Raw genomic sequence first — 56,476 nt, forward strand, 5'->3', positions numbered from 1 at the left:
GCTCAGTGGCTTGATCGGTGGCTTCGCTGACGTGCGGACGTGGGTTAGAGACCTCGACGTGGCGCTGTGCGGTGACGACGTTCTTGCGAGCCTGCCCGGCCGATTCCTGATGGCGATTGATGATGGACGTGGTGACGTCGCGGCGCTGGATCCAGACATTGCCGCGATGGTCTACGACGAAACCTCGGTCGCGCTACTCCTCGCTGGGCAGGACACTGGAATCCGGGTCACGCCCGATGAAACCGTCCCGCTGCTCATCGCGACTGCGCGTGCATTTCTCACAGTCCGCTCATCTGAGTGGCGGGTGAAGGAACTGCCGCGGGGCGGGCACGAGATCGTCGATAACTTAGGGGTCAGCGCTGATCCTGATCGCTCCCCGGTCGCGATCAGCTCCCGCCCACTGCCACCGATCGGCTGGATCACGCAGGAAGACGATCGAATTGCCCTCGGTGCGGGTCTTAAGCTCGGCCGTCTCGACTCGCGCCTTGCCGAATTCCTCGCCGCAATCGAACGCGGAATCGTCATCACCCCATGGCGAACACTGGTGATCAGTGATCTCAACGAATGGCGCGCCGAGCAGATCGTCCGTGTTCTTGCGCCGATGGGTCTTATTTTCGATGCCGAGTCACCGTGGATTGACGTCTCAGCATGCACCGGGAGCCCCGGGTGCTCCAAGGCAGTCGCCGACGTTCAGGCGGACGCAGCGCAGGCCGTCGCCACCGGAACCTCACAGGTGGAAGGCAAACAGCACTGGGTTGGCTGCGAACGCGCGTGCGGAACCCCGCCCGGCGACATTTCAGTCGTCGTCGCTACGCCGGACGGGTATCAGATCCGCGCTTAGAGTTCGTTGAGGAGCATCCGCATCGAGTCGATTTCGGCCCGCTGAGTGTCGGCAATTGCTTGTGCGAGTTCGAGCGCTTCAGGATTCGAGCCCGTGAGCGATTCCGCTTCGGCCATGACGACTGCGCCCTCGTGATGCACGATCATCTGCTCGAGGAACAGGCGTGTCGCTTCGACACCCTCAGCGTCACGCAAGGCAGCCAGGTCGTCCTCGCCCATCATGCCGTGCATGTCGTGGTCCATTTCTGGGGTACTGTCCGCGCCCCACGCTTCGAGCCAGCCTTCCAGCATCTCGATTTCTGGTTCCTGGGCCGCTTTGATCTCTTCGGCTAGGGCCTCGACGCGAGGGTCGATGTTGTCCTTGTCGAGGATGATGTCGCTCATTTCCACCGCTTGTTCGTGGTGCGGGATCATTCCCTGGGCGAACTCGATGTCAGCTTCGTTGAACTTTGCTTCCTCGGACACTTCTGCGGTGCCGTTCTCCGCCGTCTCGTCCGTGCCGTTGTCATCATTGGTGCCGCATGCTGCCAGCGCGATCGCCAGACCTGCTGCGGTGACCGCTGCGAAGAGTCGCTTGCGCATTGTCATTCCTTCCCCAGTTGCTCGATATACCCTACGGGGGTACCCTAGCATCATTGACTGAGAGGAGCCATCATGCCAGTTACCAAAACCATTACCGTCAAGGGTATGACGTGCGGGCATTGCGAGAGCGCCGTTCGTTCTGAGATCGCGGATGTCGACGGAGTCACCAGCGTTGACGTCGATCTGCCCAGTGGCGCCGTCACCATCACCAGTGACCATGAACTCGACGAGGCAGCGGTTCGCGCGGCTGTCGATGAAGCCGGATACACCGTCGCCTGACAGTCGATCAGCGTGACTTGACCAAATTTGATCATGGAGTTTCGCATGAGATCCGTTCTGGACAATCAGCCAGCTACCAAAGTCATTGACCTCGATATCGGTGGCATGACGTGCGCTTCGTGTGCCTCGCGGATCGAGAAGAAGCTCAACCGCATCGAAGGCGTCACCGCTAGCGTGAACTTCGCGACCGAGAAGGCGCATATCACCACGGCAGCAGATGACGTGACGCCCAATGACCTCATCAGTGTCGTCGAGAAGACCGGCTACACTGCGCTTTTGCACCGGCCAGATGTCACCGGCACCGCAGCCGACATCGACGCAGAAGATAACGCCGCTGTGAAGAAGCTTCGGCTTCGGCTCATTATCTCTGCGGTACTCAGCGTCCCCGTCATTGCGATGGCGATGATTCCGGCATTGCAGTTCAATTATTGGCAGTGGGTGTCCCTCGCTCTCGCCACGCCCGTCGTCGCCTGGGGCGGGTGGCCATTCCACCGGGCGACGATCCTCAACGCGCGCCACCGCACCGTCACGATGGACACACTTATTTCCATCGGCACTCTCGCGGCATTCGGATGGTCGGTGTACGCCCTCTTCTTTGGCATGGCCGGGCACGTAGGCATGACCCACCAATTCACGCTGATCCCCGCACGTGGGGATAGCACGGCGAACATCTATCTGGAAGCGGCCGCAGGCATCACCGCGTTCATCCTGGCAGGCAAGTACATGGAAGCCCGGTCAAAACGCCGTGCCGGCGCCGCGCTGCGCGCGCTCGCTGACCTCGGCGCGAAGGACGTCGCGATCCTGCGTGACGGGAACGAGGTCCGCATACCAGTGAGCGACCTTGCGGTTGGCGACCGATTCGTCGTCCGTCCTGGTGAAAAAATCGCGACAGACGGCGAAGTGATTAACGGAACGTCAGCCGTTGACGAGTCGATGCTGACCGGCGAATCCGTGCCAGTAGACGTCGCGCCCGGGTCCAACGTCACAGGTGCCACCCTCAATACTTCCGGACGGCTTGTTGTCCGCGCGACCGGTGTGGGCGACGATACGCGCCTCGCTCAGATCCGCACCCTCGTCGAGAACGCCCAAACGGGTAAAGCGCACATTCAGCGGCTTGCCGACCGAATCTCCGCCACGTTCGTTCCCTTCGTGATTGCGCTGGCGAGCGCCGCCTTTGTGTTCTGGCTGGTGCGCGACGGATCGTTGCAGTTCGCTATCACCGCTGCGGTCGCGGTGCTGATCATCGCCTGCCCCTGCGCACTCGGCCTTGCCACACCTACGGCTCTGCTTGTCGGCACAGGACGTGGCGCTCAGCTCGGCATCCTTATCAAGGGGCCTGAAGTTCTCGAGTCAACCCGCACTGTAGACACCGTCGTCCTTGATAAGACCGGCACGATCACCTCAGGTCAGATGTCCCTTCGCGATGTCATCACCGCTCACTCCGCCACGCGAGCTGACGCACTCCGCTACGCGGGTGCGCTGGAAGATTATTCCGAACACCCCATAGCCCGGGCGATCGCCGCCGCGGCCCGCGAGGAACTATCCAGCCTGCCGGGCGTGGAGCAGTTCGAGAACCTTGCCGGGCTTGGTGTCCGCGGAGAAGTGAACGGCACATTCGCAATGGTGGGCAGGCCTGCGATGCTGGCCGACTCGGGGATGACACTGCCGCCTGCTCTCACCGAGGCCACACGCGCTGCGGAACGGCAGGGCCTCACCGCTGTCGCGGTCGCGTGGGACGGATCCGCCCGCGGAGTGCTCGTGGTCGGCGACTCGGTGAAACCCGAGTCCGCCGCGGCGATCCGGCGGATGCGCGAACTCGGGTTGCGAACAATCATGCTCACCGGTGACAACGAGACAACCGCTCGTGCTATCGGCAGCAACGTTGGAATCGATGACGTGATCGCCGGCGTCATGCCCGAGGACAAAGCGTCGACCATCACCCAGTTGCAGCAGGAAGGCCGCACCGTTGCGATGGTCGGTGATGGTGTCAACGATGCGGCGGCCCTGGCGCAATCCGACCTGGGCATCGCCATGGGATCAGGAACGGATGTGGCGATACACGCGAGTGATCTCACTCTTATCCGGCCTGACCTGAGCGCCGCCGTCGACGCGATCCGGCTCTCTCGCCGCACACTGCGCACAATCAAGGGGAATCTGTTCTGGGCGTTCGCGTACAACGTGGCCGCTCTGCCGATTGCCGCGGCCGGATTACTGAACCCCATGATGGCAGGTGCAGCGATGGCGCTATCGTCGTTGTTTGTTGTCGGAAATAGTCTGCGGCTGCGCAGGTTCAAAGGCAGTTTCTTGTCGGCTTCAGCGAAAGGCGCATGACCATGGAAGACCAGACGTGCACCACCGGCAACCATCACGGCTACATCACCAGCAAGGATGCCTACCTCAAGCGCTTGCGCCGCATCGAGGGGCAGGCCCGGGGGCTGCAGCGCATGGTCGAAGACGAGAAGTACTGCATCGACATACTCACCCAGGTGTCGGCAATGAAGAGTGCTTTGCAAGCTGTCGCGCTCGGACTCCTCGACGACCACATGGCGCACTGTGTCGCTGAGGCTGTCGCCGAAGGTGGCCCAGAGGCGGAGGCCAAGCTGAAGGAAGTGTCAGACGCAATCACGCGCCTCGTGCGGTCGTGATTCCGGGCGCCGCGGAAAGGGCCGTAGACTCACGCCCATGCCTGTGACACAAATGGCCGACCAGGAGCGGTATTCCGCACTGATGCGCGACGGATACGAACGCGACGGCATCGCGATCTACCGGCAATCCTTCGCCATCATCCGCGAGGAAGCTGACCTATCCGGGTTCCCCCGTCCGGAAGCCGATGCGATCGTCAGAATGATCCACGCGTGCGGCCAAACGGACCTCGCCGCGGAAGTGTCGTATACGTCCGGGGTTGTCGAGGCGGCGCGGGCGGCGCTGCGTGCGGGTGCCCCGATTCTTGCGGACACGGCGATGGTTGCCTCCGGTGTGACCCGCAAACGTCTGCCAGCAGACAACAGCGTCATATGCACCCTCAGCGATTCCACCGTGGCCCAGCGTGCGGCACAGTTGGGCACCACGCGCACCGCTGCGGCTGTCGACCTCTGGGAAGACTTCGTCGGCGGTGCGGTTGTCGCGATCGGAAATGCTCCCACAGCGCTCTTTCACCTGCTGGAACGGATCGACGGCGGATGGCCTGCTCCCGCGGCGATCGTCGGCGGCCCGGTGGGATTCGTCGGTGCGGCCGAGTCCAAAGAAGCACTCATCGCGTCAGGATTACCGCATCTCATTGTCCGGGGCAGGCGAGGCGGCAGCGCGATCACCGCGGCCGCCGTGAACGCGATCGCGAGCACGCAACTGTGACCGGAAAACTGTTCGGCATCGGTCTAGGACCGGGCGACCCGGAACTTGTCACTGTCAAGGCCGCGCGCATCATCGCTGAAGCGGACGTGGTGGCGTACCACAGCGCACGCCACGGCCGCTCCATCGCCCGTAGCGTCGCCGCTCCGTACCTGCGTGATGGGCAAGTCGAAGAGAAACTCGTCTATCCGCTGACAACGGAGACCACCGATCATCCCCGCGGATACCAGGGCGCGATCGACGAGTTCTACGAAGAATCTGCTGCTCGTTTGGCCGTCCATCTCGATGCTGGCCGCGATGTCGCTTTGCTCGCCGAGGGAGATCCCCTCTTCTACAGCTCCTATATGCATATGCACAAGCGGCTTTGTGGCACCTATAGGACGGAGATCGTGCCCGGTGTCACATCCGTGGCTGCGGCATCCGCAGCCACGCAGACCCCGCTTGTGGAGCGCGATGAGGTCCTGACGGTCTTGCCGGGGACGCTGCCCGTCGCTGAACTCGCCGACCGGCTCGCAAACAGTGATGCGGTCGCGATCATGAAGCTAGGCCGGACATTCGGGGCTGTCCGCGAGGCTCTCGAAAAATCGGGGCGGCTCGAGGAGGCCGTGTACGTCGAGCGCGCGAGCTGGCGTGCACAGCGAGTCCTCCCGCTCAAGGACGTTGAACCCGACGAGGTGCCCTATTTCTCGGTAGCGCTGGTACCGTCCCCCCTCAACACTTCTGCCCCGCATGGTTCGCGGGGCGAGGTGGTGGTTGTTGGGCTGGGTCCGGGTGATCCTGACTGGACAACCCAGGAAGTGCGGCGCGAACTGCGCGCAGTGACAGATCTCGTCGGCTACGGGCCATACCTGGCGCGTGTCGCACCGAACGCCTGGCAGCGCCATCATCCGTCTGATAACCGTGTCGAGGAAGAACGCGCCGCGTTCGCCCTTGACCTCGCGCGCGGTGGTGCCCGGGTAGCCGTGGTGTCGTCCGGTGATCCTGGCGTGTTCGCGATGGCCACCGCAGTGCTCGAGGTGGCGTCGCGAGCCGAATACGCTGACATACCGGTACGCGTCGTTCCCGGACTCACCGCCGCGAATGCGGTTGCTGCGCGCGCGGGTGCCCCCCTGGGCCACGACTATGCCGTGATTTCCCTCTCTGATCGGCTCAAACCGTGGGATATCGTCGAGGAGCGCCTCACCGCCGCCGCGAAAGCTGATCTTGCGATCGCAATCTACAACCCTGCATCGAAGAGCCGCACGTGGCAGGTTCAGGCAATGAAAGAGACGTTGCTCCAGTACAAATCACCGGAGACCCCCGTGGTGATCGGCCGTGCTGTGGGCAGCCCGAACGAGGATGTGAAACTCGTGCCTCTCGGGTCACTCGACCCCGCTGACGTTGACATGCGCTGTCTGCTGATCATCGGATCGTCGCAAACCATCCTGACTGAGCGTTCCGCAAGTACTGTGGTCTATACCCCACGCCGGTATCCGGCTACTTCGTTACCTCAGAACTCGTAGAGTTCGGAGAACGTGGTCCCGCCGTCGGAGGATTGGTAGACGGCGCGTGCAGTGGCGACGTACACGTGGCGCTCATCGGTGGCAAGGAACGCATGGGGCGGATCATCCAGGGAACCGCGTGCTTCCCAGGTGTCGCCACCGTCCCTGCTCCGGTATAGGGTGCCGTCTTCGTCGATGCCGAACAGCTGGTTTTCTCGAGGCCAGTCGATGAGGGTCAGAGCCGGTGCCGTGTCGATGACTTCAAAGACACGCCCGCGATCTGTGCTGCGTGCTGGTCCCCGCTGCACCGTTGCGATCAGCTCAGCGGGGTCAACGGGTGAGACGGCGAGATCAGAGGCCGGGAAGCGGGCGCCCCCAGTCCAGGTCACTTTGTCTTCGCTGACCATGACCTGCTGGTTCGTGCTGTCGTAGCCGTACACGTTGCCGTGCTTGAATTCGAGGGCGTGGAAGTCGGCTGAACCGGACAGCGACACCGTTTCCCAGGACGCTCCCCCATCTGTGCTCTCGATCAAACCGAGGTTTATGGGCTGTTCAGTGTCGTCCGGACTCGGATGCCCGCTGGCAAGAAAGTGATCAGGCCCCACTACCGCAAAGCCCATGAAGTCCTGGATCACATCACCGACTCGTACAACTCCGCTCTCCGTTATCCGGAAAATTCCGTAGTGGGTGCCCGCATACAGTTCGCCGTCCGCCGGGTTGATACCGAGCCCGTGGATGTGGCCGATACCCGGATCGAACTCTCGCTCCTGCTCCTGCTCAGAGGAGCAGCCCGCCAGCCCTGCTAATGCCGCGGCAGCCAAGGCGAGCGCGCCTCGTCGTCCCAAAATCACCGTGCTGCTCCATTCGAGAGGGGTGCGGGTTCGAGGTTAACGCGGCGCAGGAACTGCGCGTTAATAGCCACCACAATCGTCGATGCGGACATCAGCACTGCAGCCATCGCGGGTGGCAGAACAAAGCCGGTGAACGCCAGAACGCCTGCGGCGAGTGGGATGGCGACAATGTTGTACGCCGTCGCCCAGACGAGGTTCTCCCACATCTTTCGATACGACCGCTTCGACAGAGTGATAACCGAGAGCACTGCGCGTGGGTCGTCTGATGCTAGGACCACCCCTGCCGATTCGATAGCCACGTCAGTCCCCGCACCGATAGCAATGCCTGCGTCGGCTCGTGCCAGAGCAGGAGCATCGTTCACGCCGTCACCCACCATCGCGACGCTGTGGCCGCGTGATTGAAGCTCGCTGACCTTGGCTTCCTTGTGTTCCGGAAGAACACCGGCGAAGACCTCGTCGATACCTAACTCCTGGGCCACGGCGTCAGCGACTTGCTGTGCATCCCCAGTCACCATCGCAACCTTCACCCCATGGCGGTGCAATTCCGCTACAGCGACACGAGATTCGGCGCGTACCGCATCTTCGAGAGCAAAAGCGCCCACGACAGCACCATCAGCGACGACATGGAGGACGGAGGCTCCGCGGGAGCGCCACTGAGTTGTGTCGGCGCGCAGCGACTCGGGCTCCTGCAGTTCCAGGTCGCGGAGTAGTGCCGGCCCGCCGACATAGGTTTCGCGTCCGTCGACTCGAGCCATCACGCCCCGGCCTGGGAGGGACCGGAAATCGGTGGCTCGATAGCGAGTTGCGCCCGCGCCGGCCCTACGCACGATCGCGCGGGCAACCGGATGTTCGCTGTCTCTCTCCACCGCAGCAGCGAGCGCCAGGACCTCCTCATCCGACGACCCAGCCGCGGCTACCTCAGTCACCTGGTGCTGCCCCTCTGTCAGGGTGCCAGTCTTGTCGAACAAGACAACGTCGACCGTGCGCATGCGCTCCAGAGTGAGACGATCCTTCACCAGGATGCCAGCGCGGGCAGCGCGTTCTGTGGAGATGGCGATGACGAGCGGGATAGCAAGCCCAAGAGCATGCGGGCAGGCAATAACCAGCACCGTGACGGTGCGGACGACCGCATCATCGATGTTGCCCGCCATCAGCCATATCGCGAAGGTAGCGGCGCCTGCGGCGATCGCGAAGTAGAAGAGGAAGGCGGCGGCACGGTCAGCGAGTGCCTGAGCCCGAGATGAGGATGCCTGGGCGGCCGCAACCAGCCGCTGAATGCCCGCAAGGGCGGTGTCCTCCCCGATCGCCGTGACGCGGACATGCAGGGAACTATCGGTCGCAACTGTTCCGGCGACCACAGGTTCACCGGAACCCTTGGAAACCGGCTTCGACTCCCCGGTAATCATGGATTCATCCATGTCGGCCGTGCCCGAAATGATGACACCATCCGCTGGGACCCGCCCACCGGGCCGGACGATGACCAGATCACCACGGGCGAGTTCCGACGCCGCGACAGCCTCGACCGTTTCGCCATCCTCACCCGTAAGCCGCTCGGCCTGGTCAGGCAGCATCGCAGCGAGCGCATCGAGAGCGCCCGATGCTGAGCCAAGTGCGCGCATCTCCAGCCAGTGTCCGAGCAGCATGATCACGATGAGGAGGGCTAGTTCCCACCAGAAATCAAGGTCCATTCCGCCGATCTCGAGAGTGGTCGCCCAGGACGCGAGGAACGCAACCGTGATAGCCATCGCGATCAGGATCATCATCCCCGGCTGGCGGGCTTTGAGTTCGCGGACCCCGCCGGTGAGAAACGGCATACCCCCGTAGAAGAAAATGACGGTTCCCAGGACGGGCGGGATCCAATCGGCACCGGCGATGTGCGGGATGGTGTAGCCGAGCAGGTCCGCAACCATGTGGCTGAAGTACACGACGGGAACAGAGAGCACCAGACTTGCCCAGAAGCGCTTCCCGAATTCCTCGCCGTGCGCGCCGTGGCCTTTGTGCCGGTCGACGATCTGCGTCTCGTCGTGCGTGGTGTGCGGGTCTCGTCTCGTCATTTCCGCGTGCTGGTGATCCATGACAACTCCTCACTGTAGCCTGCAGCCACTATACCCCCATAGGGTATAGTCGCAACACCGTTAAGCTACCAGCCATTCCGCCGTCCACCACACGTGGCCACTCAGGACAGCCGGCCCGATCCACAGTGATGACGCGAGCGCGGCACTGGTCAGAATCTGCTCACGAGACCCGCCTGCACGGCCCAGAACAGGAATGCGAAGACGGACCCGCGGCAGCGGCCAGAAGAAATTCGGCAATCCACGCACCGTCATCGCGTCTTGCAAGCAGTGCAGGAGGCAGCCGATCGCAGCCGTCCACGGCATCCACCACCACTCCTCAGGTGCGAGCCACAGTGCCAGTGCCACGATGCCGGCCGCCTCGAGCGCGATGATCTCATCGCCGATCAGTCGGGATCGCAACACAGACAGCCCGAGCGTCAGCATCATCGTGTACGCGAGGAACCACATCATGACGATGAGTGCCCAGTTTGCGGGCAGGACAACATCACCGAATTCGTGGGGCACGCGCGCAAGCGCTCCCGCAAGCACACCCATGAGCACTGCAAACGCGAGAGTATGGGTTTTCCCGACCCGGTGACCGCCCGACAGTTTCCCAACGACGCGGGCGAAGAACTTCGAGATCGGCCCCAAAGTCCGCGCGAGCCGAGCATCCGAATGGTCCCAGTCCGGCCACACCGACCATCCCGCGATGGCGATCGTCGACACGATGATCTCCCCCGCTGACATCGTGTGCCCTGCTGCTGCGGCGACTGGTGGCGCACACGCCAGCCATAGGACGCTCGTCGTCGCCATGTGCCCCCGGCCCATCATCGCCCCGTGAACTCCAATCGAGTGTTTGCTTAGCAATACGAAAACTGTTGCAAAGCAAAGCAATACAGGACGACTCTGACAATTTTCTTTATATGTGCCGCGCATCACCCGCAAGACGCCGCACCGTGTGCGGCGAATGTCAGAAGTGGCCGCGCCACTCGCTTCGATTCACGCGCCAGACGCACTCCCGGCCACTGTGCCCTTCGGCACAGCGTGGAGCTTCATATGTCCCGCGCAACGTGAACCCCAGCTTGCGCGGAATCCTGGCACTGAGGTGGTTCGCCTCGTCATGGTGGATTTCGACATACCTGAGCGCAGCATCACGGAACGCGTAGCTAGCCAGCGCACGCGCCGCCGCAGTGGCGATACCACGCCGCACATGACGCACGTGAGTCCAGTAGCCAATTTCGACACCGTCGGGGTCGACGCGGCGATGCAGTCCCACAGCACCGACCACATTCGCCTTCTCGAACACGCCAAAGTGCTCGTCGCCGCCGCTTCGTGCGATGTTCCGCCAGTAGGTGATCAGCTCTGCCCGCTGCTCAACCGTCATGGGTTCAGAATCAAACCAGGGCATCCACGGCCGCAAATGGTCCGAACTCAGCGCGACGGCTTCCGCAAGCAGGTCAGCGTCGCCGGTCTCCCACCACCGGATTGTGTAGGGCCCCGCCTCGATAGGTTCCGGCTCACTTACCACTGACCGTAATTTGCCTTGAGGATTCGGTTCCGGTCGATTCCGATGCCGTCGACCTTCAGTCGGTCGATCTCGAACTGATGGATGTGCGCAGCAGGATGCACCCTGCCTCCAGATCCCCAGTTGTGCATCCAGAAGAACGTTCCTAAGCCACGGCCACGCAAGAAATCGATCGTCGGGTAGTTCGCGTACACGCCAGTACGGCCCTTGCCAATAACGGATTCCCAGCCCCGAATGTAACCAGCCACAAGTTCGAGTTCACTTGACGTCGGGTTGTCATCGATTGCCGCGTAGATCGGCACATTCGATGGCCCTCCAGCCGCTTGATGCAGCGCGATTCCCTTGGCGGCGTGGGTGACTCCACCATTGAAGCCCGCGCGCCAGTCACTCGTCGCGCCCTTGCCAAATTGATAGCAGGACACAATCACCAGGCCGTTCGCCTTCATATCGGCGACCTCGGCGGCGCGCATCGGCTTACCGAGCATCCAGGATTCGCGCCGCTCCGACATGTACCGGATCACGCCGCGGTAGCCCGCATTCTTAATCGAACGTCCTGACGGGACGCCCGCGGAATAGTCGATCAGCGTCTGCCCCACGTCGTTTGAGTTCGGTGGCGGGCTCGGCTGCGGCGACGGCGGTGGTGTGCCGCCTGGACCCGGTGAGTTCATCAGATCGTCGAGCGAGCCGAGAAGACCCGGCGCGTTCAGCGCAAGGCCGCCCAGGGCGGCGTGCTGAATAAAAGATCGTCGGGTGGCCATAACGTCCTCTCGGTAGCGGGAGGCTAACGGTGCGTCGCTATATTAACCACATTGTTATCTTGAGTACGGAAGTATCTCAAAATTCTCAGAAATCACATTGGCCTCGCGTGTCACCTTGCGCGTCCACCGCGGCACCTCCTGGTTACTGGGCCGATAGCGAACCGCTGGACTCCATAAGGACGTCGAGAAAGCGGCCAACGACGTCAGAGAGCCCCGCGAAGTCAGCCGCGTCTGGTAGCGCGCCCCATCCTGGTGCCGGTTGTGGGAGGCCTGTCTTCGCTACCGGGATCCCGGCGGCGCGCGTCGCTTCCAGCCTGATGCCAGCCTGTTGCGCTCTTGTGTACGGGCTGAGGAACCTGGCCAGATCCGTCTCTGTGGTCACCGTGCCCGCCACCCTAGTGCCAGTCGCGGCGAAGTTAGCAGCAGCACGTCTGACATGGCTCGGGGACGTCACGAGAATGATCTCCGAGATACTCTGCTGCTGAAGCAGTTCCGTTGTGTACTGCGCGTTCGTCACCGTCGACGTGGACCGCGTCTCCGTAGTGATACGTGATTCCTGCACACCGTGGGACAGTAGCCACGCTTTCATCGCGGCAGCCTCGGTAATTCCGTTCTTCGGAACGCCTCCGGTTACAAAGACCGGAATATCTGGCGTTGCCTGAGCCTGCCGCAACCCAATTTGAAGTCGATTCACGAGTTCCGCCGCCATAGTGCCGTCGTCGCGTAACCCATAACCGAGGATCACGATTGCCGTCGGTGAAGATGCTGCCGCCACGGTCTGGGTCGATGGCACAATCTGTGCCGCGGCGTTAACGCCATCGATGACGTTGCGCGCGGTCAGCGCTGCGGCAGGGTTGATGTCGCTCAGCCTTCTGAGCGCCGCGTCGCGAGTCGCGGCGTCCTCTATCTGCTCTGACCAGATCGCCTGCAGCGCCAGCGCGTCAGCATCGCCGGACGTCATGGCCAGCATGCTCTTGAGGTCGGCGAGTCCGCCAGAAGCATCGTGCGCGGCGAACTTCACTTGCGCTCTGTTGTATAGACCAGCGGCATCCATCTCGGACGAGGCATGCGCTACGGTCGCCGAACGGTGAGGTGGAACGAGCGAAGTGGCCTGACCACCTAGTGCCGCACAGGCAACGACCGAGGCCGTCACCAGGCCAAGCTTGGCAACTCTAGTCACATAGGTCACAGGAGTCACGGTAGGTGCTGCGCGCCACAACATGCTTTCAGAGCGACGACGGACCAATAACAATCAGCAGATTTCGCGTGAGACGGCTTTCACCCAGCGCACGGCCGCACGCGTGGAAGAAACCGCGGCCGTTCCGAGGGGCAAGGCGGGCCGCCGCACCATCACAACAGGGATGCCAAGCTCGCGCGCGGCAGCAAGTTTCGCGTATGTCTGCTCACCACCGCTGTTCTTGGTCACCAGTACACCGATGCAAAAGTGCTCCATCAGCGCACGCTCTTCGCTGGTACGAAACGGCCCCCGCTGGGTGATGAGGTGCCACCCGCCAGGAAGTTCCCACCCGGGCGGATCGATCACCCGCGCGACCACTGAACGTAAGGCCGTGAATGACCGCATCTCCTGCCGCCCAATGGTGAGGAATACCGGCTGACCGAACCGGGCCGCCAGCGCGCACGCGTCGTCCATGGTGTCCGCGGCTTCCCAAGTGTCTTCACGCCCAGGCAGCCAGGGCGGCCGGTGCACCACCAGTAGTGGTGTCCGCGCTACCCGGGCCGCTGCAACCGCGTTGGTAGTGATCCCCTGTGCAAACGGATGCGTTGCGTCTAGCACCGCACCGATGCGCTGCTCGCGCAGCCAAGCCGTCAGACCCTCCGCACCGCCGAATCCGCCGATCCGCACTTTCCCGTCCGGCAAGACTGGATCTGCCAGTCGGCCAGCCAGCGACGACACCACCTCGTGCTCTTCCTGAAGCCGTCGCGCCAGGGCCCTGGCTTCCCCAGTCCCGCCCAGGATCAGCACCCGCATCAGTGCGTTGTCCGCGTCCGAGCCACTGAGTACAGGTAACTGTCCGGAAAGCCCTCGGCTGCGAGCACTCGGCCGACGATAATTACCGCGGTTCGCCGGATCTCCTGTGCGTGCACAGCTTCAGCAATCGTGCCGAGGGTCCCACGGACGATTTTCTCGTCCGGCCGGCTCGCGAACGCAACCACCGCCACGGGACAGTCTGGGCCATACGACGGGAGCAGTTCCGACACGACCCGGTCGATGTGACCGACCGCGAGGTGCAGCACGAGCGTGGTGCGCGTCTGCGCGAGGTGCCGCAGCTCTTCACCCGGAGGCATCGCGGTCGCGTCGACCGCGATGCGTGACAGGATTACAGTCTGTCCCACCCCGGGGACGGTGAGTTCGCGGCCAAGCGCGGCTGCCGCGGCTGCGAATGCCGGTACGCCGGGGACGATTTCGTAGTCAACACCGGCCTGTTCAAGCCGACGGACTTGCTCCGCGACGGCGCTGTAGATCGACGGGTCACCGGAATGTACGCGCGCCACATTGTGGCCATCGCGGTCTGCAGCGATGATGCGCTCCACAATGTCGGGCAGACTCATTCGGGCGGTATTGACCTTCACGGCGTTCTCCGGGCAAAGGTCAAGAAGCTCCGCCGGGACGAGGGATCCCGCGTACAAGCAGACCGCAGACTCCGCGATGCGGCGCTGGCCGCGCACGGTGATGAGATCTGCGGCGCCGGGTCCGGCACCGATGAAATACACCGTCATGGTTTAGTTCCTATCCATTGTGTACCCGGCAGCTGTGGACGCCAGGCGGTGAATTCGCCGAGCGGAGCAGCACGGTACACCTGCAGTTTCCGCATTGATCCGCCACAGCGTGAAAACCAGTCGAGGAGCAGCGCCTCTGACTGCGCTGTGACCGCGTTGACCACCATTCTGCCGCCTGGTGAAAGACGACTCCAGCAGGCGTCGAGCAGGCCATCTTGTGTCACCCCGCCGCCTACCATGATCGCGTCAGGTGCAGCCACTCGCGGTGCCAGTCCGCTGAAACTCTGTGGTGCGGCTGCGGCGATCACCAGACCTGGGACACCGAGTTGCTCTGCGTTGCGTTTGATCCGCGGCACCCGGTCAGCGTCAGCTTCGAAGGCTACCGCGCGGCACAGTGGGTGCGACCGCATCCACTCGATCGCGATGCTTCCGGACCCCGCGCCGACGTCCCACAGCAGTTCGCCCGGAGCGGGTGCGAGTGCCGACAGCGTGAGCGCACGCATTTCCTGCTTCGTCAGCTGGCCGTCGTCCCCGTAAACCGCATCGGGCAGCCCTGGGACGCGCGTAAGCCGTGCTGACACCGTCCCTGCAACCTCAATCGCGACGACGTTGAGGCTGTGGCCCGCGCCATAAGACCACAGCTGCGCTGTACCTTCCACGACATGCTCGTCAGGCCCGCCGAGCCGCTCGAGCACTGTCACCAAGGAAGAGCCGTATCCGTGGCCGCTGAGGAGCTTTGCCACCTCAGCCGGCGTGTGTTCATTCTCGCTCAGAACGAGCAGCTTCCGGCCCTGCGTCAATTCGGGCACGAGGCTCGAAACATCGCGGTTGACCAGGCTCACCACCGGGATTTCGTGCAACGGCCAGCCCAGACGCGCGCACGCAAGGGATGCCGACGACACATGCGGAACAACATTCAGGCCGTCGCGCCCAGCGATCCGTGCCAGTGTCACTCCGATGCCGTGGAACATCGGGTCCCCACTCGCGAGCACACACAGGCCCGAGTCCCGATGCGCGTGAATCAGACCTGGCAGCGCAGGCATGAGCGGTGAGGGCCACGCGATACGTTCCTGCCCCAAGTCCGGCACGAGCGCGAGCTGGCGGCAAGACCCCATCAATACCCGAGCTTGCCCGATCGTGTCACGCGCTTTGGCCGACAATCCTGCCCAGCCGTCAGCTCCGATACCGACGACGGCAATCTGCTTGGTCATCGGGGCATTCTCCGCCAGATCGGCTGGGGCACATATCGCAACACGGCGAACAGCAAGCGCAGCGCGTTTGGCACCCATACGCGTCCACGGCGACGCAGAAGCGACTTGTGGACCGCGTCGGCAACCTGTGGTGGTGTGCTCGACAACGGCGCCGGATCCATTCCTTCTGTCATCCGCCCGATCACGAATCCCGGACGCACCAGCAGCAAATGAATACCGCTCCCGTGGAGAGCATCACCGAGCCCGCTCGCGAAGGCGTCGAGCCCCGCTTTCGCTGAACCGTAAACATAGTTGGCGCGGCGCGCACGGATGCCCGCAACTGAGGAGAAGACGACGATGTGGCCGCTTCTCTGGGCGCGGAGAACCGTCGCAAGGTGAGTTAGCAGACTGATCTGCGCCACATAGTCGGTGTGCACAATCTGGACGGCATGTTCCGCATCCGCTTCGGCCCGCCCCTGGTCACCCAGGATCCCGAACGCCAGCACCGCCACCCCGATCGGACCTGCTTCAGCAACGATCTGATTGAGCACCTCCCCATGACGGGAGAGGTCATCTGCATCGAAATCTATGGTGATAACGCGCTCAGCACCCGCCGTCCGCACCTGGCCGGCCTCTTCCGCAAGATGAGCACCCTCCGCGCGGGCACGCGCGGCGAGGACCACGGTGCGGCCTGGCGCCAGCCGTGCAGCGACTTCCATTCCGATTTCACTGCGGCCCCCGAAGATCACCACTGCACCGGGATCCAGTGCTCGGTGCCGCCGCTTCACCTGCGAGATAGTCACGTCTCTAGTGTGCTCGACTACCGTGGGCGGCATGGCACACACCCCTGCTGACCTCAATTCAGAGGCACTCGATTTCCTGACCGAACGTCACCTCGGGTCGCTGACGACACTGCGATCGAATGGGTTGCCGCACGTCGTGGCGGTCGGTTTCACGTGGGACCAAGACGCGGGGATCGCTCGGGTGATTACGAGTGACGGCAGCCAGAAGGTGCGCAACGCCGAGCGCACCGGTTACGCGACCGTATTCCAGGTTGAGCGCGCGCGCTGGCTCGCCCTGGAGGGTCCCGCTGTCGTCCGCCGCGAGCCAGAGGCTGTCCGAGTCGCTGAGAACCGCTACGCGTACCGCTATCGTCAGCCTCGCGTCAATCCGAAGCGCGTCGTCATAGAGATCTCCGTGTCCCGAATCCTGGGTTCCCGCTCACTTTTCGGCGAGACCGGGGACTCACTCGGCGGTTCAGCTTTCGTTTCCGGCCGCACGGACCGACGCAGCGAATGAGTCCGGACCCACCGGCCTGTACCGCTCACCGTTGATCAGGACTACGGGCAGTTCGGCGGGCTCATCTGCGGTCCAGCGCTCGGTAGTTCCGTGGATGTGTTCCGCGAAACGGAGTTCGCGCACACAATTTTCGACTGCGTGCGATGCGCCGTACACATGCGCGGTTTCGATGAGCGTCGCGTCGTCCCGAAAAAGATCGGCGTCCTCCACGAGTTGTTCGTACAGCCCCGCCCGGAACGCTGGCCAGTTGGCGATGTCATCACCGGCCACACAGAGTGCCGAGTTCGCAATACGGAGTGAGGCAGACTGATCTGTCCCGGCAGGAGGGGCGACGGCAACGAACTCCAGGATGGCGTCGCCTCGTTCCGATAGTTCGCGCAGCACAGGGCCGTAGCCTAGTGCGAAATCCTGACAACCCTCACACAGGAAATCCTCGACGATCGTCACAACCGGGTGGCTGGCTGGAACTGCGTGACCAAGGGGGATGCGCACCGCGCCGTCCGCTGTACCGGGCGGTGGGGATTCGTCTTCCAGCGACGGCGTAGGGTGCGGGGTGCCCACAGCGGATCCTGGCTCCCCGACTGTCTCGTCACCGCGCGAGAAAATGATGATCACCGTGATGGCCGCGAGAGCAAGAGCGGCCAGCGCCCCGAATCGCATCAGCCGCGAATAGCGTGGCTGCTCGTTTCCAGCCACATCCTGCTCCTTGCTTTCCTGGGCGGGCATCGTTACGGCAGCACTGTCAATCCGTGTGGCTGGTTGTTGAGCGTGACGGCGCCGTCGTCTGAGACCACCACAATGTCTTCAATTCGTGCTCCCCATTTGCCCGGCAGATAAACCCCCGGTTCCACACTAAAGGCCATTCCAGCCCGTAATGTCTGATTGCTGCCGGAAAGAATATACGGCTCTTCATGGACCGACAAGCCAATCCCGTGGCCGGTGCGGTGCACGAAGTAGTCGGACAGACCGTGGGCAGCCAGGTGGTCGCGCGCTGCGGCGTCGATATCGCCCGCCGTCGCGCCGGGCCGGACCGCGGCCACAGCGGCACGCTGCGCTTCCTCGAGAATCCCGATTTTTTCGGTGGCTTCGTTGTTCGGCTCGCCAACGCTGTACGTCCGTGTGCAGTCCGAAAAGTAGCCCACAGGTACCGGACCGCCAATATCGACGACAACGACATCGCCGCGTTCGATGACGCGACTCGACACCTCATGGTGCGGGTCAGCCCCATTCGGCCCTGACCCCACAATCACAAACGCTGCCTCCGTATGACCTTCCTCGACGATCGCGGCGGAAATATCAGCTGCGACGGCCGCTTCGGTGCGCCCAGCTATCAGGATCTCCGGAATTCTGGCGTGGACGCGGTCGATTGCCTCTCCTGCGGCACGAAGGGCCGCGATTTCCGCGTCGTCTTTGATCATCCGAAGTTCCCGCAGCACCGGTGTCGCCAGCTCCACTGGGTGCGAGGACTGCGCGCTGAGCGGAACGAGATGCAATGCGGGCATTGCATCTGCGACCGCGACACGGCCATTGTTGCCAATGGTCTGGCCGACGAGCCGGTATGGATCGTCTCCGTCGACCCAGGGCCGCATCTCAATACCCAGTTCATCGATTGGTGAGCCGCGCAGCGCGGCCACTTCCAGCCGCGGAACGACGATGACAGGGTCACGGTCCGCCGGTAACACCAAACAGGTGAGTCGTTCGAACGATGTCATCCGTGATCCCGCGAGATACTGCAGGTCAGGGCCGGGAGTGATCAGTATGCCCGCGAGGCCAGCTGCAGCCGCTTGGTGCTGCGCCCTGCGCAGCCGCTCGGCATACACCTCCGAAGGGAAAGCGCTGGGGGCGCCGGTGGTGTCGCTCATGCGTGCCAGCCTAGCCTTCCCGACCGGCAGCTTCGGTGCCTGTGGACGCACCGGACACGCAAAGAATCTTGTTCCCTGGCAAGATACGTGGACGTGACTGCTCCTGTGATGCTCCTCGATGGCGCTGGACTCTGGTTCCGCGCGTTCTACGGACTGCCTGAGTCCCTGACGGCACCGGACGGTCGGCCGGTCAATGCAGTCCGGGGGTTCACTGACATGGTGGCTGCGCTGGTTCGCGCTCACCGCCCGCACCGGCTCGTAGTCTGCCTGGATAACGATTGGCGGCCGGACTTCCGAGTTGCGGCAATCCCTTCGTACAAGGCACACCGTGTTGAGGAGGCAGCCACGGGACCTGGCGAGGTCGATGTTGAAGAGGTGCCTGACTCGCTCACACCGCAGGTCGACATGATTCTCGATGTGCTCGATGCCTTCGGCATCGCCACAGCTGGCGCCGACGGCTACGAGGCCGACGACGTACTCGGCACACTCGCCGCGCGCGAGACGACGGACCCGGTCATCGTGGTGAGCGGCGACCGTGACCTTCTCCAGGTCGTGCGCGATGAGCCAGTGCCTGTACGCGTGCTCTATGTAGGACGGGGCCTGGCCAAAGCAGAACTCTTCGGGCCCGCTGAAGTTGCGAGCAAATACGGCGTTCCCGCCGAACGTGCCGGCGCTGCCTATGCGGAACTCGCGCTTCTGCGCGGCGACCCCTCAGACGGGCTGCCCGGTGTGGCAGGTATCGGCGAGAAAACAGCCTCGAAACTACTTCTCGAGTTCGGCTCGCTCGAGGCTCTGGTCGCTGCTGCGGCCGACCCGGCGAGCACACTCGCCACCGGCGTCCGGGCGAAGATCGGCGCGGCGGCCGAGTATATCGCTGCCGCGGTTCCCGTCGTCCAGGTTGCTACGGATGCACCCGTCGCGTTCTCCAGGGAGGACGCGCTGCCTTCGGCTCCCTCTGATCGCCGCCGGGTTGCCGAGGTGGCGCAGGACTACGGCATCGAGAATGCGGTCGCGCGCCTCACGAGCGCACTCGCAGGCGAGGGTGACTGAGGCTCAACCGAATTCAACGCCTTGTGCCAGCGGGAGTTCACGCGAGTAATTGATAGTGTTCGTGGCACGGCGCATGTATGCCTTCCATGCGTCCGATCCCGACTCACGGCCCCCACCGGTGTGTTTCTCGCCGCCGAACGCGCCGCCGATTTCGGCACCTGATGTCCCGATGTTGACGTTAGTGATCCCGCAATCGGATCCCGCAGCGGAAAGGAATGTTTCTGCTTCACGCACATCGTTGGTGAACACAGCCGAGGCGAGTCCCTGTGGCACGGCATTATGCAGTGCAATCGCCTCATCGAATTCGGTGTACGTCATCACATACAGGATGGGCGCGAACGTCTCCTCGTGGACGATGGGCTCCTGGCCGGGCATCCGGACAAGTGCGGGGGAAACGTAGTACGCGTCAGGGGCTTCCTCGGCGTAGTGACGCTCGCCGCCACACAACAGTTCGCCGCCGCTGCTCTGTGCCTGCTGCAGTGCGGCTTTCATCGCATCGTAGGAGGTCCCCCCGATGAGCGGGCCGACGAGGACGCCCGACGAGAATGGGTTTCCGATACGCAGCGTGCTGTACGCCTTGGCGACACGCTCCGTGACTTCGTCGGCGATAGATTCGTGCACGATCAGCCTGCGCAACGTTGTGCATCGCTGCCCCGCTGTCCCCGCCGCAGCAAACACGATGCCCCGCACCGCGAGATCAATGTCCGCCGTGGGAGCGACGATCGCACCGTTATTACCCCCAAGTTCAAGCAAAGTCTTCCCGAAGCGCGCCGCGACCCGTGGCGCCACTTCCCTGCCCATCCGCACCGACCCCGTCGCGCTCACTAGAGCTGTCCGCGTGTCATCGATGAGAGCTTCGCCAACGGCGCGCCCGCCAGGGAGGACTGAATGCAGACGCGGGTCCGTTCGGGTCTCCGCGAAGGCCTTTTTTAACAGTGAATCGCAGGCGAGCGCAGTCAGCGGTGTCTGTTCTGACGGCTTCCATACCACTGGGTTGCCGCACACCAGCGCGATGGCGGTGTTCCACGCCCACACTGCAACCGGAAAATTGAATGCTGTGATGACGGCGGTGACACCGAGCGGGTGCCACGTCTCCATGAGCCGGTGCCCTGGCCGTTCGGATGCCATTGTGAGCCCATACAACTGGCGTGACAAACCCACCGCGAAGTCACACACGTCAATCATTTCCTGAACTTCACCCCGAGCTTCCGATTCGATCTTCCCAGCTTCGAGCGTGACGAGTTCAGCGAGATCGTTTTTGTGTTCGCGGAGATTTTCGCCGAACCGGCGCACTACTTCCCCACGTGCTGGCGCCGGGGTCACACGCCAGTCAATGAACGCTTCGGCTGCCGCGGCTACAGCAGCCTGGACATCGCCTGCGGATGCCGCCGGTATTTCGGCGACTACAGCACCGTTGATGGGCGTCCGCACTGTAAGGAGCGCAACGCTGTCCGACCCTTCCTGCAGTGATGACCGCAGCGTTACCCCGCAGCGTGCGAGCGCGTCACCTGCTCGGTCGCGTACCTGATCAATAGATGGAAGCTCACTGTGACCGTGTCCCATACGTCCATTCTGCCGATCATGATGCGGCACGGCCAGACGGATTCCCTGACTGGTGATCTGGTGTCAGTACGGGTTACCGACTTCGTACTCGCCATTGTCGTTCAGGACCGTCACTTCGACGCGGCGGGGTTCACCGTCGACCGTCACAAGGCAGGTGAAAACCGAACCGCTGCGCACCTCTTGATTGGCAGGACAATCTACCGCGCCGACGCTCCCCGCCCGGTACACGTCGGTGATGATTTGCGCGACACCTGCTTCGACCGCGCCCCGCTCGAACGTCTGGCTGACGAGGAGACCGCCTCCTGGCCACACGAAACCAAGGAGCAGCAGGGCCCCCACGATGACTAGTCCCGCTCCGGCTAGGAGGACCGCTGCGAGGGTCTTCCGCGAGCCGTTCGACTCACTGTCCCGGCCGGTCCCGGGCGTTGCTGGCGTGGGCTTTCCTGGCTGGGTGGTGGGCGCCGCGGCCGGTGGCGGCGGATAGCCGTAGGGCTGCTCCGCGGGCGGCGGTACTGGTTGCCCGTAACCGCCAAGACCTTGCGGCTCGCCGCTGCCGCCGCGTGACCATGGATCGTAATTGGGATCAGACACGTCCGCCCCTACTCGTCAGCATCTACGGCGACTACTCCACGACGCACGGCCGCGATGGCTTTCCCTGCGGTTGACCTTACCTCCCGGTCCGGGGCGGCTATCCGGATCTGGTCCAGCAAATCAATGAGTTGCCGACACCAGCGCACGAAGTCCCCGGCGGAGATTTCGTTCGCTGCAAGCAGCGCTTCAACGAGCGGCGCCTCTGTGGCCCAGAGGTACGCGGCGTGCACGAAACCAGCGTCTGGTTCACGCATTGTCGGCAGCTTGTGCCTCAGCTCGTCTGAATGGATTTCCTCCCAGATGCGCATCGTGTCCGCCAGCGAGCGCCGCAGCGGCGCAGTGGGCACATGACCTGCTGTGACGCCTTCTCTGCGGGTCTCGAAAACGACGGCCGACACGGTTGCGGCAAGCTCGGCCGGGCCAAGACCTTTCCAGATTCCGCGGCGCAGCGCCTCAGCCACGAGCAAGTCACTTTCGCTGTAGATCCGGCTCAGCCACTCGCCCTCTTCAGTGACAGTGGAATCGGCGGTGTCGCTCGCCTCACTGACGTACCCGCGCTCGGTCAATAATGTGACGATCCGGTCGAACGTTCGGGCCAGCGAGGAAGAAGCGAGGTTCATCTGCCGCCGCAGCCGGTCGGTGTCAGCCTTGAGCCTGTCGTACCGCTCGAACCAGCGTGCGTGCTCTTCCCGCTCCTCACAGCTGTGACAGGGATGCGCTTTCAGCGTGCGCCGCATCCGGGCAAGTTCCTTGTCGTTCGCCGCTGCGGCCTTCTTGCCCTTCCGGCCCGGCGCCCGGTGTGGCGGCGTATACCCCAGGTTCCGCAATGTGGAGGCAAGGTCGCGCCGGACCTGAGCGGAGCGGAAGTCGATATGCCGCGGCAGCCGCACAGCACCGAGCGTCTGCACGGGGATCGGAAAATCACGTAGTGTGACTCGCCCCGCCCAGGCGGAATCGGTGATCACCAGCGGGCGAGGATCATCGAACTCACGATCGGGCTCTACCACTGCCGCCACGCCGGCCCGCCGCCCGCTGGGAATTACAATGACGTCCCCGCGCCGGAGCTTGACCAGTGACGACGCCGCGGCGTCCCGGCGTTCCGCGGTGGCGCTGCGCTCCAGATCCTTCTCACGCTGAGAAATGCCGCGACGCAGTCGCGCGTACTCAGCGAAGTCGCCCAGGTGGCAGTCGACGCGGCCTTCAAGCCGTTCGAGTTCGCGCTCGTTTCGTTCGACGGTCCGCGCGGCACCCACAACCGATCTGTCGGTCTGAAACTGCGCGAACGACCGCTCCAGTAGTGCGCGGGCATCTTCCGCTGGTCGCTGACGAAGCAGGTTGATCGCCATGTTGTAACCGGGCGCGAATGAACTGCGAAGCGGAAATGTCCGGGTCGAGGCGAGACCTGCGACCATTTCCGGGTCGACGCCAGGCTGCCACAACACAACAGCGTGGCCCTCGATGTCAATTCCCCGCCGCCCCGCGCGCCCGGTCAGCTGCGTGTACTCACCCGGCGTCAGGTCCGCGTGCGTGTCACCGTTGAATTTGACCAGGCTTTCGAGGACCACAGTGCGCGCGGGCATGTTGATTCCCAGCGCAAGCGTTTCCGTTGCGAAAACAGCGCGAACAAGCCCTTTGACGAAGAGTTCTTCCACAGTGTGCCGGAACGCGGGCAGCATGCCAGCATGATGCGCCGCGATGCCTCTCTCGAGCGCAGTGCACCAACCTGAGAAACCCAGAACCTGCAGGTCAGCTGGAGGCAGTTCCCCAGTGTGCCTGGTGATGATCGCGCGGATCTCTTTCGCTTCCGCTTCTGTCGTCAGAGCCAGCCCGGCCCGGACACATTGGCCGACCGCCGCATCACAGCCCGCGCGGCTGAAGACGAACGTGATCGCGGGGAGCAAGCCCTCGCCGTCGAGCCGCGCAATGATCTCCGCGCGGCCAGGAGGCCGGAACCGGGCACCGTTGCCGCCCCTGAAGCGTCCCCTGTCGCGGTTCGACTGCCGATAGTGACCACGCTCTGCCCCGGCGGCGGCGAGGCGTTTGCGCACATGCACAAGGAGATCGGGGTTCAGCGCGCGCGAGCCTTTCCCCGTTGAACGACTCGGAAAGAGATCTAGCAGTCGTGGACCTACGAGCATGTGCTGCCACAGTGGCACAGGGCGCGTTTCATCGACGATGACCGTCGTGTCGCCGCGAACGGTTTCCATCCAGGCGCCGAATTCCTCGGCATTGCTGACAGTCGCGGACAAGCTGACTAGCGCCACATCATCCGCGAGGTGAAGGATCACTTCCTCCCACACTGCCCCACGGAAACGGTCGGCGAGGAAGTGCACTTCGTCCATCACCACGTGTGACAATCCGCGCAGCGTATCGGACCCGGCGTACAGCATGTTCCGGAGAACTTCGGTCGTCATGACCACAACCGGGGCTTCCGAGTTGATGCTTTGATCCCCGGTGAGGAGCCCGACTGTGTCCCTGTCGTACCGCGCGACGAGATCGTTGTACTTCTGGTTCGACAGCGCCTTGATCGGAGTCGTGTAGAAGCATTTGCGGCCCGAGCTCAATGCCAGGTGAACCGCGAATTCCCCCACAACTGTCTTGCCTGCCCCAGTTGGGGCGCATACCAGCACGCCGTGGCCGCCCTCGAGCGCGTCACACGCACGAACCTGGAAGGGGTCCATGGGGAATGGCAGCATAGCGGCGAACGCAGCGCGTTCCGTCTGCGGGTTCTGCGCTTCACTCACTTCGTTCTGGTCGCCTTGTCTTCGTCGAGTGGTGCGGCCGGTCCCACCGGTGCCGCTTCGTCGTCACCGATATCTCCGAACTGTTCGAAGTGCTTGCGCGCCTTGCGACGGTCATGGAGCCGCGAGGCCTGCACGGCAGCTTCGAAGAGGACCGTCAGCACCAGGGCCAGTGCGAGCATCGAGAAGGGGTCGTGGGGCGTGACGATCGCGGCGAAAACGAATAGGGAAAAGATCAGGCCCCGGCGCCATGCCTTCAGCTTCGCGTACGGCAGAACGCCTACGCGGTTCAGCATCACAATCAGCAACGGAAGTTCGAAACTCACCCCGAAAATGATGATCAATCGAATGATGAAGCCGAAATACTCCTGGCCACTCAGTGCTGTGACCTGCACATTGTCACCGATTGTGAGCAGGAAGCTAAGAGCGTAGGCAACCAGGTAGTACGCGAGGACCGCACCACCGATGAAGAGAGCGGCCCCGCAGGCGACGAAAGTCATTGCAAGGCGTCGCTCATTGCGGTGCAGCGCCGGCACGATGAACGCCCAGATTTGGTACAGCCACACCGGGCAGGCCACGACGATCCCCGCGGTGACCGCTACTTTCAGGCGCAGCATGAATTGCTCGAAGGGGCCGGTCGCCAGCAGGCGGCAGCCATCCGCGCCGCCCGATGTCAGATCAGCACGGCTTTCAGGCGGGAGTGCGCAATAAGGGCCACGCAGCAACTCACCAAGCGATTCGAGGCCGAAAACCTGATAGGAATACCAGAAGAACGCCAGCGCCGTCGTCACGATCACAGCGGCAAGCGACACCAGCAAGCGGGTGCGCAACTCATAGAGGTGCTCGACCAGCGGCATGGTGCCGTCCGGATTAGCCCTGCGCTTTCTGCGCCGGGAGGTAAGAGGCAAACGCACCGTTGTACTTCTTCTGACGAAGGGGCGGGGAACTCAGCTTCCAGTCCGGCCGAACACAACGTTCCGCCGTGAGTAATTCCGCCGTTACGACTGCTGGCCCGCTTGCGGCGTACCCGGCCGCGGCTCCGCGGTCTGTGGATCCGCCGTTTGACCGTCCACGGACTGCGCGCGCTGCTCAGGCGCCGATGTCAGCTGCGGCGGCTCCTGCTTCGCCTGCTCACCCTGCTTCTGGTCGCCCTCATGCTGCATCTCCTTGATCTCAGTCTTGAAGATCCGCAGTGAACGCCCCAGTCCGCGAGCAGCATCCGGCAGCCGCTTCGACCCGAACAAGATCACGGCAATCAGAAGAACGATCAGCCAATGCCACAGGCTCATTGCACCCACGATTTAGCCTCCCAATCAAGTCTCTCTAGCGATGCTACCGGAGTTTCCCTTTCGCACCGGCCCGGCGGGTGAAGCGTTCATAGAAGGTTCACGCGTCAATTAGGGCTGCCACCCCTCAACCGTACGCTGCCAGGCCAGCATTGGCGTATGCCGCAAGGCCCGCCTCGGCGCGTTGCTGCACTCGTTCCACCAGCTCGGGCGGCGACACAACCGCAACGTGCGACCCGAAACCCACGAGCAAACGCGCCATCCAGTCACTGCTCGCAAAACGCATAGACCCAGTGATCCATCCGTCACTGTCGGGCTCGCCGGTGTGCTCCACCGGATAGTAATCAAGGAACCATGCCGCCTCGGGCGCAATCCGGAGCGTCGCCACCGGCAGTGTCGCGTCGTCACTGAAGAGTCCAGTGCCGATCTCACCGCGCGCTCCTTCGGGCACCACCGCAGGCTCGTCCAGGACGGTCGCATCATCGATTCGATCGAAGCGGAACAAACGCACGCCCTCCGCCATCCGGCACCACGCTTGCAGATAGCTCTGATCGTCGACGAGGAGCGTCCGGATCGGATCGACCACCCGCTCAGTAAGGGCGTCTCGGGACGCGGAGTAGTAACGCAGCCGCAGCGCCCTGCCATCCAGTACCGCTTCCCGCGCGGCCGCGGCGGCGTCGCTGTCACCGACCGCGGGTTTGGCGGTTTCATCCCGTTCCTTCGACGCGACGCCAGCAGCGGCTTCAATCTTCGCGATCGCGCTCTGCGCCGCCGCGGGGTCGACCATCCCGGGCTGATCCAGCAAAGCGCGCAAGCCCACCAGCAACGCTGTCGCTTCCGGTGACGTCAAGCGCAGTGGACGTTCCATGCCTGCGGAAAACGTCACCGATACTGTCGAGTCCTCGAACGACAGATCAATCAGGTCGCCCGGTCCGTAGCCGGGCAAACCACACAGCCACAGCAGATTCAGGTCGCGCATCAAATCACGCTGGTTGACACCAAATTCAGAAGCCAGCTCTGTCTTGCTAATACCCGGATTTGCGAGCAGATACGGGACCAAGTTCAGCAGCCTAACCAGCCGGGCAGACACACGAGAGGCCGTCATACATCCTTCCTCTCAGTGACTCGATTGGTGCTTACGGCGCCTTGGAGCAGCTCGATGACCTGCTCACGCAGTTGCTGTGGCTCGTCGGCGAGGGCATCCGCCCCGTGACCGGCCACCACTCGCGCCAGCCACTCCCAGGACGACACAGGAAGCTCGAGAACGCTGCCTGCACGGCCATTCATCTCTTGCGGCCGTGCCGAGGACGCGATTCGCCGCAGTTCATGCGCCCGGCCGTCCGCGACCCACACGCGCGCCGCACCACCAGAGACAGTCGATGACACCGCCTGCTTCACGATCTCCCGCACATCGGCGTCAGCAGGCTTACTTACTGCATCCGCGGGGCCCACGGCTGTCACGTCGTCAGCTATCCGCGACAGCCGGAACGTTCTCGTCGCTTCCTTGGCGCTGTCGTAGCCCACCAAATACCACTTGCCGTGCCACGTCGCGATACCCCACGGTTCCACGGTCCGTGATGCGTAAGGCTCGCCTGGCTGACGACGATGCGAGAAACGCACAGCTCGCCCCTCGTCGATAGCGTTGAGGAGCTTCGTCATGACGCTCTCCGAGCCACGCGTACGCAGCGGCATCGCCGCGACCGGCACAGTATCGTCCACCGTGACACCGCCCGCACGAAGCTTCAGAAGTGCTGATTGCGTCGCTGAATGCAGTTCCGGTGATTGCCACAGGTGCGCGGCGACCGCCACCGCGGCGGCTTCACCATGGGTGAGCTGCACGTCGGGCAATTCGTAGGCGTCCCGGTTGATGCGGTACCCCTCCGTGGGTGAATGCCACGACGCGCGGCCGGTTTCCAGGGGCACACCGAGGTCACGCAGTTCCGCCTTGTCTCGCTCGAACATCCGCGTGTACGCATCTTCGCTCGCGTCGTCCGGGTAGCCCATGACAGTTTCGCGTATTTGCTCCGCTGTCAGGAACTGCCTGGTCGAAAGAAGAGCAATCACCAGGTTGACGAGTCGTTCTGCCCTCGTAATCGACAAGAGAGCCGCGCCCTTTCTGCCGCTTCCTACATCGCCGCGATCAAGCGCTCCACGCGCTCATCCACTGACCGGAACGGATCCTTACAGAGCACTGTCCGCTGCGCCTGATCATTCAGCTTCAAATGGACCCAGTCGACCGTGAAGTCCCTGCCAGCAGCCTGTGCTGCTGCGATGAACTCGCCGCGCAATTTCGCCCGTGTCGTCTGCGGCGGTGTATCCATCGCCGCCTTGATATCGCCATCCTCTGTCACGCGCGACACGAGACCTTTGCGCTGCAGCACGTCGAACACTCCGCGGCCACGTTTGATGTCGTGGTACGCCAAATCAATCTGAGCGATCTTCGGGTCTCCGAGTGACATTCCGAAACGATCCTCGTAACGCCGGAACAACTTCCGTTTGATCACCCAGTCGATCTCTGTGTCGACCTTGGAGAAATCCTGAGCCTCGACCGCATCCAGCATCCGTCCCCACAAGTCGACAACCTGGTCCATGTCTGGGTCTGGGTCACGCGAGGCCATGAAGTCCACAGCGCGGCTGTAGTACTCACGCTGGATGTTCAGCGCACTTGCCTGCCGGCCGCCGGCCAGCCGGACCGGCTTACGTCCAGTGGTGTCATGACTGATCTCACGAATGGCGCGGATTGGGTTGTCCAGCGCGAAGTCACGGAACGACACCCCTGCCTCGATCATCTCGAGGACCAGCGCCGCCGAACCGACCTTCAGCAGAGTCGTCGGTTCCGCCATGTTCGAATCGCCGACGATCACGTGCAGCCGCCGGTACTTCTCGGCATCTGCATGTGGCTCGTCACGCGTGTTGATGATCGGACGTGACCGTGTGGTCGCCGATGACACTCCCTCCCAGATGTGTTCAGCACGCTGGGAAAGGCAGAACGTCGCCGCTTTTGCTGTGTTCAGCACTTTGCCAGCGCCAACCATCAACTGTCTTGTCACCAGGAACGGCAGAAGCACATCCGAAATCCGTGAAAACTCGCCCGCGCGCACGATCAGGAAATTCTCATGACAGCCATATGAGTTTCCTGCCGAGTCGGTGTTGTTCTTGAACAGATAGATGTCCCCGCCGATTCCCTCGTCTGCGAGACGGCGCTCAGCATCGATGAGGAGATCTTCGAGGATCCATTCGCCCGCCCGGTCGTGCGTCACGAGCTGACGCAAACCGTCGCATTCCGCTGTCGCGTACTCCGGATGAGAACCTACGTCGAGGTAAAGTCGGGCCCCGTTGCGCAAAAACACATTCGAGCTTCGGCCCCACGACACCACACGCCGGAACAAATACCGCGCAACCTCGTCTGGACTGAGCCTCCGGTGCCCGTGAAAAGTGCAGGTGACACCGAACTCAGTCTCAATACCCATGATTCGTCGCCGCACCTTCGCCACACTACAGCGATTCGTCCCGGAACCGCGTGCAGTTGCGCGGTGCGGCCTTCCACGTCAAGATCAGGTCACCAATGGCGGATCTGCCGTACAGGGCCGCCCGTAACTGCATAGGGTGAAAGCATGGATGCACCGGCCAATGAGGGCCTGGATCCGCGTATCCCCCACGCGCACCCGAGTCCTGGCCAGTACCGTCTAGGACCACAGGCGGTGCGGCGAGCTGTCGGCCGGGCCGATCGGAGGATTGTCGCGCGGACGGCACAATGGCGGCCGACACCGGTTGACCGCGTGATGATCGGACTCAGCAAGTCCGCTAATCGTGGGCAGATCTGGGTAGGCGTCGCGGCACTTCTCATCGCAGTCGGTGGGCCAGCCCGCCGCGGCGCGATCCGGGGCACGCTCGTCCTCGGTGCGAGCACGCTCGTCGCGACGAAACTCCTGAAACCATTGTTTCCCCGCCACAGGCCTCCCGCACATGCCGTTCCCGGTCAGCGACGGTTCGGTGACGCGGCCGATACGCCGTCATTTCCGTCCGCACATGCTGCGCTCGCCGCCGCCTTCACCACGGGCGTGGCGATCGAGTCGCGGACTGCCGGATACCTCATCGCGCCACTTGCTGGCGCAATCGCGTACTCGCGCGTCCATACTGGCGCTCATTGGCCTTCTGACGTTGTAGCTGGCAGCGCGGTAGGTGTCACAGTGGCGTTGCTGACACAGCGCTTCTGGAGCGCACACGGGCAAAACGCTGCCTGACTGGGGAGGCCCACCCTCTTAGGGCCAAGGCCCATCACGCCGTGCCCACCTCTGCGCGACAGGAAGTCCCGTCTCAATATCTGGTTGTCGCGGGGAGGTGGGCACGGCGTGTGCATGGTTCGAGGCTGTTCGTTTGCTAGTTTTGCGCCTCAGCGGACAGGATCGATTCCAGCTGAGGACCACGGATCCGACGGAACGCACGGCGCGGCTTGTTCTGATCCAGAATCGCTACTTCGAGCGCATTCGGCCCAAGAATGCGCCCCTCGGACTGTCCCCCCTGACCTGCGGGCTGCCCTGAGGGCGCGGCAGCCTTCTGGAGTGCTCCGACCGCAACCGGTATTGCTCGTTCCAGCGGGAAGCTGTGGTCGTACGACTCCTTCAGTTCGGTCACGATTGGCTCGGTGGAGCCGCCCATCACGATGTAGTTCGGCTCATCGGCAATCGAACCGTCATAAGAGATCCGGTACAGCTGAGCGGCGCGCGGCTGCCGTGGCGCACCCACTTCAGCCACACACAGCTCCACTTCGTAAGGCTTGGGCTGCTCGGTGAAAATCGTTCCGAGCAACTGAGCGTACGCGTTGGCCAGAGCGCGTCCCGTCACGTCGCGGCGATCGTACGAGTAGCCGCGCATATCGGCATGCAAGATGCCCGAGCGACGGAGGTTTTCAAACTCGTTGTACTTGCCTACAGCGGCAAAGCCAAGGCGGTCATACAATTCGCTCACCTTGTGCAGCGCCGTGGAGGGATTCTCCGCGACGAAAAGTACGCCGTCAGCGTAGGTCAGGACGACGACGCTGCGTCCGCGCGCAATGCCCTTCCGGGCCAGTTCCGAGCGATCGCGCATGATCTGCTCGGCCGATGCGTAGTACGGGAGACCCATAGCCATCAGAGCACACCCCCTCCGCCGTCGGGTGACGTCGTCTCGTCACGCTCCGCAATGATCGTCCTCGCGATCTCACCGACCGTCTCTTCAGGCACGCGGTCCGCGCCGTCAGCTGTGATGACAACAACTGTGGGGAAGAGCCCGCGCACCATGTCCGGACCGCCCGTTGCCGTGTCGTCGTCGGACGCGTCGTACAGCGCCTCGACCGCGCAGCGCACCGCGTCCTGTTGCGCAAGCCCGCGCCGGTACAGCTTCTTCAGCGCCGACCGGGCAAACAATGATCCTGAACCCACCGCGTAATAGCCGGTGTGCTCCTCATAGCGGCCGCCGGTCACGTCGAACGAGACGATACGGCCGCCGCGTTCCGGTTCGGGAGCATCAATTTCGTAGCCTGCAAACAGGGGTATCACCGCGAGACCCTGTAAAGCAGCGCCGAGGTTACCGCGCACCATCGATGCGAGACGATTCGCCTTGCCGTCAAGAGTGAGCGACACGCCCTCGAGCTTCTCGTAATGCTCCAGTTCCACTGCGAACAGGCGAACAAGCTCGACCGCCACGCCGGCGGTACCGGCGATCCCGACGGCCGAATACTCGTCGGTGATGAAGACTTTTTCGATGTCACGACTGGCGATGAGATTTCCCATCGTTGCCCGCCGGTCGCCCGCCATCACGACACCGCCCTCGAAAGTGAGAGCGGTAATTGTCGTGCCATGCGGAGCCACGTCGCTACTCACCTGCAACGCTCCGTGCCTGTTACCTGGCAGAAGTTCCGGCGCGTTCTGGCGGAGATAGTCGGTGAACGACGAGAGTTGGGAGTATCGCTCATGCGCTGGTGCGCCACCTCGGCCCAGACGCCACAGATCATCCGCTGTCACTGGCCGCCCTTCTGCACGTACGCGCGAACGAAGTCCTCGGCGTTCTCTTCGAGCACGTCGTCGATCTCATCGAGAAGGTCGTCAGTTTCCTCGGCCAGTTTCTCCCGCCGCTCCTGACCCGCTGGGGCAGCGCCGTCGGCAGATTCATCACCGTCTCCGCCACCTTTGCGCTTGACCTGATCTTGCGCCATTACGCCCACCTCCCTCTCGCTTCGTCCGCCCTGCGGGCCGACTGCTCGATATTTCCAACACTACCGACCGTTCCGGGGAAAGGCCGGGATTGGCCGGTAGTTGCTGATCATCACTTCGTGAGCTGGTCGACAAGTTCCCGCGCGGAATGCACCGAATCCAGCAGTTCTTCAACGTGCGCGCGGGTCCCGCGCAGGGGTTCCAGGGTGGGGATCCGTACGAGCGAATCACCGCCGAGGTCGAAAATGACCGAGTCCCAGGAGGCCGCTGCGATCTCACCGCCGAACCGCCGCAAACATTCACCGCGAAAGTAGGCTCTGGTGCCGTCTGGCGGGTTGTCCATGGCGTGGAGGACTTGTTCCTCGGTGACTAGCCGTTTCATCGACCCACGCGCGACTAGGCGGTTGTAGAGGCCCTTGTCGAGGCGGACATCGGAGTATTGGAGGTCAACGAGATGCAGCCGTGGCGCGGACCACGACAGACCTTCGCGCTGACGGAAGCCTTCAAGGAGTCGCAGCTTCGCTGGCCAGTCGAGGATGTTCGCGCATTCCATAGGATCGCGTGCGAGTGCGTCAAGCACGTCATGCCACGTCTCCACAACGTGGCGGCTGCGTTCGTCGGTGATACGGCGGCGATCGAGGAAGTCGCCTACGCGTTCGGCGTATTCACGCTGCAAGTCGAGGCCACGGAACTCACGCCCGTCAGCAAGCGTCACCTTCACTTGGAGAGTGGGGTCATGGCTGATCACGTGGACGGCCTCGACCGCACTCGCGAGTTCGAGGTCAGTGAAGTCGGCTCCCGCCTCGATCATGTCGAGCACAAGCGCGGTCGTACCGAGCTTCAGGTACGTCGAAGTTTCCGAGAGATTTGCATCGCCGATGATCACATGTAATCGCCGGTATTTCTCGGCGTCCGCATGCGGCTCATCGCGGGTATTGATGATTCCCCGCTTCAGGGTCGTTTCCAGGCCTACCTCTACTTCGATGTAGTCCGAACGCTGAGACAGCTGGAAGCCTTCACGGTCTCCCTGCTGGCCCAGGCCTACCCGGCCCGAGCCGGTGATGACCTGGCGCGACGCAAAGAACGGCGTGAGCCCACTGACCACTGACGAGAACGGCGTATCCCGCCGCATGAGGTAGTTTTCGTGACTCCCGTATGAGGCGCCTTTGCCGTCAACATTGTTCTTGTAGAGCTGAAGACGCGGATTACCCGGCACGGAAGCGGTGAATCGGGCTGCCGCATCCATCACCCGCTCCCCCGCCTTGTCCCAAATCACTGCGTCGAGCGGATCGGTCACCTCCGGGCAGGAGTACTCGGGGTGGGCGTGGTCCACGTAGAGACGGGCGCCGTTAGTGAGGATCATGTTGGCTGCCCCCACCTCGTCGGCGTCGATCACCGGGGCCGGTCCTCCGTAGCGGCCGAGGTCGAAACCGCGCGCGTCACGCAGCGGCGATTCGACCTCGTAGTCCCATCGTGTGCGGCGCGCCCGCGGCAGACCCGCGGCCGCCGCATACGCCAGCACTGCCTGTGTAGAGGTAAGGATCGGGTTCGCAGTCCTGTCGTCCGGCGAACTGATCCCATACTCGACCTCGGTGCCCATGATGCGCTGCATGAGTCACCAGCCTATCTGTGATGTTCCAGATGTATCGATTACGGGGGTCAGAGATACTGGCCGGTGTTCGATTCGGTATCGATCGCCCTGCTCGCACTCGCGTTCTTCCCGGTGACGAGCGTGCGAATGTAAACGATCCGCTCGCCCTTCTTCCCGGAAATCCGCGCCCAGTCATCTGGATTGGTTGTGTTCGGCAGATCCTCGTTTTCGGAGAACTCGTCGACGATCGAATCGTAGAGATGCTGAATGCGGAGGCCAGCCATGCCGGTATCGAGGAATTCCTTGATCGCGAACTTCTTGGCACGGTCAACGATGTTCTGGATCATCGCGCCCGAGTTGAAGTCCTTGAAGTAGAGGATTTCCTTGTCACCATTGGCGTAGGTCACCTCGAGGAAACGGTTATCCTCGCTCTCGGCGTACATCCGTTCAACAACTCGCTCGATGATGGCGCGGACACACGCGTCCCGATCACCACCGAATTCACCGATGTCTTCCGAGTTGATGGGCAGCGACGGAACCAGGTACTTCGAGAAGATGTCCATCGCGGATTCCGCGTCCGGGCGCTCGATCTTGATCTTGACGTCGAGGCGGCCCGGGCGCAGAATCGCCGGATCGATCATGTCCTCGCGGTTTGACGCGCCGATGACGATGACGTTCTCCAAGCCTTCCACGCCGTCGATCTCGCTGAGCAACTGCGGGACCACCGTCGTCTCGACATCAGACGACACACCTGAGCCGCGGGTCCGGAAGATCGAGTCCATTTCGTCGAAGAACACGATGACGGGCGTACCTTCAGATGCCTTTTCACGCGCACGCTGGAAGATCAGCCGGATGTGCCGCTCGGTCTCACCCACGAACTTGTTGAGAAGCTCGGGGCCTTTGATGTTCAAGAAGAACGACTTCGCTTCACGGCTATCCTCGCCGCGCGCTTCCGCTATCTTCTTTGCCAGCGAATTCGCCACAGCTTTGGCGATCAGCGTCTTACCGCAGCCGGGCGGACCGTAGAGCAGAACACCCTTCGGCGGGCGCAGCGAATACTCGCGGAACAGATCGCGGTGCAGGAACGGCAACTCGACAGCATCGCGGATCTGTTCGATCTGCCGAGACAAACCACCGATGTCGTTGTAGCCGACGTCCGGAACTTCTTCGAGCACCAGATCTTCGACCTCTGCCTTCGGAATGCGCTCGAACGCATACCCGGCTTTTGTATCGACAAGGAGGGAATCACCGGGCCGAAGCGCACGCGGGGGCGAGAACGGATCCGAGTCATCCTGGTTTACCAGCGGATCGGCGAGCCATATGACGCGCTCCTCGTCGGCATGGCCGACGACCAGCGCACGGTGTCCGTCGTCAAGCACTTCACGAAGCGCGCAAATCTCGCCAGTCTGCTCGAACTTGCCTGCCTCGATAATCGTCAGTGCCTCGTTGAGCCGGACAGTCTGCCCTTTCCGCAGCGACTGTGAATCCACATTCGGAGAGCAGAGAAGCCGCATCTTCCGGCCAGAGGTGAAGACATCCGCGGAGTCGTCATCGTGCACGCCCACGACTACGCCGTAGCCACTCGGTGGCTGACCTAACCGGTCGACTTCCTCCCTCAGATTGAGCAACTGCTGACGCGCTTCCTTCAGCGTGTCGAGCAGCTTGGCATTGCGGGAAGTCAGCGATTCAATCCGGACTTCGAGTTCACGGACTTTCTGGGGGTGCTGCGAAAGTTGACGCCGCAGGGCACCCACTTCCGACTGCAGGGACGTGATCTCGCGATTCAGCTCATCCCTGTCGCGAGGACGTTCTGAAGTGCTCATGGGCGTCTCCTCCCGATCTGATCTATCAACGCTACCGGCGTTCTGGCGAGTATGGGATGTGACGCGCGTCTACTCGCAATAACGTCACCAGATCGTCATGGATTCCATACCCAAAAAAGGCCGACTTTAACCGCGCCGACCAGCGTATACGCATACTCATCCACAGCGGGTCAAGGCAACACACATGACGGGATAGCGGCCGCTCCACATGTCAGCGACCTTGCTGCTAACAGGAATGTTACGCGGCAACCGGTGTCGGGTGTTTTTCCCGCAGTCACTAGGGTGGTCAAAAATAAGCTACGAAAGGACGCACATGGCCGCTCCGGACAGCCGTCCTGAAGAGGAAGATCCGGCGAAGAGGAGCTACGACTGGATGCGAGACGAGCGTCTCGATCCGCCCGTGCCAGAACCAGCCGGAGGAAGTGAGCGCAAGCCGCCTTACATTGGAGGCAACCCGGCGCGCGGCGCCTTGTTTGCACTGGTGCTCGTGCTGCTGGTCATCGCGTGTGTCCTGCTTATTTACAACGCCCTGGTGCCCTAGCACGTCGTTACGCAAAGAGAGTTCGGATGTCCTCCGCGCTCAGCGCATCACCGAACGCAGCGCCTTCATCGAGCACGCTGGTGAAGAGATCAGCCTTGCGCTTCTTGAGCGCCATCACCTTCTCCTCGATCGTTCCTTCAGAAATCAGCCGGTACACCATCACCTGACGGTCCTGTCCGATCCGGTGCGTACGATCGACGGCCTGAGCTTCCGTCGCGGGGTTCCACCATGGATCAAGGATGAAAACGTAGTCCGCTTCCGTGAGGTTGAGACCGAAACCTCCCGCTTTCAGACTGATCAGGAACACTGAATCCTTACCTGACCGGAACCTGTCGATGACGGCACCCCTGTTCCGCGTGCGGCCATCAAGGTAAGCGTAGGAGACCTCTTCGCTTTCCAGACGCTTACGCACCAGTCGCAGGAAGCCGGTGAACTGGCTGAAAACGAGGGCCCGGTGCCCGCCAGCGACCACCTCATCCAGGTGGTCGATCAGCACGTCGATCTTCGCAGCCGGAATCCGCTCATGAGCTTCGTCGACTAAGCCTGCGTGCAAGCTCAATTGCCGCAGCGTCGTGAGTGACTGAAGGATCGTCATGCGGTGCCGGCCAAGGTCGTCAACCAGGCCCATCACCTTCTGTCGCTCCCGCTGCAACCGCGTTTCGTAAGCCTTGCGATGGCGCGGGTGGAGATCAACCTCGACAATCTGCTCTTGTTTGGGCGGAAGATCGGCGGCCACGAGTTCTTTCGTCCGGCGACGGACGAGTGGCGCGATTCTGCGTTTCAGCTGGTGGAGCATCTCCCTGTCGTGAAGTTTCTCGATCGGATTCGCGTAAACCTCCTTGAAATCATGCGGATTTGGGAACAAGCCCGGCGCTGTGATGGAGAGCAAAGACCACAGCTCCATCACATTGTTCTCGATCGGGGTGCCCGTGATGGCGAGCTTGAACGGAGCATCGAGTTGCCGGCAGCACTGGTAGATCTTCGCCTGCCGGTTCTTCGCGATCTGCGCCTCATCGAGCAACATCCCCGCCCACTCCCGCGGGCCGTACTCTTCGAAGTCGAGACGGAACAGCGTGTAGGAGGTGACGACGAGGTCGGCGCCGCGAACAGCCTCGGCGAGGCTCTGGCCGCGGCGGCGGAGTGTGTCCGTCAGAACAGACACAGCGAGATCCGGAACGAAGCGCTGCGCTTCGTGGACCCAGTTCGTGATGACACTGGTGGGCGCGACGATGAGGAACGGGCTTGCGTGCGGCTCCTGGATTCGCGCGTACGCGATGAGGGCCAGGGCCTGCACGGTTTTGCCGAGTCCCATATCGTCGGCGAGGATTCCGCCAAGACGCGTGGACCACAGGAACGCTAGCCACTCGAACCCTTCCTGCTGGTACGGGCGGAGCACCGCCTTCAACGTGTGTGGCACACCGGCAGCCATTCCCTGGTAATTGAGCAGTCCGTCGACGCTGCGCCGCCACTCCTCGGCCTGTTCACCGACGACGCCGAGTCCGACCAGTTCCTCCCACAAGCCCGCCTGGTAACGGTTGATGCGCAGCGTGTCGTCAGGGCTGTCATCGAGCGCCCGGGCCTCGTCGATGAGTTTCTGGAGAGCGGCGAACTCGGGTTTCTCCAGCGAGAAGTACGCGCCGCTCGGGAGGATCATGTGCGATTCACCAGCGTTGAGCGCACGAAAGACATCGGGAAACGCGACGACCGTGTTGTCGACAGTGATGACGACGTTGAGATCGAACCAGTCCGACTCTCCCGCGATGTGTGCCGTCGACAGCCTTACCGCAACGGAATCATTGACCTCGCGGAAGTCAGGCACGGCGCCCGTGACGCAGAGATCGACGTCTTCATGACTCTCGAGGACTGGAAGCACTTCAGTCGCGAACGAGGGGGTGTCGAGTTTGTCGACCCGGATCTCGGGGCAGGTACCTAACAACGCCCAGATTGAACCCGCTGCCACTACAGGTGGCCGCAATTCACCAATGATCTGTTGTTCCCTCGCCTGGTCACGAATGCCCGCGTCGCCGTTGTTGTCGCCGGGCCGGTACTCAAGGCGTGATTCGCCCACACTGTACTTCCACCGCGGTGCCACAGTGGCGCTATGCGCCGACTGGAACGTCACATCGACTGCCAAGACCGGACCGGTGATCGCTGGTGGGGTGAACGACCGATCTGATGAGGTCACGGCCGCAAAAGTGCGCAGCCGTGGATAGAACTCGGTCGCGAACCGGTTGAGATCATCGTGCGGCACCGGCAGTGCCTGCCGCGTGAGAAGTATGTGACGGAGCTGGTCCGGCACGGGCTTGGTCATCCTCGCGAGGTGCAGGCAGCCTCCGCTGTCGGTGAACACAACGCCGTGGCCTTCGGACCCGACGAATGCGATAGGTGTGACGTCAGGAAGATCAGCGACATTAACGGACGGAGTAACAGCGCGGCGATCGCCATTCGGTGCCGTCACGTCGAGACACAACTGCGCGGACGCATGTACCGCGACCTCCCCCTGTTCCGGGCGGGCGTGGACGAGCGCCACACCAAGCGCAGCTGCTTCCTGGAGCAATCCCCATAATTGAGGGCTGTTGAATGTTGTGAGGTCGAGTGCTCGTTCGTCGCCGTAGCCGGAATACTGGCGACCGAATCCCGCCTGATACACCGCAAACATGTCGATGCAGAATTGCACGTGCCGATGATCCAGGCTGAACCGCTGAGCTAGGCCATGCAGCCCTGTCCAGGACATTCCAGCGCCAGCCCAGCCGTCCTTCTGTCTGCGAACGAGGCGTGCGAGTACTCGCTGACCGGACATCGCACTCGTCCGCTGGAACTTGGTCAGGCCGGAAACGGAGAGCTCAATCGCGAGTGCCACAGCGGGGAGATCGGCGCTGCCGGACGGAGGAGTTTCTGGCAGCATTGCGCTGAGAACGTGCTCCCAGGCCGGGGGTTGCGGGGCGCGCGCAGGGGTGGTGGAGACATAGCGACGGCCGATCGCAGCGGTCACCAAAGCAACCGCGTGCTTGCAGTTGACGGCAACCGGGCAACTGCACTCTCCGCGCCGGAACACTATTTGTGAACGCTGCATCCGGAAGTAGGCGATCGTCGAGTAGAGACTCGCATTACTGCCCGCCACCGTGCCTCTCAGTGCGAACGCATCGTTGTCCCATGTCGCGTCGAGCACGGCTCCGTCCATGGCATACGCCATGCCGCGCACGAACGTCTTTTCGCCAACGATTGGTCGCAGCGTTGCGGGCACGAATCCGCGCAGGACGACCGGGAGCATCGGCTCAACCTACCCGAGGGCCTCCGTGGCCGGAAACACTGTCGGGGTCGACGCCGGAGAAGTCAGTGCGCGTACGGAGGATGTCTACTTCCCTGTACATACCCGACTCCTTCTGCGCGAGCGATCGGCGCAGCGCAAGAGCAAGCACAGACTTCATGTGGGCCCACATGTGCCCGTGATTCCGGATCAGCGTCAGAGAGGCGGTGCCCGGATACAGAATGTTGCGCCGCAAGACTGCCGCCGCGTGTTGCTGGTACCCAGTGAACAGGTCGTTCTCCCCGATGATGTCGTGCCAGGTCGTTGAAGGATGGAGCGTGTGCGCGACCCCCTCAAGCGACCTGCGCCGCATGATGAGTGCCCGCCGGAACTTGCTCAGAGGGTCCAACGTCGGCGGCGGGTGCTCGAGGTCGCGGGGATCGAAGTCCTGCGCCACGACTTTCAGGGCATCGCGTATGACTGGGCCTTCCGACCGCGCCATTCGGGCGGCATGGAAAACATACTCAGTCAGGTGATCGAGAGTTCCTACCGACGACAGGGTGACAAGATGGTCGGTTTGGCCTGCCAGGGTCTCCGCGACGGAATACGCCGCGACACCGCCCCAGGACATGCCCGCGACGTGGAGCTTGTCGTTCGTAATTCGCGCCAGTGCCCGCGCATGACCGTCCCCAAAGATCCGGCGGTGCACACGTCGGCGGACGTGCGATGCCATCGGTGCGATGATGGGGCGCTCAAGCGCGCGGGCGTACTCCCACAGGTACTGCTGGCCCAGAGTGGTATTCGGCGTGGAGCCGAACCCGTTGTAGATCACCACGGGCTGGCGACCTTCGTACGCGCGATTCAGCAGGTAGAAGCGATACTCATCGCCCGTCTTCGGGTCCGTGACGACCGTATGCCGCGTGATCTCATCGCGGAAAACGTCGGCGGTCGTCGCGGGTGAGGCCTGCTCCATCCCGTCGGGCTACTTCTCAGCTTCGGCTTTGATCCGCTCCAGGGTCGTGTTCATTCCGGCGACGAGGTCTGCCTCGAAATCGTCGTTACCACCGAGGAAGACTTTCACCATCGCTCGTGACACTGCGCTCGTGCCGTTGGGCGCCTCGCGCCGCTGCACGATACGGGTGCCGCCGTCCTCAGCCTGCAGTGTGAATGACCAGACACTGTTGTTTTCGAGAACCTTGAACGCGATGCGCTCGTGCGGTTCGATAGCCACGACGCGGGTGCGCGTCGGCCAGTACAGCATGCCTTTGCGATTGATGTTGAACGCCAGTGCGCCCTCACGAACCTGTCCACCAAGCACGAAGGTCTTGCGGGTGCGGGGGCTCCATTCGCTCATCCGCGGCAGGTCGGAAACGATTGACCAGACCTTCTCCGGCGACGCCGCGGTCGCGATCTCTGCTTCGAGTACAGGGCTTGCCATATTCGTCTCCTCCCGTTGGGTTTGCTGCTCTAGGGGCACTTTACCGGCAGCTAATAAGGGATGCTGTCGCGCGCGAGCTCCGCGAGTACCCGCCGGCGGAAGGTTTCGTCCCGAACTGTCCGCACGACGAGGTCATGCGCGGTAAGCCGGAAATTCTCCGCGACCAGGCTGAGGATCGTCCGCTCATCTAGGGCGCGCATCGTCCGGCCGTGTGCTGGAACCGCACTCAGCGCGATGGTCTCACCACCTGCGTTGAGATGCCCGCGAGTGGCTCGGTATGTACGAAGCGGGAGGGATACTTCCACTTCGCACGCGGCGAACTGTGGACCGATCTCCGCGACCGAATAACCCGGTATGTCGTCGTTGACGCCCTCACTTCGATCCAGTGCATCCCGCTGGGCGTCCGTGAGAAACATGATGTGGACGTCGATCTGCGTGCCGGGTGAGCGCGCAAGAGATCCGGGAACGGCACCGTACCGCGAAATGCGCGCCGCGTAGACGACGTCGTGGTCCGTCAGCACTGCAGCGAGCACCGGTATCGGAGGACCCGGCGCATGCTTACGCCCGAACTTGCGATTCAGCTGAACCGCAGACGCATTCGACCCGACAGCCAGAACCGGAGTCCTCGAGTTCAAGGCAATCTGCCGAGGAACATAAGGGCGCACCGTAGCTGGAGCCTCAAACACAAAGGAGCCGGCGGGCCTGTCGTAGGGGTAGCCGAACGCCCGCGCCACGATTGCTTCGTCTTCCAGCAATGTCACTCCGTGATATCAACAAGCAGCGCCGAGTAGTTGTCCCGCGCGCCACTGCTGAGCACGAGGCCGATGATCCCGCTGAGCGCATCAGCGGGTGAGCTTTCCCGGCAGACCCGGACGATGTCTTCTTGGTTCGTGAAGCCCGACACACCATCTGAGCAGATCAGAAAACGGCCTAATGCTGGCTGAACCTCCGAAACGTGCGGCACCGGCGACTCGCTGCTCCCCACGACTTGCGTGATTGCATGGGTTGGGCGCCCTGCCGCATCCAGCGCCGCATCGTCGATTGACACCAAAGTCATGTCATTCTTTTCGATCTTGAAGATTGGGCTGTCACCGACGTTGACGCAGTAGACGGTGTTCTGGGTGATGACAAGCGCGGCGAAGGTGGTACCCATCCCGCGGAACTCGGTCGATGTGCTCGCTGCTCGCCGCACCGCAGTGTGCAGCATTGCGACCCCTTTGCTGATGTCGCCAGGCGTTTCCCACGCTGCTGACGACTCCACCAATTCGGTGACTGTCAGCCAGCTTGCGACGTTTCCAGCTGGGTGACCGCCAAGCCCGTCAGCGACCGCGAGTACCACCGGCCGGTCGAGCGGAAGCTCGACAGTTGCGATGGTCCCCGTTTCAACCTGACTGATTAGGGGCCCGACGGCGATCGCGTCTTCATTGCGTGCTCGCAGCAGACCGCGATCAGTAATCGCACTGACCTGAAGAGATCTCATGCCACCATCGTGGCACTACCGACGGCGACTTGGTCTATTTGATACCGAGCCGCTGCCGCTCCGCCTCGACAATCCGCTGCTCATCATCCGCGACATCTACATCGACTGATCGAGCATCCGCGTCCTTTGAAGCACTCTTGCGCGCGTACTCATCAAACAGCTCCCGTTTACGTGCAACGATCTGACGCATGTGGTCATCGACTGTGTCTTTCGCCAGCAGACGGTGAACCTGGACGGCGCGGACCTGGCCCATCCGGTGCGCTCGAGCGATGGCTTGTTCCTCGGTGCTCGGCTTCCACTGCGGCTCCGTGAGAATGACGATTGACGCCGCCTGAATGTTGAGGCCCACTCCCCCTGCCTCGATCTGACTCAGCAGCACCGACGGCCCCTGGTGTGCGGTAAATGCATCTACGAGACGCTGGCGCTCCGGAGCAGGCACCGCCCCCGTAATCGTGCCTGCCACCTTACTTCCCAGCGCGCTTCCGATTCTCTCGAGCACATCGAGGAAGTAGGAGAAGATGAGCACTTTGAAACCGTCTTCATTCGCCTCGTCAACGATTTCCAGCAGTCTCTCCCGCTTCGCTGACTCCGACGAACTGTAGGCTGCGCGACGCATCCACATGAAGTTGCCGCTCCTGACCGCGTCACGGTATTCACGGGTGTCGCCAGGGCTGAGATACACCCATTCTTCGATGTCGATGCGCTCAGGAAGCTCAGTCAGTACGTCCTCTTGATTTCGCCGAAGATAAACGGGCGCAACCGTTCTGCGGAACTTTCGGGCACCAGTGAGAGCATCGGCTGCCGTCACCCGGTCGGCAACATCTGGCCGCAGGTACGCGACGAGGTTGCGAAATTCGCTGACGCGGTTCTCCATCGGGGTTCCGGTCAGGAAGAGCGTGCGCTCCGCGTGGCCGATCATCCGCCCGACGAACCAGGCGCGCTGCGTCTCAGGGTTCTTCACATAGTGCGCTTCGTCGACGATGAGCATCGATAGTGTGACGGTCTCCGGCAGCGAGACACTCCCCACCGTTCCGAAGGTCGTCACAGCGATGCCCCCGGACCGTTGCCAGGCCAACACTGCTTCGTCACGATCCCTGCCATGCAGGCTGTGCGCATCGAGGACGGTATGCCGCTGAATCTCGTTAAGCCAGTTGACCTGGACGCTGGCTGGGCAGATGACAAGAAACCACCGGTGGCCGCCGGCTGCGAGGTGCGTCAACGCGGCGAGGGCCTGCACCGTCTTTCCGAGTCCCATCTCGTCGCCGAGGATGGCATACCGGCGCTGCAGCGCGAACTGGGCGCCGAACTTCTGGTAGCCGCGCAGCGTCGCGGTGAGCAGGCTGGTGTCGAGTTCGGTTTCGGCGATACTGCGGGCGTCGTCGTCACCGAGGAATCCACGTGCGGCGTCTCCATCCAGCTCTCTGCCGACGCCGAGGGACTCGAGAATCGCATAGAACGTTGCGGCGTTGCTTTCGAAATCCCGCCACAGTTGGTCCGGTAGATATGTGCCTGGATCTAACCCAGGCCCCGCTGATATCAGTGTCTGCTGTAGCGCCAGAACCTCCGGATCCACGAGAATCTCTTCAAGTTCCCGCAAGGCCGAAAGCGTCGCATGTTTTGTCGCGCGAGCGGAGAAGAACATCCGGAACCGGCTCGTGGCGCGGGCAGCGGAGTCAGCCGTAGGGACGATGCGGGCAGCCAGGTCATTCAGCGCGGGCCCCACCGCTGCCACCGTGGCGTCAGCGTGTCGAAGGGCAGCGAGAAGTGCCAGCAGTTCTGTATGCAGGTGCGGGCGCATGACGGTGTCGAAACGTACGTGTGTCTGGCTGGCGAGCCGATCCTTAACGCTGCGCGCTGCTGCGCACACCTGGCCTGCAGTATGTGCTCCGACCCCCGGCAGTCGAGTGAGGAGCGCCGCCGGTTTGTCCGCTACATCGGCGACCGTGCGGTATCCCGCGTTCTCCAGCGCTGAGAGCCGCGTCCGCGAGTCCACGAGCGGTTTGAGCTCATTAAGCCCAGTGCGCCGCAACTGTTCACCAATGGCATCGCCGGTCAGGATCTCAATCTGGTTGAGCGCCGCTGCACGGAGTGTCTCGGGAGCAGTGAGCAGCACTGCTGAGCTATCGACGATCCACCGGGCGAGTGCGAGCGCCTCCTGCGCCGGAGGGCCGATGCGAGATTTCGCCGCTGCGTACTCTTCTGGGCTCAGTGCCACAGGAGTTGGCGACGGCGGCTGGATACGCATGCTGGGATCGTAGCGCCGCCGCTCTGGCGTGCGTCGAAATCGGACTAGCCATCCGCACATCACGTCAGTACTATTTGAGTCAATGCTTACTGACCTAACTCCCTCAGCGCGAGCGGCCATCCACGCCGCTCTCGGCGACGCTGCCCGCGTGGAACTCGTCGACCTCGTCGCCGAGGGTGACCGGTCGCCATCCGAACTGCAGACCGCCCTCGAAATGAAATCAAACCTGCTCGCCCACCATCTCGGCGTGCTCGAACGCGCCAATATCGTGCGGAAGCGGCGCTCGGAAGCAGATCGCCGACGGACCTACTGGACACTGGTACCCGGCACCTTGGAAGCACTGCTCCCGCGAACGGTCCGGACTGTCCCCCGCGTGGTCTTCGTCTGCACCCACAACTCTGCGCGATCGCAACTCGCTACGGCGCTCTGGTCGCAGAACAGCACAGTGCCCGCGACCTCAGCGGGAACAGATCCAGCCCGCACAATTCATCCCCGGGCTCTCACCGCGGCGCGACGGCATGCCCTGCCCCTCACCCCGATGACCCCGCGGCGACTCGACGAAGTGCGGGCGCCTGGCGACGTCCTTATCGCCGTGTGCGACAACGCGCATGAGCAACTCAGTCCCAACGAGCAGCGGCTGCACTGGTCAGTGCCTGATCCCGCTCGGGACGACACCGACGAGGCGTTCGACCAGGCCGTCGATGAGCTGTCCCGCCGCATCGCGCGTGTCGCGCCCACATTCCAGCAACCGACCGACCCATCCACGAAATAGGAGCCTCCATGTCAGCCCCGTCCTTCGGCGCCACTGAATTCGGCCGCAACGACCTTTCCATCGACCACCAGATTGCCCTCAGGACCGCATCAACCCGTCTCGCAGAAGCCTTTACGGGGGTCTTCGGCCCGGAGACGATCGAACGCTTCCTGCACTCGTCGTACGACCAGTTCGCAAGCACCGCAACGGTGCCCAACTTCATTCCGCTCCTCGCTGAACGTTTCGCCAGGCAGCGGCTGAAAGCCCTCGCGCGCGTGGAGGGTCTGCATCACGATGGCAAACCAACCGTGTTGTTTCTTTGCACCCACAACGCGGGGCGCTCTCAGATGGCACTTGGCTTCTTCGAACAACTCGCCGGAGAGAACGCCGTTGCGTGGTCGGGAGGTTCGGAACCCGGAAACGAAATCAACAACGCCGCGATCCAGGCGATGGCGGAACGCGGCATTGATATCTCAGGCGAGTACCCGAAACCGTGGACCGATGAAATTGTCCAAGCAGCAGATGTGGTCATCACAATGGGATGTGGCGACGCCTGCCCGATCTTCCCCGGCCGCCGGTACGAAGAATGGTCTCTCGACGACCCGGCCGGACGCAATATCGACGCTATTCGCCCGATTCGTGACGAAATAGAACGGCGCGTTCGCTCCCTGCTCGACGACCTGGGCGTAGCAACGGCCTGATTGCGGTCGCCACCACTCGCAAATCCATCTGCGGGCGTCCACGAAAACCTGGACTTTGCGCGCGTTTCTATTGACCTGCGCAGCTGGATTTAGCTGAGTGGCTGCCGCCCACCGGCCATTCGCCTGCGCCCCGCATAGAGCGCCGCCCCAATCAGCAGTACGACTGCCCCAGCCACAACGGAGGCAGTGGGCAGTGTGCACGCCAAGACAACGCACCCGATCGCACCCAGTGTGGGCACGATCCGCGACCGGACGCGACGGGAGAGGGTCCATGCCGACAGGTTCGCGATGAGGTAATACGTCAGGACAGCGAATGACGAGAAGCCGATCGCGCCGCGCAGGTCCGTCGCCAGGACCAGGACAATCACGATGGCCCCTACTGCCAGTTCCGCACGATGCGGCACGCGGAACCGCGGGTGCACGACCGCGAGCGGTTGGGGCAGGTGGCCGTCGCGCGCCATTGCGAACGTCGTTCGTGACACGCCGAGTACAAGCGAGAGCAGTGCTCCTGCGGCGGCGACAACCGCACCCACGCGCACGACCTGTTCCGCGCCGGTGACTGCAGCGACTGCACGGGCGAGCGGGTCTGCCGCGTCCGCGAGCCCGTCTGCGCCCAGAACTGACAGCACCGCGAACGCGACGACGGCGTAGACACCGAGCGCGATACCCAGCGCGATACCGATTGCTCTGGGAATCGTCTGTTCTGGGTTGCGGACTTCTTCGCCTAGTGTTGCGATCCGCGCGTACCCGGCGAACGCGAAAAATAGCAGGCCTGCAGCCTGCAGGACTCCCCCGACTCCGATTGTGGCCGTGCTTGCGGGCAGGTGTGGTCCTCCCGCTTCGATGAAGGAGATGACGACAACTCCGAGTAACACGAGGAGTACCAGTGCGACAATGATTCGCGCGGCACGGGCGGACTTCTGTACACCCGCATAGTTGATCCCGGTGACAGCGACGACTGTTACCACTGCGATGAGCTTTTCGTGGCCGGGCCACGCGTACGTGCCGACAGTCAGTGCCATCGCCGCGCACGAGGCGGTTTTCCCTACTACGAAACCCCAGCCGGCGAGGTAGCCCCAGAACTCACCGAGCCGTTCGCGGCCGTATACGTAGGTTCCGCCGGAGCTCGGGTAGATCGCTGCTAGCCGCGCCGAGGAGTTGGCGTTGCAGTACGCGACAGCCGCGGCGATCGCGAGTGCGGCAAGGAGGTACTGTCCGGCGGATTGCGCGGCGGGCGCCAGCGCTGCGAAAATACCCGCACCGATCATCGCGGCGAGGCCGATTACCACTGAATCGCTGAGGCTCAGACTTCTGCTTAATGGCGCATCGGACGGCGTCACGGTTGCACGCTATCTCACTCGGCTCCACCGCGCGCGACTCAACTCTCTGGAAGCGATCCCACAGCATCCAGCATCGCGCGATGCCCAATGTCGACTGCCGCCTGCATCCCGGCTAGATCGCGGAAGCCACGTATACCGCCCGCGGCGCCGTCGGGAGGCCGGATCTGCAGTATTGAGGGGCTAGCACCGTTCGTTTCGTGCCTCTCGAGCACGTCATCGTCTGCCATCTCACGCTCAAAGCGAGCGAGCCAGGTATCAACTGTGCCGGGTGCGCGCCGCTGCAGCCATGCGCGCATGAACCAGCGCTGGTGCCGGGGTATCGGTTCGGGCCGGACTGTAGCCGGATTTGTTCGCAGCACGAGGATGTGTGTGGCCTGCCACTGAAGAGCACGGTGGACAGGAACCGGCTCACTGACCCCGGCGTCGACGAACCGCCTTCCGCCGAGTTTCACGGGTGGGCCGCCGAGTAGCGGCAACGTGGAGGTTGCCTCAAGCGCCAGTTTCAGCGACTCGACGTCGGAGACCAGTGGGCACAGGTCCACGCTTTCACCAGTGTCGGCGTCGGTGGCGACGGGATGAAATGAAATGGGGTGATCAAGTACCGCTTGGAAGTTCATCCGCACCTGACGGGTGTACACAGTGCGGACCAAATGGGTGGAGTCGACAATGGGACGGCCGCGCAACACATTGCGCCCGCGGAAGGTCTGGGAGGTGACAGCCGGGTCTGACCATAGGGAGGCGCCCAGCGCGGATTGGCCTGCAAGCACCCAGGCTGCGTTGAATGCTCCCGCGGACACGCCGAACAGCGCATCTGCAGCATCGATCAATCCGAGTGCTTTGAGTGCCGTGAGCATCCCGGCGGAGTAGGCGCCGCGCGGCCCTCCACCTTCGACGACAAAAGCTACGCGGTGGGTGTCATGCCGCTTCCCTGGTGTGCTCCGCGCTGATCGCCGCGCACGCAGGACACCCACTACCGGATGTTCGGTGAATGTCATTCAGCGGATCATCATCCCTTCGAGGGGCGCCGCTGCGGCTTGGGCGCGATGACACCTTCGGCGAGTCGCCGCGCGGACACCAGGAACGCGGTGTGGCCTTGCATCCGGTGTCCAGGACGGACAGCGAGCCCCACGACGTTCCAGTCCCGCACCAAAGACTCCCAGGCACGAGGCTCGGTCCAGCATTGCAGTTCCCGCAGTCCTTCGACGACGCGTGAAAGCTGTGTTGTTGTGGCGACGTAGACGATAAGGACGCCGCCAGGAATCAGGGCCTTCGAAACGGCAGGGAGCACCTCCCATGGCGACAGCATGTCGAGCACGACCCGGTCGACCTGGCCTTCGTACTCCGCGACATCCCCGACTGTGAGGTTCCAGTTCGTGGGCCGTTCCCCGTAGAAGTTCTCTACGTTGCGGACGGCGTGTTCCGCGTGGTCCTCGCGGACCTCGTATGAAATGACGGTCCCTGTCGGGCCTACGGCACGCAGCAGTGAGCACGTGAGGGCACCTGAGCCCGCGCCCGCTTCGAGGACGCGCGCACCGGGAAAGATGTCACCTTCATGCACGATCTGTGCCGCGTCTTTCGGGTAGATGACTTGCGCTCCGCGCGGCATTTTCAACACGTAATCCGTGAGTAGCGGCCGCAGCGCGAGGTACGCGGTGCCGTTTCCGGATTTCACGACACTGCCTTCGTCCGATCCGATGAGATCGTCGTGGGGAATCGATCCCCGGTGGGTGTGGAACTCTCCGCCCGCGGCGAGCAGAAGGGTGTAGCGGCGGCCCTTCGCGTCGGTGAGCTGCACTCGGTCACCCTCACGAAATGGCCCGCTTTGCGCTGTCATGCTTCTGCAATTCCCTTCGTTCAACTCGGCCCGGGCTACCAAAAGTTGTCAGACGGTGCGCATACGCTGCCTTATGTGAGGTCAGACGTGATGAATCCAGCAACTGCCAACGGTGATGCCGACGCAGCACCACCCGTAACCCGCACCGTCAACGGTACTGGCAGTTCATCCGACGGATCATCCGAGGTGTCGGCAGCGACATCTGCAGTGGCGTCGGGGAGGGTACGCAGACCCCTGGCTCTGTCACCGTCGCGTGCGAATGACTTCAAACAGTGTCCGCTGCTCTACCGTTTCCGGGCTATCGACCGGCTGCCGGAAGCGCCCAGCCGCGCACAAGTCCGCGGCACGGTTGTGCACGCGACTCTCGAAGCTCTCTACGAGCTACCTGCTGCGCAGCGCCAGCGCGGCACAGCAACATCGCTGATACAGCCAGTGTGGGAGCAAGCATGCGCGGAAACGCCGGAGCTTGCTGAACTCATCGGCGACGAACGCACCACGTTCTTCGGCGAGGTCGAGCAACTCGTACACCGCTACTTCGAAATGGAAGATCCCACCCGGTTTGATCCTGAATCGTGCGAGTTGCTGGTGGAAGCGCAGACTGAGGACGGTGTGGCGCTCCGCGGGTTCGTCGACCGAATTGACGTGGCCCCAACCGGCGAGGTACGCGTCGTGGACTATAAGACTGGCCGCAGCCCAAGCGAGATGAGTACCGGCCAGGCCCTCTTTCAGATGAAGTTCTATGCGCTGGTGATCTATCGGGTGCGCGGAGTGGTCCCAACGCAGCTGAAGCTGATCTATCTCGGTGATGGACGTACGCTTACCTACGCGCCCGAAGCCGGGGAACTTCTTCGCTTCGAGCGCACACTGTCCGCCATCTGGAGCGCGATTCGAGCAGCTGGTGATTCGGGCGACTTTCGTCCCAGCCCCGGCCGTTTGTGCGATTGGTGCGATCACAAGTCCCACTGCCCATCGTTCGGTGGGACACCCCCCGCATACCCTGGATGGCCAGAGGCGGGAAGCGCATGACGCGGGTAGACGATTGGGGCGGTGGCGATGAGTAGCAGCAATGGTCCGTTTTACAAACGTGGACCAGCGGCTGACGGCTGGCAAAGCTTCATAGCAACACAGGCCACAGTGGGTGTCTGGTCGGATTCCACCCAGCATGGTTCACCGCCTGCGGCACTGCTTGTCAAGGCTCTCGAGGAGTTCGAGCCACGCGCGAACACCCGGATCTCACGGGTGGTTGTCGAAATTCTTGGCCCCCTACCGGTTTCCGAGTGCCGACTCCGGACGTGGATCGAACGTCCGGGCCGCCGCATTCAGCTGCTTGGTGCGGAACTCCAGGCCGAAGGCGCAGACGGTGGCTTCCGAACCGTCGCGAAAGCCTACGGTTGGCGGCTGGAAACCAGCGATACTTCCCATGTCGCTGATGCGCCCGGAGTTGTGCATGACCCGCTGGTTCCGCCCCATGAAGGCGAGCCCTGGGATCCAGCGCATACCTTCGGCCCCGGCTACATCAGCGCAATCGAATGGTCGTCGATCCGCCGGCCCAGCCGCTCTGGGAAACCAGGGCAGACATGGGGGCGTCCACGCGTTCTGCTGGTGGACGACGAACCGCTGACTCCGCTGCAACGTCTCTTCACAATCGTCGATTCGGCTAACGGCATCGGCGCGAAACTCGACATCCGCGAGTGGACCTACCTCAACACCGATCTCACGGTGCACATCCACCGTCTCCCCGAAGGTGAGTGGATCGGGCTGTCAGCCAAGACGACCGCCGGGCCCGACGGAATCGGCATGTGCAGCGCCGTGATCTACGACGAGAAAGGTCCGGTGGGGCGATCCGCTCAAACGCTGCTTATCAGCCCGCGGTAGCCGCTTCAGCCGGTGCCTCGCCCGCCGCGACCGCCGGATCCATCCACATTACTTCCCATACGTGATTGTCGGGATCACGGAACGCCCGTCCATACATGAAGCCGTGATCCTGCGGCTCCATCCACTTGGTTCCGCCTCGTTCCAGTGCAGTCTCAACAATGCGGTCAACATCGTCGCGTGTGTCCGCGGAGATGCACAGCAATGCCTCACGCGCCGTTGCCGTGTCACACATTTCGTCCGCAATGAAGCCCTGGAATCGGTCCGGTGTCATCAGCATGACGCACGTCAGCTCATTCACGACCATACAGATCGTCGAATCGTCGCTGAACTGATCATTGAACGTGAAACCCAGGGCTCCGAAGAACTCCTTCGCGGCCACAACATCGTTCACGTACGTATTGACAAAAAGCATGCGTGCCATGGGCTCAAACCTTCTCTCGATGCTGCCCGCCCTTCACAATCTTTGCGGGTTCATAGGACAGACCAGACTCGATGGCGGAATTCATCGTGCGGAGCCAATTCCGTTGGCAACATTCGTAACTGGACGCGTCCAGCGGACATTTGCACGTTTGGGGACTAAAGTCACTCTTTATGGCGGCGACGAAGAGTGGGAAGAAGACCGGACGCCCACGGTCGCTTCACGAACCAGACATCATCAATGCAGCTCTTGAAACCGGGCTTTCGGATGCGTCGATGCCGACGGTCGCGAAGCGCCTCGGAGTGACGCATTCTGCCCTTTACCGCTATTTCGCCGACCGAAATGCGCTACTCGTCGCCAGCATCGGGACGGCGATAGCGCGAACACAATGGCCAGACGGCTCGCAGCATTGGCGTGACACGCTTACCGGGCTGGCCGATTCGATGTGGCACATGTTCAGCGAATACCCCGGGCTCGCGGAAGCGATGCTGACCGTGCAAGGAACCCCGCCGGAAGGTACCGAGCTGGCCGCGCGCATAGTTGACGGAATCCAGCGACAAGGGTTCAGTGTGCATGACGCGATGCTGGCCGTGGACTTCATCTCAGACCTGACCTTGACTAATTACTCAAAGATGGCGCGGCTCGATCAGCCTGCAGGTGAGGGGATCACCACTCGAGACCGTTTCAGGGCCGATTGGTCACGCCCCGAGATCCTGACCGAAGTCGTCGCGGACGACTCCGGCTGGTACGGGCGTGGATGGCTCGACGAGAAGATCGCCGTGATGCTGGACGGCCTGGAAAGACGCGTCACCAGCTGACGCGCTACAGCCTGCACGACCTGATGTCCGACGCAAGGATGGCCTTGGCGCCCAGTGCGGAGAGGTCGTCCATCACCTGGTTGACGCTGCGCCGCGACACCATTGCACGGACGGCGACCCATCCGGGCTCGGCCAGCGGTGCCACAGTCGGCGACTCAATCCCTGGCGTGATGGCTGTTGCAGCTTCGAGGAGGTTCTGTGAGCAGTCGTAGTCCAGCATCATATACTGCTGGGCGAACACGACCCCCTGGATGCGGGCGACAAGCTGGTCCCGAGCAGATGTGCTCGGCTCGTCGCCATCGCGTTCCAGGAGAACCGCTTCTGAATCGCATAGCGAATCACCGAAAGCCGCGAGGTTGTGCTGACGCAATGTGCGGCCTGAACCGACGACATCGGCGATAGCGTCCGCCACTCCGAGCTGGATCGAAATCTCGACGGCACCATCGAGCCGGATGACAGTAGCATCGACTCCCCGGCGGGAAAGGTCAGCGCGAACAAGGTTCGGATAGGACGTGGCGATACGCAGCCCCTGCAGATCTTCGACTGTCCACTCACGCCCTTGCGGTGCCGCGTACCTGAACGTCGAACGTCCGAACCCCATGGCAAGGCGCTCACGAACCGGAGCACCCGAATCAGTAGCCAGATCCCGGCCAGTAATTCCAAGATCTAGTTCCCCGGAGCCGACATAAATCGCAATGTCTTTCGGGCGAAGAAAGAAGAACTCGACCTGGTTCACGGGATCCAGAACGGTCAAGTCCTTGCTGTCCGAACGGGTTCGGTACCCCGCTTCAGAGAGAATCTCCGCAGCCGATTCTGAAAGTGCGCCCTTGTTTGGTACAGCAACTCGCAACATGTGAACTTCCTCAGAGGTCTTCAACGTGTGGGTGGGGGGTGAGTAGTGGTGATGGCGCGGCGCGTCATCACAGATGTCGGTAGACATCCTCGAGAGACAGTCCCCGTCCCACCATGAGAACCTGCACCCAGTACAGGAGCTGAGAAATCTCCTCTGAGAGCTCTGCGTCCCCCTGGTATTCGGCGGCTAGCCACACTTCACCGGCCTCTTCCAGAATCTTCTTGCCCTGCGCGTGCACGCCAGCGTCGAGTGCCTTAACGGTGCCGGACCCTTCTGGGCGGGTCGCTGCGCGGTCCTGCAATTCGGCGAACAGGGCTTCGAAAGTCTTCACGGGCGTCCATTCTGTCACGAACGGACGCGTCCTCTAATTTCACCCGGCGCGGCGGTCTCGATCCCCTCGCTTAAGGGGCCGTAGATCCCCTCAGCCTTCCGCATCCCGCCACCCGCGACTGAGCGGTTCGTCGTGAGACAAGAAACGCCAGCCATCCCACGCCAGACGCCGTTCCTCCGCAAGCGACTTCAGCCGTGAGACAAGCACCTTCTGCGGCTTCCCACTGGGCGTACTGTTAAAGGTCGCCGATTCGACGGCGAAAGGCGCCGCGATCACGAACATGCCCTCGCCAAATTGCTCACGGCCACTTACACGAGTGCACAACTGATCCATCGCCAGGTCGAGATCGCAGGAGATCACGGTGTCACTGATCTGCTGAATTCCCGACGCCCCGCTGGTCAGTATTTGCACCTCCCAGATCGATCCGCGCCGCCTATGCTCCGCGACGTACTTCTTGATCTGATCCGATTTGTCGGGCTCTCCTGCGCTGGAAATCCTCGCGCCGCCACCAAGTTCCGTCATGTATGGTCTCTCCGGTCTAATCAGCGTAATCTAGGTGAAAGCGCTGCATGAGAGTAGTGATGTATAACCAGCAGCAATTTCTTGACGCGTTAAGGCGGTTCACGAGAGTTCTCGTGTCGCCCTACGAGGCGGAAACTGCCATCCACGAACTTGTCGGATCCGTGACAGGGGTGCTCGACGTCAGCGGAGCTGGTGTCACCCTCGCTTCTGCTAATCACCTTCGTTACGTCGACTCTCTCGGATCCCTGAACCCTCTGGTCGAGCAGCTCGAACGGTGCCAGGAAAGGGAAAAGTCCGGGCCGTGCTACGACGCCTACCTGAGCGGCGACATCGTCGTGGCAACTGACATCACCGAACACCTCGCACGGTGGCCGACCTACGCGACTATGGCCGCTGAACAGGGCATACGTTCGGTTGCCGGGATTCCCATGCAGATCGGCGATGAACACGTAGGCGCGCTGAACATCTACTCCACCGATATCCACACCTGGACAAAAAGCGAGCTCGATGTGGCTGCAGTTCTCGCGGACATGGCGACGGGGTATCTCGTCAACGCTTCGAAAATCCGTCAGCACGAAGAACTTGCGGCGCAGTTGCAGCGAGCGCTCGACTCGCGTGTCATCATCGAACAGGCCAAAGGTGTGCTCGCAAATCAGCGGAAAATCACCCCAGACGCGGCGTTCGCGGAGATGCGGAAGCATTCGCGCAGATTGGGCCTCAAATTGCATGATGTCGCAGAGCGGGTTGTGCGCTTTGACCTCAAGATTTAACCGCAATGTCACGCACTCCAGTTGCGGCCCATCGGTGGTGAATCAATCGCATCCGAAGCGTTAGCTCGTGCGCCGTAACAGGGAAGGAAGAAACGTCGAAGCCTCTCCAGAAAGGTAGGCGCCGCCTCGTCTTCGAATTCCCTGGCGAGCTCATTGATCACCATTCTGAGATCCTCTGATGCGTCGAAGGACGCATTCCCCGGTGGATTCATTACCATCCTTCACAAGCGCTAGGACAGAAACTCCAGACTCAACTGTGAGTAGCTAAATTCGCGTCACATCACCGGGGTCTGGGGCGAGCGCCGCAATGTCAACCTACGGCCGGCAGAGCCTCTGCGCAAGCGATTCCGAAAGCTGAAAATTGGACCACTCGAACCGTCGCTGCAGACCCGTCGTAGGATCAGGGCATGGAGCAGTCCCGCACATTTCAGGCCGAGGTGCGTCAGATGCTGCGCGACAGAATCCTCGACGCGGCAAGCGATATCACTGCTGAACGCGGCTGGGGTGCGGTAACAATGTCGGAGATCGCTCAGCGGGTGGGTGTCAGCCGCCAAGTCCTCTATCGGGAGACCGGGGCCAAACACGCGCTTGGCGAGACACTGGTAACGCGTGAGGCGGATCGCTTGGTCTCTGGTGCGGCCGCGCAGTTCCGGATACACCCCGCTTCGCTGGCCGACGGAATAGGCGCGGCTGCAGAAGCAACCCTGATCAGCGGCGCCGGGAACCCTCTGATCCGGGCAATTGCGGCGGGGAGCGCGGGCGGAGATACGGAACTGCTGCCCCTGCTTTCGGGTGAAACTGGTCCCGTCATGGCTCGTGCGATCGAAGCGATCAGCGATGCCGCCGCTGCTGTCTATTCGGGCCTTGAACTTCAGCAATCTGACATCAAATGCGCCGTCGAGGTGGGGGTTCGCCTCACATTGAGCCATCTGCTTTCGCCGCTCGGAAATCCCGAGGACGCGGCGCAGCAGATCCGTCTCGTCGCACGGCGATTGCTCGCCTGAGCGCCTCTCGCTGATACATCACCATCACCCGCGCCCACGCGGTTACTACGCATAACCATTGATGTCCACACACTGGTCAAATTCGTGTCTTCTATTGACACCTTTCCCGTGTTCGTCCTACGCTGTTACACATCTTCAGCATCTGTCCGCAACGTAAGGATTAACACACCATGGATCCATTCTGGATGCACCTCGTCGGCATGATCCTCCTCATCCTCTCTCCCGCCTTCATGCCGGCCATCGTGCCGATGGTCTCCTGGGTGTCCGACCGGCTCGCTCCGCCCGCGCCACGCAAAGCGAACGCCCGCGTCAAACTGACACCTGCTACTGCCTGATCGCTGCTAGCCGTGGCGCCCTAGCAGTTCATTTACCCACTGCAGCGTCATCTCCGTGTACGTTTGCAGCTGCGCCGTTTGTCCAGGCTCGAGCCGGTCACATATCCAGTCCCAGTGCAGCGCAACACTTTCCCCGGCCATTGGGCGTCCCGCCAGTTGCTGGCCCGCGACTCGCCACCGCGCGGTTTCAGCGGTCGGCGCCCCGAGGCTCAGCGCACCGTTGTACTCGAGGGGGCGCGACAGCACGGTCACTTCTTCGTCCGACACATCGGTGACTTTCCCCCACCGTATTCGGCAATTCTGTAGAACTGACAGCGCAGCCGGACCCT

General features: G+C 62.6%; 58 protein-coding genes (2 of these 58 only partly in view). 18 read left to right on the top strand and 40 right to left on the bottom strand.

Features of this window, described 5'->3' with window-relative positions; all coding sequences use genetic code 11:
* A protein-coding gene (gene cobG / locus FHU29_RS08310) for a precorrin-3B synthase (RefSeq protein ID WP_064438905.1) crosses the window boundary here: on the top strand, positions 1-841 show its 3' portion. 290 nt of this gene lie to the left of the window's left edge; the window shows 841 of its 1,131 coding nt (coding positions 291-1,131); its start codon lies beyond the left edge, outside the window; its stop codon occupies positions 839-841.
* Here the strand turns inward: cobG and FHU29_RS08315 are convergent.
* Positions 838-1,422 (bottom strand): DUF305 domain-containing protein, encoded by a 585-nt coding sequence (locus FHU29_RS08315; protein ID WP_064438904.1) that lies wholly within the window; start codon positions 1,420-1,422, stop codon positions 838-840. The genes cobG and FHU29_RS08315 overlap by 4 nt on opposite strands.
* A 72-nt stretch (positions 1,423-1,494) precedes the next feature.
* Between FHU29_RS08315 and FHU29_RS08320 the strand changes: the two genes are divergently transcribed.
* The 5 genes from FHU29_RS08320 to FHU29_RS08340 are packed head-to-tail and all read left to right on the top strand — an operon-like array spanning position 1,495 to position 6,551.
* The gene (locus tag FHU29_RS08320; protein WP_064438903.1) at positions 1,495-1,701 is read left to right on the top strand and encodes a heavy-metal-associated domain-containing protein; all 207 of its coding nucleotides are present in this window, start codon (positions 1,495-1,497) and stop codon (positions 1,699-1,701) included.
* A gap of 45 nt (positions 1,702-1,746) precedes the next feature.
* Positions 1,747-4,032 carry a heavy metal translocating P-type ATPase gene (locus tag FHU29_RS08325; RefSeq protein ID WP_064438902.1) on the top strand — a complete coding sequence of 762 codons (2,286 nt, stop codon included), beginning with the start codon at positions 1,747-1,749 and terminating at the stop codon, positions 4,030-4,032.
* Entirely contained in the window at positions 4,029-4,346 is a 318-nt protein-coding gene (locus FHU29_RS08330; RefSeq protein ID WP_013806835.1) for a metal-sensitive transcriptional regulator, read from the top strand. Before FHU29_RS08325 ends, FHU29_RS08330 begins: the two co-directional genes overlap by 4 nt.
* Before the next feature lie 37 nt (positions 4,347-4,383).
* Positions 4,384-5,052, top strand: coding sequence for a precorrin-8X methylmutase (locus FHU29_RS08335; RefSeq protein WP_423785865.1), 669 nt, complete (start codon positions 4,384-4,386; stop codon positions 5,050-5,052).
* A complete protein-coding gene (locus tag FHU29_RS08340; protein ID WP_064438901.1) occupies positions 5,049-6,551 on the top strand; it encodes a precorrin-2 C(20)-methyltransferase in 1,503 nt (500 codons plus the stop codon). The genes FHU29_RS08335 and FHU29_RS08340 overlap by 4 nt, the downstream gene beginning before the upstream one ends.
* Here the strand turns inward: FHU29_RS08340 and FHU29_RS08345 are convergent.
* The 10 genes from FHU29_RS08345 to dprE2 all read right to left on the bottom strand — a co-directional run bounded on the left by FHU29_RS08345 (position 6,539) and on the right by dprE2 (position 16,450).
* Complete coding sequence (locus FHU29_RS08345) at positions 6,539-7,381, bottom strand: F510_1955 family glycosylhydrolase (RefSeq protein WP_083962118.1); 843 nt, start codon at positions 7,379-7,381, stop codon at positions 6,539-6,541. The two genes, FHU29_RS08340 and FHU29_RS08345, sit on opposite strands and share 13 nt — an antisense overlap.
* Positions 7,378-9,456, bottom strand: coding sequence for a heavy metal translocating P-type ATPase (locus tag FHU29_RS08350; protein ID WP_157094904.1), 2,079 nt, complete (start codon positions 9,454-9,456; stop codon positions 7,378-7,380). Before FHU29_RS08350 ends, FHU29_RS08345 begins: the two co-directional genes overlap by 4 nt.
* 60 nt (positions 9,457-9,516) lie before the next feature.
* On the bottom strand, positions 9,517-10,371 hold the full coding sequence (locus FHU29_RS08355) for a metal-dependent hydrolase (RefSeq protein WP_083962117.1): 855 nt from the start codon (positions 10,369-10,371) through the stop codon (positions 9,517-9,519).
* 34 nt (positions 10,372-10,405) lie between these two features.
* Positions 10,406-10,963, bottom strand: a complete 558-nt coding sequence (locus FHU29_RS08360; RefSeq protein WP_064438899.1) for a GNAT family N-acetyltransferase — start codon at positions 10,961-10,963, stop codon at positions 10,406-10,408.
* A complete protein-coding gene (locus FHU29_RS08365) occupies positions 10,957-11,718 on the bottom strand; it encodes a DUF1906 domain-containing protein (RefSeq protein ID WP_064438898.1) in 762 nt (253 codons plus the stop codon). The genes FHU29_RS08360 and FHU29_RS08365 overlap by 7 nt, the downstream gene beginning before the upstream one ends.
* Before the next feature lie 142 nt (positions 11,719-11,860).
* A complete protein-coding gene (locus FHU29_RS08370; RefSeq protein ID WP_341478964.1) occupies positions 11,861-12,907 on the bottom strand; it encodes a YdcF family protein in 1,047 nt (348 codons plus the stop codon).
* Between the two features lie 63 nt (positions 12,908-12,970).
* Complete coding sequence (locus FHU29_RS08375) at positions 12,971-13,708, bottom strand: cobalt-precorrin-6A reductase (RefSeq protein WP_064438897.1); 738 nt, start codon at positions 13,706-13,708, stop codon at positions 12,971-12,973.
* Positions 13,708-14,457, bottom strand: a complete 750-nt coding sequence (gene cobM / locus FHU29_RS08380; protein WP_064438896.1) for a precorrin-4 C(11)-methyltransferase — start codon at positions 14,455-14,457, stop codon at positions 13,708-13,710. Before cobM ends, FHU29_RS08375 begins: the two co-directional genes overlap by 1 nt.
* Complete coding sequence (locus tag FHU29_RS08385) at positions 14,454-15,668, bottom strand: bifunctional cobalt-precorrin-7 (C(5))-methyltransferase/cobalt-precorrin-6B (C(15))-methyltransferase (protein ID WP_064438895.1); 1,215 nt, start codon at positions 15,666-15,668, stop codon at positions 14,454-14,456. Before FHU29_RS08385 ends, cobM begins: the two co-directional genes overlap by 4 nt.
* Positions 15,665-16,450 (bottom strand): decaprenylphospho-beta-D-erythro-pentofuranosid-2-ulose 2-reductase, encoded by a 786-nt coding sequence (dprE2, locus tag FHU29_RS08390; protein ID WP_269747824.1) that lies wholly within the window; start codon positions 16,448-16,450, stop codon positions 15,665-15,667. The genes FHU29_RS08385 and dprE2 overlap by 4 nt, the downstream gene beginning before the upstream one ends.
* Before the next feature lie 31 nt (positions 16,451-16,481).
* Here dprE2 and FHU29_RS08395 point away from each other — a divergent pair, with 31 nt between their 5' ends.
* Positions 16,482-16,946: a PPOX class F420-dependent oxidoreductase gene (locus tag FHU29_RS08395; RefSeq protein ID WP_064439120.1), complete on the top strand. Its 465-nt coding sequence runs from the start codon at positions 16,482-16,484 to the stop codon at positions 16,944-16,946.
* On the opposite strand, the gene FHU29_RS08400 is transcribed toward FHU29_RS08395, so the two are convergent.
* The gene (locus FHU29_RS08400) at positions 16,905-17,642 is read right to left on the bottom strand and encodes a thioredoxin domain-containing protein (protein ID WP_183377495.1); all 738 of its coding nucleotides are present in this window, start codon (positions 17,640-17,642) and stop codon (positions 16,905-16,907) included. The two genes, FHU29_RS08395 and FHU29_RS08400, sit on opposite strands and share 42 nt — an antisense overlap.
* 32 nt (positions 17,643-17,674) lie before the next feature.
* Positions 17,675-18,808, bottom strand: coding sequence for a M24 family metallopeptidase (locus FHU29_RS08405; RefSeq protein ID WP_064438893.1), 1,134 nt, complete (start codon positions 18,806-18,808; stop codon positions 17,675-17,677).
* A gap of 108 nt (positions 18,809-18,916) precedes the next feature.
* Here FHU29_RS08405 and FHU29_RS08410 point away from each other — a divergent pair, with 108 nt between their 5' ends.
* Positions 18,917-19,858 (top strand): 5'-3' exonuclease, encoded by a 942-nt coding sequence (locus FHU29_RS08410; protein WP_064439119.1) that lies wholly within the window; start codon positions 18,917-18,919, stop codon positions 19,856-19,858.
* 3 nt (positions 19,859-19,861) lie between these two features.
* Here the strand turns inward: FHU29_RS08410 and amaB are convergent, their stop codons facing one another.
* The 8 genes from amaB to pafA all read right to left on the bottom strand — a co-directional run bounded on the left by amaB (position 19,862) and on the right by pafA (position 29,524).
* On the bottom strand, positions 19,862-21,421 hold the full coding sequence (amaB, locus tag FHU29_RS08415) for an L-piperidine-6-carboxylate dehydrogenase (RefSeq protein WP_064438892.1): 1,560 nt from the start codon (positions 21,419-21,421) through the stop codon (positions 19,862-19,864).
* Between the two features lie 63 nt (positions 21,422-21,484).
* Positions 21,485-22,012, bottom strand: a complete 528-nt coding sequence (locus FHU29_RS23655) for a DUF4333 domain-containing protein (protein ID WP_064438891.1) — start codon at positions 22,010-22,012, stop codon at positions 21,485-21,487.
* A gap of 8 nt (positions 22,013-22,020) precedes the next feature.
* On the bottom strand, positions 22,021-24,708 hold the full coding sequence (locus FHU29_RS08425; protein ID WP_064439118.1) for a DEAD/DEAH box helicase: 2,688 nt from the start codon (positions 24,706-24,708) through the stop codon (positions 22,021-22,023).
* 44 nt (positions 24,709-24,752) lie between these two features.
* Positions 24,753-25,667, bottom strand: a complete 915-nt coding sequence (gene tatC / locus FHU29_RS08430) for a twin-arginine translocase subunit TatC (protein ID WP_064438890.1) — start codon at positions 25,665-25,667, stop codon at positions 24,753-24,755.
* A gap of 84 nt (positions 25,668-25,751) precedes the next feature.
* On the bottom strand, positions 25,752-26,051 hold the full coding sequence (gene tatA / locus FHU29_RS08435; protein ID WP_064438889.1) for a Sec-independent protein translocase subunit TatA: 300 nt from the start codon (positions 26,049-26,051) through the stop codon (positions 25,752-25,754).
* A gap of 115 nt (positions 26,052-26,166) precedes the next feature.
* A complete protein-coding gene (locus FHU29_RS08440) occupies positions 26,167-27,144 on the bottom strand; it encodes a helix-turn-helix transcriptional regulator (protein ID WP_064438888.1) in 978 nt (325 codons plus the stop codon).
* Complete coding sequence (locus tag FHU29_RS08445; protein WP_064438887.1) at positions 27,141-28,139, bottom strand: helix-turn-helix transcriptional regulator; 999 nt, start codon at positions 28,137-28,139, stop codon at positions 27,141-27,143. The genes FHU29_RS08440 and FHU29_RS08445 overlap by 4 nt, the downstream gene beginning before the upstream one ends.
* A 26-nt stretch (positions 28,140-28,165) precedes the next feature.
* A complete protein-coding gene (gene pafA, locus FHU29_RS08450) occupies positions 28,166-29,524 on the bottom strand; it encodes a Pup--protein ligase (RefSeq protein WP_074390736.1) in 1,359 nt (452 codons plus the stop codon).
* A 129-nt stretch (positions 29,525-29,653) separates the two neighbouring features.
* Between pafA and FHU29_RS08455 the strand changes: the two genes are divergently transcribed.
* The gene (locus FHU29_RS08455; protein ID WP_064438885.1) at positions 29,654-30,283 is read left to right on the top strand and encodes a phosphatase PAP2 family protein; all 630 of its coding nucleotides are present in this window, start codon (positions 29,654-29,656) and stop codon (positions 30,281-30,283) included.
* Between the two features lie 136 nt (positions 30,284-30,419).
* Here the strand turns inward: FHU29_RS08455 and prcA are convergent, their stop codons facing one another.
* From prcA to arc, 5 genes are all read right to left on the bottom strand, one after another.
* A complete protein-coding gene (gene prcA, locus FHU29_RS08460) occupies positions 30,420-31,163 on the bottom strand; it encodes a proteasome subunit alpha (RefSeq protein ID WP_064439117.1) in 744 nt (247 codons plus the stop codon).
* A 5-nt stretch (positions 31,164-31,168) separates the two neighbouring features.
* Positions 31,169-32,041: a proteasome subunit beta gene (gene prcB / locus FHU29_RS08465; protein WP_083962115.1), complete on the bottom strand. Its 873-nt coding sequence runs from the start codon at positions 32,039-32,041 to the stop codon at positions 31,169-31,171.
* Positions 32,038-32,232: a ubiquitin-like protein Pup gene (locus tag FHU29_RS08470; protein ID WP_064438884.1), complete on the bottom strand. Its 195-nt coding sequence runs from the start codon at positions 32,230-32,232 to the stop codon at positions 32,038-32,040. The genes prcB and FHU29_RS08470 overlap by 4 nt, the downstream gene beginning before the upstream one ends.
* 110 nt (positions 32,233-32,342) lie before the next feature.
* Positions 32,343-33,842: a depupylase/deamidase Dop gene (gene dop / locus FHU29_RS08475; protein WP_064438883.1), complete on the bottom strand. Its 1,500-nt coding sequence runs from the start codon at positions 33,840-33,842 to the stop codon at positions 32,343-32,345.
* Between the two features lie 47 nt (positions 33,843-33,889).
* Positions 33,890-35,644 (bottom strand): proteasome ATPase, encoded by a 1,755-nt coding sequence (arc, locus tag FHU29_RS08480; RefSeq protein WP_064438882.1) that lies wholly within the window; start codon positions 35,642-35,644, stop codon positions 33,890-33,892.
* A 313-nt stretch (positions 35,645-35,957) separates the two neighbouring features.
* Here arc and FHU29_RS08485 point away from each other — a divergent pair, with 313 nt between their 5' ends.
* Positions 35,958-36,185 carry a hypothetical protein gene (locus tag FHU29_RS08485; RefSeq protein ID WP_064438881.1) on the top strand — a complete coding sequence of 76 codons (228 nt, stop codon included), beginning with the start codon at positions 35,958-35,960 and terminating at the stop codon, positions 36,183-36,185.
* Between the two features lie 7 nt (positions 36,186-36,192).
* Here the strand turns inward: FHU29_RS08485 and FHU29_RS08490 are convergent, their stop codons facing one another.
* The 6 genes from FHU29_RS08490 to FHU29_RS08515 are packed head-to-tail and all read right to left on the bottom strand — an operon-like array spanning position 36,193 to position 44,595.
* Positions 36,193-39,456 carry a DEAD/DEAH box helicase gene (locus tag FHU29_RS08490; RefSeq protein WP_064438880.1) on the bottom strand — a complete coding sequence of 1,088 codons (3,264 nt, stop codon included), beginning with the start codon at positions 39,454-39,456 and terminating at the stop codon, positions 36,193-36,195.
* 4 nt (positions 39,457-39,460) lie between these two features.
* Positions 39,461-40,405, bottom strand: a complete 945-nt coding sequence (locus tag FHU29_RS08495) for a hypothetical protein (RefSeq protein ID WP_064438879.1) — start codon at positions 40,403-40,405, stop codon at positions 39,461-39,463.
* A 9-nt stretch (positions 40,406-40,414) separates the two neighbouring features.
* Entirely contained in the window at positions 40,415-40,870 is a 456-nt protein-coding gene (locus FHU29_RS08500) for an SRPBCC family protein (RefSeq protein ID WP_064438878.1), read from the bottom strand.
* Positions 40,871-40,920: 50 nt separating this feature from the next.
* Positions 40,921-41,631 carry a hypothetical protein gene (locus FHU29_RS08505; RefSeq protein WP_157094903.1) on the bottom strand — a complete coding sequence of 237 codons (711 nt, stop codon included), beginning with the start codon at positions 41,629-41,631 and terminating at the stop codon, positions 40,921-40,923.
* Entirely contained in the window at positions 41,628-42,350 is a 723-nt protein-coding gene (locus FHU29_RS08510; protein WP_064438876.1) for a PP2C family protein-serine/threonine phosphatase, read from the bottom strand. Before FHU29_RS08510 ends, FHU29_RS08505 begins: the two co-directional genes overlap by 4 nt.
* A gap of 34 nt (positions 42,351-42,384) precedes the next feature.
* Entirely contained in the window at positions 42,385-44,595 is a 2,211-nt protein-coding gene (locus FHU29_RS08515) for a DEAD/DEAH box helicase (protein ID WP_232322863.1), read from the bottom strand.
* A gap of 82 nt (positions 44,596-44,677) precedes the next feature.
* Between FHU29_RS08515 and FHU29_RS08520 the strand changes: the two genes are divergently transcribed.
* Together FHU29_RS08520 and FHU29_RS08525 are read left to right on the top strand one after the other, a co-directional pair.
* The gene (locus FHU29_RS08520) at positions 44,678-45,367 is read left to right on the top strand and encodes an arsenate reductase/protein-tyrosine-phosphatase family protein (RefSeq protein ID WP_064438875.1); all 690 of its coding nucleotides are present in this window, start codon (positions 44,678-44,680) and stop codon (positions 45,365-45,367) included.
* Positions 45,368-45,375: 8 nt separating this feature from the next.
* Complete coding sequence (locus FHU29_RS08525; RefSeq protein ID WP_064438874.1) at positions 45,376-46,047, top strand: arsenate reductase ArsC; 672 nt, start codon at positions 45,376-45,378, stop codon at positions 46,045-46,047.
* 89 nt (positions 46,048-46,136) lie between these two features.
* Here FHU29_RS08525 and FHU29_RS08530 read toward each other — a convergent pair whose 3' ends face one another.
* From FHU29_RS08530 to FHU29_RS08540, 3 genes are read right to left on the bottom strand one after another with little or no spacing between them, the layout of a single operon-like run.
* Positions 46,137-47,387 (bottom strand): APC family permease, encoded by a 1,251-nt coding sequence (locus tag FHU29_RS08530; RefSeq protein WP_064438873.1) that lies wholly within the window; start codon positions 47,385-47,387, stop codon positions 46,137-46,139.
* Positions 47,388-47,425: 38 nt separating this feature from the next.
* Positions 47,426-48,382 carry a patatin-like phospholipase family protein gene (locus FHU29_RS08535; RefSeq protein WP_064438872.1) on the bottom strand — a complete coding sequence of 319 codons (957 nt, stop codon included), beginning with the start codon at positions 48,380-48,382 and terminating at the stop codon, positions 47,426-47,428.
* Positions 48,383-48,393: 11 nt separating this feature from the next.
* On the bottom strand, positions 48,394-49,221 hold the full coding sequence (locus tag FHU29_RS08540) for a tRNA (adenine-N1)-methyltransferase (protein WP_064438871.1): 828 nt from the start codon (positions 49,219-49,221) through the stop codon (positions 48,394-48,396).
* An 87-nt stretch (positions 49,222-49,308) separates the two neighbouring features.
* Between FHU29_RS08540 and FHU29_RS08545 the strand changes: the two genes are divergently transcribed.
* Together FHU29_RS08545 and FHU29_RS08550 are read left to right on the top strand one after the other, a co-directional pair.
* Positions 49,309-50,247, top strand: a complete 939-nt coding sequence (locus FHU29_RS08545; protein ID WP_157094922.1) for a RecB family exonuclease — start codon at positions 49,309-49,311, stop codon at positions 50,245-50,247.
* 27 nt (positions 50,248-50,274) lie between these two features.
* Entirely contained in the window at positions 50,275-51,096 is an 822-nt protein-coding gene (locus FHU29_RS08550) for a thioesterase family protein (RefSeq protein WP_064439113.1), read from the top strand.
* Here FHU29_RS08550 and FHU29_RS08555 read toward each other — a convergent pair.
* Positions 51,083-51,517, bottom strand: a complete 435-nt coding sequence (locus FHU29_RS08555; protein WP_064438870.1) for a VOC family protein — start codon at positions 51,515-51,517, stop codon at positions 51,083-51,085. The two genes, FHU29_RS08550 and FHU29_RS08555, sit on opposite strands and share 14 nt — an antisense overlap.
* A gap of 170 nt (positions 51,518-51,687) precedes the next feature.
* On the opposite strand from FHU29_RS08555, the gene FHU29_RS08560 reads away from it, so the two are divergent.
* The gene (locus tag FHU29_RS08560; protein ID WP_064438869.1) at positions 51,688-52,332 is read left to right on the top strand and encodes a TetR/AcrR family transcriptional regulator; all 645 of its coding nucleotides are present in this window, start codon (positions 51,688-51,690) and stop codon (positions 52,330-52,332) included.
* Between the two features lie 4 nt (positions 52,333-52,336).
* Here the strand turns inward: FHU29_RS08560 and hisG are convergent, their stop codons facing one another.
* The 3 genes from hisG to FHU29_RS08575 form a co-directional block, all read right to left on the bottom strand.
* The gene (gene hisG, locus FHU29_RS08565) at positions 52,337-53,185 is read right to left on the bottom strand and encodes an ATP phosphoribosyltransferase (protein ID WP_064438868.1); all 849 of its coding nucleotides are present in this window, start codon (positions 53,183-53,185) and stop codon (positions 52,337-52,339) included.
* A gap of 67 nt (positions 53,186-53,252) precedes the next feature.
* Complete coding sequence (locus FHU29_RS08570) at positions 53,253-53,516, bottom strand: phosphoribosyl-ATP diphosphatase (protein WP_064439112.1); 264 nt, start codon at positions 53,514-53,516, stop codon at positions 53,253-53,255.
* Positions 53,517-53,606: 90 nt separating this feature from the next.
* A complete protein-coding gene (locus tag FHU29_RS08575; RefSeq protein WP_064438867.1) occupies positions 53,607-54,038 on the bottom strand; it encodes a hypothetical protein in 432 nt (143 codons plus the stop codon).
* Between the two features lie 47 nt (positions 54,039-54,085).
* On the opposite strand from FHU29_RS08575, the gene FHU29_RS08580 reads away from it, so the two are divergent.
* From FHU29_RS08580 to FHU29_RS08590, 3 genes are all read left to right on the top strand, one after another.
* Positions 54,086-54,808, top strand: coding sequence for a GAF and ANTAR domain-containing protein (locus tag FHU29_RS08580; protein ID WP_083962112.1), 723 nt, complete (start codon positions 54,086-54,088; stop codon positions 54,806-54,808).
* Between the two features lie 407 nt (positions 54,809-55,215).
* Positions 55,216-55,812: a TetR/AcrR family transcriptional regulator gene (locus tag FHU29_RS08585; protein WP_064438864.1), complete on the top strand. Its 597-nt coding sequence runs from the start codon at positions 55,216-55,218 to the stop codon at positions 55,810-55,812.
* Positions 55,813-55,982: 170 nt separating this feature from the next.
* The gene (locus FHU29_RS08590) at positions 55,983-56,147 is read left to right on the top strand and encodes a hypothetical protein (protein WP_157094901.1); all 165 of its coding nucleotides are present in this window, start codon (positions 55,983-55,985) and stop codon (positions 56,145-56,147) included.
* A 6-nt stretch (positions 56,148-56,153) separates the two neighbouring features.
* Here FHU29_RS08590 and FHU29_RS08595 read toward each other — a convergent pair whose 3' ends face one another.
* A protein-coding gene (locus tag FHU29_RS08595) for a DUF6390 family protein (RefSeq protein WP_064438863.1) crosses the window boundary here: on the bottom strand, positions 56,154-56,476 show its 3' portion. Its footprint extends 415 nt past the window's final position; the window shows 323 of its 738 coding nt (coding positions 416-738); the start codon falls outside the window, past its right edge — the gene reads right to left on this strand; the stop codon is at positions 56,154-56,156.

The sequence above is a fragment of the Hoyosella altamirensis genome (assembly GCF_014191505.1).
Classification (GTDB): domain Bacteria; phylum Actinomycetota; class Actinomycetes; order Mycobacteriales; family Mycobacteriaceae; genus Hoyosella; species Hoyosella altamirensis.

Bases quoted from the DNA above. Each gene is read 5' to 3' on its own strand.
- FHU29_RS08365 (WP_064438898.1), bottom strand. From the start codon at position 11,718: ATGGCCACCCGACGATCTTTTATTCAGCACGCCGCCCTGGGCGGCCTT.
- FHU29_RS08500 (WP_064438878.1), bottom strand. From the start codon at position 40,870: ATGGCAAGCCCTGTACTCGAAGCAGAGATCGCGACCGCGGCGTCGCCG.
- FHU29_RS08410 (WP_064439119.1), top strand. From the start codon at position 18,917: ATGCTCCTCGATGGCGCTGGACTCTGGTTCCGCGCGTTCTACGGACTG.
- FHU29_RS08385 (WP_064438895.1), bottom strand. From the start codon at position 15,668: ATGACCAAGCAGATTGCCGTCGTCGGTATCGGAGCTGACGGCTGGGCA.
- FHU29_RS08330 (WP_013806835.1), top strand. From the start codon at position 4,029: ATGACCATGGAAGACCAGACGTGCACCACCGGCAACCATCACGGCTAC.
- hisG (WP_064438868.1), bottom strand. From the start codon at position 53,185: ATGTTGCGAGTTGCTGTACCAAACAAGGGCGCACTTTCAGAATCGGCT.
- FHU29_RS08485 (WP_064438881.1), top strand. From the start codon at position 35,958: ATGGCCGCTCCGGACAGCCGTCCTGAAGAGGAAGATCCGGCGAAGAGG.
- FHU29_RS08495 (WP_064438879.1), bottom strand. From the start codon at position 40,405: ATGGAGCAGGCCTCACCCGCGACGACCGCCGACGTTTTCCGCGATGAG.
- FHU29_RS08335 (WP_423785865.1), top strand. From the start codon at position 4,384: ATGCCTGTGACACAAATGGCCGACCAGGAGCGGTATTCCGCACTGATG.
- FHU29_RS08490 (WP_064438880.1), bottom strand. From the start codon at position 39,456: ATGCTCCCGGTCGTCCTGCGCGGATTCGTGCCCGCAACGCTGCGACCA.
- FHU29_RS08395 (WP_064439120.1), top strand. From the start codon at position 16,482: ATGGCACACACCCCTGCTGACCTCAATTCAGAGGCACTCGATTTCCTG.
- FHU29_RS08315 (WP_064438904.1), bottom strand. From the start codon at position 1,422: ATGCGCAAGCGACTCTTCGCAGCGGTCACCGCAGCAGGTCTGGCGATC.
- FHU29_RS08440 (WP_064438888.1), bottom strand. From the start codon at position 27,144: ATGACGGCCTCTCGTGTGTCTGCCCGGCTGGTTAGGCTGCTGAACTTG.
- FHU29_RS08575 (WP_064438867.1), bottom strand. From the start codon at position 54,038: ATGACGGAACTTGGTGGCGGCGCGAGGATTTCCAGCGCAGGAGAGCCC.
- amaB (WP_064438892.1), bottom strand. From the start codon at position 21,421: ATGGGACACGGTCACAGTGAGCTTCCATCTATTGATCAGGTACGCGAC.
- cobM (WP_064438896.1), bottom strand. From the start codon at position 14,457: ATGACGGTGTATTTCATCGGTGCCGGACCCGGCGCCGCAGATCTCATC.
- FHU29_RS08375 (WP_064438897.1), bottom strand. From the start codon at position 13,708: ATGCGGGTGCTGATCCTGGGCGGGACTGGGGAAGCCAGGGCCCTGGCG.
- FHU29_RS08350 (WP_157094904.1), bottom strand. From the start codon at position 9,456: ATGGATCACCAGCACGCGGAAATGACGAGACGAGACCCGCACACCACG.
- FHU29_RS08535 (WP_064438872.1), bottom strand. From the start codon at position 48,382: ATGACATTCACCGAACATCCGGTAGTGGGTGTCCTGCGTGCGCGGCGA.
- FHU29_RS08355 (WP_083962117.1), bottom strand. From the start codon at position 10,371: ATGCGCGGCACATATAAAGAAAATTGTCAGAGTCGTCCTGTATTGCTT.
- FHU29_RS08555 (WP_064438870.1), bottom strand. From the start codon at position 51,517: ATGGCACGCATGCTTTTTGTCAATACGTACGTGAACGATGTTGTGGCC.
- FHU29_RS08325 (WP_064438902.1), top strand. From the start codon at position 1,747: ATGAGATCCGTTCTGGACAATCAGCCAGCTACCAAAGTCATTGACCTC.
- FHU29_RS08560 (WP_064438869.1), top strand. From the start codon at position 51,688: ATGGCGGCGACGAAGAGTGGGAAGAAGACCGGACGCCCACGGTCGCTT.
- FHU29_RS08550 (WP_064439113.1), top strand. From the start codon at position 50,275: ATGAGTAGCAGCAATGGTCCGTTTTACAAACGTGGACCAGCGGCTGAC.
- FHU29_RS08470 (WP_064438884.1), bottom strand. From the start codon at position 32,232: ATGGCGCAAGATCAGGTCAAGCGCAAAGGTGGCGGAGACGGTGATGAA.
- FHU29_RS08510 (WP_064438876.1), bottom strand. From the start codon at position 42,350: ATGAGATCTCTTCAGGTCAGTGCGATTACTGATCGCGGTCTGCTGCGA.
- FHU29_RS08540 (WP_064438871.1), bottom strand. From the start codon at position 49,221: ATGACAGCGCAAAGCGGGCCATTTCGTGAGGGTGACCGAGTGCAGCTC.
- FHU29_RS08590 (WP_157094901.1), top strand. From the start codon at position 55,983: ATGGATCCATTCTGGATGCACCTCGTCGGCATGATCCTCCTCATCCTC.
- FHU29_RS08425 (WP_064439118.1), bottom strand. From the start codon at position 24,708: ATGCTGCCATTCCCCATGGACCCCTTCCAGGTTCGTGCGTGTGACGCG.
- FHU29_RS08580 (WP_083962112.1), top strand. From the start codon at position 54,086: ATGAGAGTAGTGATGTATAACCAGCAGCAATTTCTTGACGCGTTAAGG.
- FHU29_RS08405 (WP_064438893.1), bottom strand. From the start codon at position 18,808: ATGAGCGACACCACCGGCGCCCCCAGCGCTTTCCCTTCGGAGGTGTAT.
- FHU29_RS08320 (WP_064438903.1), top strand. From the start codon at position 1,495: ATGCCAGTTACCAAAACCATTACCGTCAAGGGTATGACGTGCGGGCAT.
- FHU29_RS08585 (WP_064438864.1), top strand. From the start codon at position 55,216: ATGGAGCAGTCCCGCACATTTCAGGCCGAGGTGCGTCAGATGCTGCGC.
- prcA (WP_064439117.1), bottom strand. From the start codon at position 31,163: ATGGGTCTCCCGTACTACGCATCGGCCGAGCAGATCATGCGCGATCGC.
- FHU29_RS08525 (WP_064438874.1), top strand. From the start codon at position 45,376: ATGTCAGCCCCGTCCTTCGGCGCCACTGAATTCGGCCGCAACGACCTT.
- FHU29_RS08515 (WP_232322863.1), bottom strand. From the start codon at position 44,595: ATGCGTATCCAGCCGCCGTCGCCAACTCCTGTGGCACTGAGCCCAGAA.
- FHU29_RS08520 (WP_064438875.1), top strand. From the start codon at position 44,678: ATGCTTACTGACCTAACTCCCTCAGCGCGAGCGGCCATCCACGCCGCT.
- FHU29_RS08455 (WP_064438885.1), top strand. From the start codon at position 29,654: ATGGATGCACCGGCCAATGAGGGCCTGGATCCGCGTATCCCCCACGCG.
- arc (WP_064438882.1), bottom strand. From the start codon at position 35,644: ATGAGCACTTCAGAACGTCCTCGCGACAGGGATGAGCTGAATCGCGAG.
- dop (WP_064438883.1), bottom strand. From the start codon at position 33,842: ATGCAGCGCATCATGGGCACCGAGGTCGAGTATGGGATCAGTTCGCCG.